We start from the raw sequence: 56,383 nt of genomic DNA on the forward strand, positions 1-56,383 counted from the left end.
CGCGACCAAGGAAGGCGCACTGGCGTCGGCGCTGGGCGAGTTCATCGAGCGCCTCAATTGCAACTTCTTCTATAACGACCAGTTCTGGGGCGAAGACATCGCCAATGCCGAATTCGTCCATTACCCGGACGAGAAGTGGTTCAAGCCGGGTCCTAAGGACGAATTGCCAAGCGAGATTCTCGACGACTACACCCTCGGCATTTACAACCGCGATGGCGAACTGCGTGGCTCGCACCTTTACGACACCAATTCCGGCAACACCCAGCGCGGCATCTGCTCGCTGCCGTTCGTGCGCCAGTCGGACGGTGAGGTGGTGTACTTCCCGTCGAACCTGATCGAAAACCTCTACCTCAGCAACGGCATGAGCGCCGGCAATACCTTGGCCGAAGCGCAGGTGCAGTGCCTGTCGGAAATTTTCGAGCGCGCGGTGAAACGCGAAATCCTCGAAGGCGAAATGGCCCTGCCGGATGTACCGCAAGAGGTACTGGAAAAATACCCGAGCATCCTCGCCGGCATCAAAGGCCTTGAAGAGCAGGGCTTCCCGGTATTGGTCAAGGACGCCTCGCTGGGCGGTGAATTCCCGGTGATGTGCGTGACCCTGATGAATCCGCGCACTGGCGGCGTCTTCGCTTCCTTCGGCGCGCACCCGAGCCTGGAAGTCGCGCTGGAACGCAGCCTGACCGAGCTGCTCCAGGGCCGCAGCTTCGAAGGCCTCAATGACTTGCCGCAGCCGACGTTCTCGGGGCAGGCAGTGACCGAACCGAACAACTTTGTCGAGCACTTCATCGATTCCAGCGGTGTGGTGTCGTGGCGCTTCTTCAGTGCCAAGCCAGACTTCGAATTCGTCGAATGGGACTTCTCGGGCCAAGGCGAAAACTCCAACGCCGAAGAAGCCGCGACCCTGTTCGGCATCCTCGAAGACATGGGCAAGGAAGTCTACATGGCGGTCTACGAGCACATCGGCGCCAAGGCCTGCCGCATCCTCGTGCCGGATTACTCGGAGATCTACCCGATCGAAGACCTGATCTGGGACAACACCAACAAAGCCCTGCAATTCCGCGCCGACATCCTTAACCTGCACAACCTCAGCAAAGTCGGCCTGCGCAACCTCGTTCAGGGGCTGGAGCGCAGCGAGCAGGACGATTACACCGATATCACCACACTGATCGGCATCGAGTTCGATGACAACACGCCGTGGGGCAAGCTGACGATTCTGGAACTGCGCCTGCTGATCTACCTCGCGCTGCAGAAGTTTGACGAGGCCAAGGATCTGGTTGAGGCGTTCCTGCAATACAACGACAACACCGTTGAGCGTGGCTTGTTCTATCAGGCTGTGAATGTGGTGCTGGAGATGGAGCTGGACGAGGATCTCGAGCTGGAAGACTACGAGGCCAACTTCCGTCGGATGTTTGGTGACGAGCGTATGGATGCTGCGATTGGTTCGGTGAATGGCAGTGTGCGTTTTTACGGTTTGACGCCGACGAGCATGAAGCTGGAAGGGCTGGATCGGCATTTGCGCTTGATCGAAAGCTATAAAAAGCTGCATGCGGCGCGGGCGAATGGGACAACCTTGTCGCGCTGAGAGCAGGCGATCCAAATGTAGGAGCTGCCGGAGGCTCGGGCCGCGATCGGACGATCTTGTGATCTTGCTTTTGCCGTGATAAAGCAAAGTCAAGAGATCGCAGCCTGCGGCAGCTCCTACAGGTCGAGCTAACTTCAGCGGCCATGCGCGGCGTTGGCCAACTGCCCCGTATCTACCCGCACAAACACCGAATCACCCACTGCCGTCAGCACTTCCCCGGCATACACCTCGCAAATCACCCGGGTCTTGCGCCCGACTTCACCTTCGACTCGCGCGCGCAAGAGCAGCGGTACGCCCATCGGTGTGGGTTTGATGAACTTGATCCCAAGGTTACCGGTGACGCAGTCGATGCGCGGCAGGCTGCCGGCTTCGCGGTTTTCCGCGCGGTAGTGCCAGGCCATGGCGGTCCAGTTGGAGTGACAGTCGACGAGCATGGCAATCAGCCCGCCGTAAACCAGATCCGGCCAGCCGCAGTATTGAGCTTCGGGCAGATGCTCGGCGATGACGTGGTGGCCGTCCTCATCCCAACGACTTTTCACATGCAGGCCTTGCGGATTGCGGCCGCCGCAGCCGTAACAAACGCCTTCGGGGGCGGCGAGGTCTTGCAGCGGGGTGTCGTGGCTGGACATGGCGGGTTTCATCCTGGAGTGGCGAGGCCGGACAGGCGCAAGCGGTTGCGTCCGCCGCGTTTGGACTCATAGAGCGCGGCGTCGCCAAGTTCGATCAGCGCCGCGAGACTGGCCGGCGGTTTGTCGAACAGGGTGGCGCCGATGCTCAAGGTCACCGCAGCGGACGTGGGATAGGTGTGCGACGCCAGGGCCAGAAACTGTTCACGCAAGGCGTTGCCCAGTTCAAGGATAGCTTCGGCTGACGCGTTGTTGAGCAGCATCAGAAACTCATCGCCGCCCAGTCGCGCAGTCAATGCATGGGGCGGCAGCTGGGCGCGGATCATTTCGCTCAAGGCAATCAGCAAGCGATCACCGGCAATATGCCCGTACTGGTCGTTGACCAGTTTGAAGTTGTCGATATCGATCAACAGCAGCGCCCCTGGTTTTTGCGCGGAAACGCCGGCCAGCAGGCGGGGCGTGCGTTTTTCCAGGGCCCGGCGGTTGTACAGTGCGGTCAGCGGATCGCGCTCGGCGAGGCGGGCGATCTGTTTTTCCCGGCGATAACGCTCGGTGCCGGTCATCGACAGGGCGATCAACATGATCGCCATCGCGCCTTCGACCAGCGAAATCTGAATGATCTCGCCGCGAAACGCCGCCAGATCGATCAGCGTGCCGGGGATCACCACGGTCAGGGCCTTGGCCACATAAAAGATGCCGTGGCCAAGTAGCACATAGCGCAATTGCACCGCGCCAACGCTCAATGATTTGCCGTGTGGACGCAGCAGCGAACTGGCCTTGAGTGTCGGAATCGCCACCAGCATTGAGTTGGCCACCAACATGGCCTTGGACCACAGCGGCCCGTCCGGCAACGTCAACATGATCAGCCAGGTTGCGAAAATCAGGTACCACGCCGGCGACAGTCGGGTCTGGGTGAAGCGCGCCACACCGAGCAGGAAAAAGAAATGCGCGGTCACCAGCAGGCCGTTGGCGAACCAGATGCCCAGCAGCAGAAAACCGCTGCTGCGCAGCAGCGCGAGGGTGGAACCGATGGTGATGGTGGCGAAACCGGCGCTCCAGAACAGTAGCGAAGGCTCACGGATGCTGCGCCACTCGACCGCCAGGTACAGCGCGGCAGCGGCTGCGAGGGCGATCGTGATGGTCAGCATCGTTGGCGGGTCGAGCGGCATTTCCGGGCAGGCCTGTCTGTATGGCAATAGGCCTGCGATTGTAAGCGTTTGGTCAGGTTTTTCGCAGGGGGCGCGTTGCCGGGCAGACCACTGGCGCTTCAGCGGTCACTCTTGCGGGCTTAGCCAGGTGTCTACCACGCGGCGATCGAGCTCTTCCCAATAGGCCATGCCCAGCACCCGCGTGGTATTGAGGCCGCGCAGGTAACCGCGCAGTTGCTGGGCAGTGTCGCGGATCAATTGCGCATCGCGGGTGGTTTTGTCCAGCAGGACGCTTTCGTACTGCACTAGGTATTCGGCTACGCGGTCGCGATATTCGGGCAGCACGGCGTCACGGATCAGATCAAACGTTCTCAAGGCGAGACCCTCATCATTTTTCTTGAATGTGCTCAGTGTGCATCAGTCTGCGCGACGCGCAACTATTGCTGGAAGTAATAGTGACCATCAAGAAACGCAAGTTCTGCTTTGCCGGCGATCGGCGGAAAATCACCTCCATCGAAGACGCAGCTCAAGGAAATTGCGCGATGAACATTCTGACTCGACTGGCAATGATCGCCCTGCTGATGGGCGGGGTGGTTACTGCACCGGCTTACGCAGACGACGCCCGGTCGTGTCACCTGCAACCCATCGCCGCCAGCGCCTCGGCGTTGCAGCACACGCAGACCGTGGGTGTGTTGTTGAGCGAAAACACCTTGCAGAACCTGCAATACCTGGAGCGCTACCACGACATGGCGCTCAACGGTGCGAAAGACGCACTGGACTCGCGAATCCGCGACGCCTTTGTCGGCAGTTCCGACCCGGAACTGGCCCTCGACTGGCTGATGAGTTCGCTGCAACAGCAGTTCGTCTCGGTAACCGTCTACGACAATCTGGATGCGCTGGTTAAGGCCCATCCGGACGTGGTGGTCAAGCTCGACACCTTCAACCGCTTGCTGACCCAGCGCAACAGTCTGGTCGAGGCGCGCTTCTCTGCGCGGTTCTACGACGCCGATCTGCAGTACATCGGCAAGGCCGAGGGGGCGATCGAGCAAGAATTGCCTTCGGTCTGGGTGCACAACCAGGCAGCGCCGCAGATCGCGGCACAGATCAATCAGCAGCGTGATCTGCAACTCAATGCGCTGAAGCAATTCGATGTGTCGCTCAAGGCCCTGGTGGCGTCGAGCTGATTCTTAAAACGTAAATGGCAACGGCGGCGCCGTGAAGTCGAACCGTTGCCGGTTGAACCGAACCTTTATTTTCAGGATTACCCCGATGCGTCCTTTATTCGTGCCAGCCATGGCTTTTGTTTCCCTTTTGCTCGGCGGTTGTGCTTCGGCGCCGAACGATCCGACCCTGACGTTGCAGACCAGCAAGACGCCGGCGCAGTACGCCGATTGCGTGGTGCCGAAGTTGCAGGGCAGTGCGTTGAATCCGACGGTTTCGCAGAGTCAGCGCAGTTATCGGATTGTGGTGCCGAGCAAGGTATCCGCCGACAACGTGCTGGAGGCGTACAAGGCGGGGAAGGGCGGCAAGGTGTTCATTTATGAGCGGCATTTGCTGGCGTCGAATTTGTTGCCTTCGAGTTTTGAGCGGGCGGCTCAGGAGTGCATTTGATCTGAGCGCTTGACGGGTTTTGACAGAGCTCCTTTGGTTGGCCGCAACCAACCAATTTTTTCGCCCCACACTGGTTTTCGGTTGTGGGGCTTTTTTTTGGACTTGGCGGCCTTTGGGCCGACCATGCTCTTCGGGTTTTGGGTGTATATCCGTTTCTGCGGGTGTGGCTGATTACGGTTCCGCTCTTACAGCGGGTCACTTTTTCAAACGCCAAAAAGTAACCAAAAGGCTGCGCCCTGACGTTCGGCCCGCTCGCTTAGGCTCGGGGTTCCTTCGCTCCGGGATCGATCCGGGCGCAGCGGCTCCGGTTTGCTCCGCTGCACCTCCTTCCGCTGTGTACGACTGCGTCGTACGGTCGCTGCGCTCCCACGCCCGGATCAATCCCTCCGCTCAGCCTGCCGACGGGCTCCAAGATCAAGAGCCACTCGAGCTTGCGCTCATTGTATTGAGTGGTGAAAAGCGATGGGGTCTGCTTTTGCTTTTCTGTTGAGAGCAAGCCTGCATTGGACGTTGGGTGTTGACCAATTCCTGTCCACGCCACAAAAACCTGTGGGAGCTGGCTTGCCAGCGAAGGCTGCCTGACAGCCGCCCTGTTCTTGAGCAGAACGCGATCCAACTGTAGGAGCTGCCGAAGGCTGCGATCTTTTGATCTGGCCTTTGCTTTTGCTTTTCTGTTGAGAGCAAGCCTGCGTTGGACGTTGGGTGTTGACCAATTCCTGTCCACGCCACAAAAACCTGTGGGAGCTGGCTTGCCAGCGAAGGCTGCCTGACAGCCGCCCTGTTCTTGAGCAGAACGCGATCCAACTGTAGGAGCTGCCGAAGGCTGCGATCTTTTGATCTGGCCTTTGCTTTTGCTTTTCTGTTGAGAGCAAGCCTGCATTGGACGTTGGGTGTTGACCAATTCCTGTCCACGCCACAAAAACCTGTGGGAGCTGGCTTGCCAGCAAAGGCTGCCTGACAGCCGCCCTGTTCTTGAGCAGAACGCGATCCAACTGTAGGAGCTGCCGAAGGCTGCGATCTTTTGATCTGGCCTTTGCTTTTGCTTTTCTGTTGAGAGCAAGCCTGCGTTGGACGTTGGGTGTTGACCAATTCCTGTCCACGCCACAAAAACCTGTGGGAGCTGGCTTGCCAGCAAAGGCTGCCTGACAGCCGCCCCATTTCTCACTGAATGTACGCAATCAAACCTGTGGGAGCGAGCCTGCTCGCGAAGGCGGTCTGACGGCCGATCCATTTCTCGCTGAATGCACGCAATCAAAACTGTAGGAGTGAGCCTGCTCGCGATAGCGTCATCCCCGACAACACATCGCTGCCTGACCCGCCGCCATCGCGAACAGGCTCTCTCCTACATTGGACGTTGGCCGATTCCTGATCACACCACAAAACCTGTGGGAGCGAGCCTGCTCGCGAAGGCGCTAGCGCTCCGTTTGCGCCTTTACCCAGTCACGCACCCAGCCGGTACTTTGCCGGCAAAGCTATCCAGCAAGCTCGCCACGACCATTTCCCCCATCCGCGTGCGTGTCTGAAGCGTGGCGCTGGCCCGATGCGGTTGCAGCACCACTTGTTCATTACCAAACAACGCTTCCGGCACATTCGGTTCATCGACAAACACATCCAGCCCAGCCCCGGCAATCTCGCCAGCCGCAAGCGCGGCAACCAGATCCGTCTCATTCACCAGTTTGCCCCGGGCGACGTTGACCAGGTAACCGTCCTTGCCCAGCGCTTGCAGCACTTGCGCGTCGATGATCGCTTCGCCCTTGTCCGCTGCGGCGGCGAGGATCAGGGCGTCGCTGTCGCGGGCGAGTTGTTTGAGGTCGGCGACGAAGGTGTGGGGGACGTCGCTCATTGGTTGCAGGTCGGTGTAGCTGATCGGGCAGCCGAAGGCGGCGGCGCGGGTGGCGATGGCGCGGCCGACGCGGCCCATGCCGACGATGCCGATGCGCATGCCGGAGACTTGTCGGGCCAAGGGCAGCGGGGCGAGTGGGGTCGGGCTTTGCGGCCATTGGCCGGAGCGGACGTAGCGGTCGCTGGTGCACAGGCCACGACAGACCGAGATGAGCAGGCCGATGGCGAGGTCGGCGACGTCTTCGGTGAGGGCGCCGATGGTGGCGGTGACGCGGATGCCGCGGTCGCGGGCGTAGGCCAGATCGACGGCATCGGTGCCGACGCCGTTGACCGCGACGACTTCCAGGTTCGGCAGTTGCGCCATCAGCGCCTGGCTGATGCCGGTGTGGCCGCCGGTGATGACGCCGCGGATGTTGGCGCCGTGTTCGTTTATGTAGGCGGGTTTGTCCGCTTGCTGGAAGTAGCGGCGTACGGTGAACAGTTCCTCCAGACGCGCGTTGATTGCCGGGATCAGGATCGGGCTCAGTTGCAGGATTTCTGGCTTCATGGCTACCTCGTTACGCAATAAAAAGGCCGGCTCAACCGCGGCCGGCAAACGGCATGGCGCTGGCCATGACGGTCATGTTCAGGACGTTGGCCGACAGCGGCAGGCCGGCGATGTAGCGCACCGCATCGGCGACGTGTTTGACGTCGACCATCGGTTCGACGGCGATGCTGCCGTTGGCCTGGCGTACGCCTTGGGTCATGCGCACCGACATTTCCGTCAGGGCATTGCCGATGTCGATCTGGCTGCAGGCAATGTTGAATTCGCGGCCGTCCAGCGCCAGGGATTTGGTCAGGCCGAGCACGGCGTGTTTGCTCGCGGTGTAGGCGCTGCTGAACGGGCGCGGCGTGTGGGCCGAGATCGAACCGTTGTTGATGATTCGTCCGCCCAGCGGCTGTTGTTTGCGCATCAGCCCAAACGCGCCGCGAGCGCACAGAAAGACTCCGTTGAGGTTGGTGTCGATCACGTTGCGCCACTGCTCGAAGGTCAGTTCATCCAGCGGCACGGCGGGGGCGTTGACCCCGGCGTTGTTGAAGACCACGTCGAGGCGGCCGTAGACCTCGGCAATGGTCGCGAACAGCACGTCGACACTGGCCGGGTCACGCACGTCGGTGGGCACCGCCAAGGCTTGATGACCCTGGCTCTGCGCCAGTTCGACCAGCGTTTGCAAGGGCTCGGGCCGGCGTCCGGCGAGCACGAGGGTAAAACCGTCAGCCATCAGGCCGAGTGCTACGGCGCGGCCAATGCCACTGCCGGCGCCGGTCACCAGCGCGACTTTCAAAGGGGTCGTCATAGTGTTGTTCTCCTTTTTCTTAATCCGCGGGATCAGGGCCGTGGGCCGACGCGCATTTCCAATTGGCCGATGCCGTCGATGCCGGCGCTGATCACATCGCCCGGTTGCAGGCTGTCAACGCCAGCGGGGCTGCCGGTCATGATCAGGTCGCCGGCGCGCAGGGCCACGGATTGCGAGATGCGGGCGATCACTTCGCTGACCGACCAGATCTGGCTGTCGAGGTTGTCGCGCTGGCGTTCTTCGCCGTTGACGTTCAGCCACAACTCGCCCTCGGGATGGCCGCAGCGGCTCACCGGGACAACGGCAGTCATCGGCGCCGCGCCGTCGAACACCTTGGCGCCTTCCCACGGCAAGCCGTTGCTCTTGGCTGCGCGTTGAACATCGCGGCGGGTCAGGTCGAGGCCGGCAGCGTAGCCCCAGACGTAGGCCAGAGCCTGATCTTCAGGGATATGGGCGCCGCCTTCACCGATGGCCACGACCAGTTCGATTTCGTGAACGAAGTCCTCGCACACTGAGGGGAAGGCGACGTCGCCGACGGCATCGACCACGCAGCTTGCCGGTTTCATGAAAAACACCGGCGGCTGGCGCGACTGGCCTTGAGAGTCCGGCCATGGGTAGTTACGGCCGACACAGAACACCCGGCCAACGGGGAAGCGCTGCTCGGTGTCGAGTACCGGCAAGGTCACGGGCAGATCCGGGGTAAAGACGTATTCGGTCATGTTCATCCTGCGGGTCATCCTGTTTGAAAGGGCAGCGTACGGCGGCTGGCGTCGGCGAAGTTGGACGAAAGCCGCCTGTGTTTGGACAAATCCGGCTTTCTCTGCTCAGCGCACCTTCAGTTCGATGCGATACAGGCGCCCGAGCAGCAACGAGTAGGAGAGGGTGCCGATCAGCGCAACACCGCCAATAAACCAGAAGGCATAGGCGAAGGTGCCGGTGGCGTGAACGATGGCGCCGATCACGATCGGTGTGACAATGCCGCCGATATTCGCCGCCAGGCTGGTAATGCCGCCGGTGAGGCCGATCAGCTCTTTCGGCGCCACTTCCGACACCGCCGCCCACGACGAGGACGCGATGCCCTGGGCGAAGAAGGCGATGGTCAGCACGGCGATGCAGATCAGGTTGGAATCGGTGAAATTCACCAGCACGATCGACATGCCCAGCATTGAACCGACCACCAGCGGCAACTTGCGCGCAAACGACATCGAGTAGCCGCGACGGATCAGCAGGTCGGAAACGATGCCGGCCAGCAGAATCCCCACCGTCGCACCCACGAACGGCAGCACGGCAAAGATCCCGGCCTTGATCATGGTCAGTTTGCGTTCTTCGATCAGGTAGGTCGGGAACCAGGTGAGGAAGAAGTACAGCGCCGAGGTGCTGGCGAATTTGCCGATGCAGATCGCCCAGATCTGCCGATAGCTGAACAGTTCGGCAATCTGCCGCCAGTTGAAACGGGTGCGCTCCTGACTGCTCTTGACCAGACCGCCGCCGGTTTCGATGTACTTCAATTCTTCCTGGCTGACCTTCTTGCAGTTCAGCGGATCGCGATACAGGTACAGCCACAGCACACCGAAGACGATGCCGAGTGCGCCAGTGCTGTAGAACACGTGGCGCCAGTCGAAGGTGGTCGCCAGCCACAGCAGCGCGCCGGTGAACAACGCCGTGCCGAGGTACTGGCCGCACACGTAAATGCTGCTGGCCATCCCGCGTTCCCGCGCCGGGAACCACACCGTCACGGCGCGGCTGTTGGCCGGAAAGGCCGGGGCTTCCATGGCGCCGACCGCCAGGCGCAGGCCGAACAGCGAAGCAAATCCTGTGGCGAAGCCCTGGCAGACGGTGACGGTCGACCAACTGATCAGCGATACGCCGTAGGTGAAGCGCGAACCAAACCGGTCAGCGATGAACCCGGCCGGCACCAGCGCCAAGGCATAGGTCCAGGCGAACGCGGAGAAGATCAGGCCCATTTCGATCTTGTCCAGGCCCAGGTCCTTGGCCATGAACGGAGCGGCAATCGAAATGTTCACCCGGTCGATGTAATTGATGATCGTCGCAATCAGCAGCAACGACAGCATGAACCAGCGCCGCCGCGTAGGCAGGCGCTGCGTCGTAACGGCATCGCGTGCGCCGGCAATCACCGGCGGCACCGTGGCACTGGAAGAATGGGAGTTGGACATGCGGAGACCTCGTTATTGTTAGAAGAGTCGAGATTTTTCGAGCAGCCGATGCCGTTGCCCGCAACGTGTGGGGCAAGGCAATCGAACGGGTTGCAGCGCGGTTTTCAGAAGTTCAGGAACGTCTTTCTGCGACTGATTTCAAGGGGAGGTCGGGCGGGGCGGCGAGGGGAAATAGCAGGATCATGACGTGCGCACCTTTGATTGTTTTTGAAAGAGGTCGGGCTGCGTTGGTCATTACAGTGGTCGTACAACGGTTCTAAATCAACCGATGGGTTAGAACGTTTTCTCTTCAAAAATGTGGATTTGGCGAACGTGTCCAAAAAGATAAATGCGATTTGTCTTGAGAATAAAGATCAGTTGTAAATCTTAACCAGCTGAAAAATAACGACTATCGTTATTTTTATAGTGGTGCGGTTTTTGGACAGGCATATGGTGAGGCTTCTTTCAAAAAAGACAACGTCATCGTATGACTCGTTGCCGCCCACCGCACAACCCTGCAAGATGATGGGCGCCACCTCACTGCTCGGAGGACCTCCCGCCCATGTCTTCACCCAGCCGTATCCCGACCTACGTCATGCAGCAACGCAGCGAATTGACCGATTTCTACATTCGCGACAAAAAGGGTCGGCGCGCCGAAACCGCGCCTCACCGGCACGAGTACTTCCAGATCCAGATCAACCTCGGTGGCGACACCGTGCAGCACATCGGCAGCGTGCAGCGGCCGTTCCCGCGCAACACTCTGGCGTTCATCCTGCCGCACCGCGTGCATGTGATTCCGCATCCCGCAGACAGCAATTTCATCGTCATCAATTTTTCCCAGACGTTCCTCTTGCCGCATCTACAGTGCGACCCGATGGATCTGGAAGAGGTGTCAATCCTGCTCGCGCCTGAACTGTCGCCGTTCCGCTTTCAGGAGCATCTGGATTTCATTTTGGGCGATGAGGATTTCGCTCAGGTCTGCGGCCTGATCGAGCAGATGCGCAGCCTTGATGAGAACCGTCAGTTCGGCACGCGGGAAATGCTCAAGGGCTTGTTGCTGCAGATGATTGGCAGCGTATGTTTTCTTTACGCCGAGCCGCTCAAGCGCTTGGCAGAAGAGAACGCCGCCGAAAACAGCCGTCGCGACGCTTTGAGCCGCATGTTCGAATACTTGCGGAAGAACATCGCCGATCCTGATCTCAACCTGATCAAAGTCGCCGCTGCGACCTATCTGTCACCGACTTACCTGACGCACTGGCTGCGCAAGGAGATCGGCAAGACTTTCACCGAGCTGGTGCTGGAGCGGCGCATGCACGCGGCGCGCAATTTCCTGCTCAACAGCACGCGCTCGGTGGGCGAGGTCGCGCGGCTGTGTGGATTTGCTGATGAGGCCTATTTCTCTCGGCGGTTTCGCCAGATTCATGGCCAGCCACCGGGGCAGTTTCGTCGCCGCCAGCTCAACCCGGACACGCCGCAAACTCCTCTGAATACTTAGAACGGCGTTCAGACCCACTTGAAGCGGGCAGGGAAGCGCGCCACGAAACAGGTGCCTGCCTCGCTGTCGGACGTCACGGTCAAGGTGCCGTTGTGCGCATTGGCAATTTGCCCGGCAATGTACAAGCCCAGTCCCAACCCTTCATGACGCTGGCCCGCTTCCGAACGGGAAAACGGTTCGAACAGCAGCGGCATCAGCGCAGGCGGGATTGGCATGCCCTGGTTGGTCAGAGAAATGACGATTTCGTCGCCCTCGGCAAAGGCTTTGAGCACGATCGGTTCGGCCGTAGAACCGTGGGTCACCGCGTTGCCCAGCAGATTCGACAACAACTGGCTGATGCGCAATGGGTCGCAATAGACCCCGGTCGGTACCTCAAGCGAATCAATGAACTTCGCCTGCGGGTACGCCACCTGGATTTCTTCCAGGGTCTGGCGCAGCGTTTGCTGCAAGTCATCGACCAGTTTGCGTTGCACCGGAATCCCGCTGCCGAGCCGACCCCGGGCAAAGTCGAGGATGTTTTCGATCAGCACGCCCATGCGCACCGAACTGGTACGGATCGCCGATAGCAGGGTACGCGAGCGCTTGTCTTCGGCTTTGCTTTGCAGCAGGTCGGCACTCATGCGAATGGCACTGAGTGGCGTGCGCAAGTCATGGCCCAGTACGGCGATGAACTGCTCGCGCAGACGGCCCATTTCGTTGGCATCGGCCAGTGCGGTTTTGGTCGCGTGCAAATGGCCCTGGGTATCCAGGCTCATCGCAATCAGCTGGGCGAAGAGGGTGAGGGTCTTTTCGATGGCCGGGTCGTCGAGGTTCGCCGGAACCGAATCAATGGCGCAGAGTGTGCCGAAAAACTCGCCATCGGCCTTGATGATCGGAATCGAAATGTAGCTTTCCAGACCATAGGTTTTCGGCGTGTGGTGCGTGGAGAACAGCGGGTGCTGGCTGGCATGGCCGAAGATCACCGGCTGATGGTGCTGACGGATCTCATGACAAATCGTCGATTCCAGTACCAGTTCGCCGCCGGGCAACAGGCCGAAGTCTATCGAGTCATCCACGGCGCAAGCGATCCACTTGCTCTCGGTGACCCGCGCTACAGCGGCGAAGCGCATGCCGGTCGTATGCTTGACCATGCTCAGGATCACAGGCACAGCGTCAATGCTGCCGATGGCCTGGAGGTCGGAGGAGAAATCTGTCTGGGGCATGGCCGGCGCTTCGCGAAAGTGTCGCCAGAGACTATCGGTAATTGCCGGCCATGCCTAATGAACCTGCAAAAAAGGGCGCCGGGAAAAGTCCCGGCGCCCTGTGCGGTGCTTGCTGAGCGCTATCGCCTCAGAACTTGTACTTGGCGGTCATCATGTAGCTGCGCGGGGTGCCGTAGTTGTCGGTCGAGCCCCAGGTCACGTCGGTGCCGATGGAGGAATAGTACTTGCGGTCAAAGATGTTGTTGGCATTGACCTGCAGGTCGAGGTGCTTGTTGACCTCATAACCGGCCATCAGGTCGGTGACCGCGTAGCCGCCCTGTTCTAGACGATAGCTGCCGCCATTGGCCAGAGCGATGTCGTTGTACATGCGGCTCTGCCAGTAGACGTTGCCGCCCACGCGCAGTTTTTCCAGCGGGCCTTTGAAGCGGTACACGGTGGAGACCTTGAACAGGTGCTCGGGCATGTCGGTGTCGAATTTCTGGTTATTGTTGGCCGGGTTTTCGTCCTTGATGTAGTGGGCGCGGGTGTAGGTGTAGCCGGCGCCGACTTGCCATTGCTCGGTCAGCGCACCTTGCAGTTCCATGTCCACGCCTTGGGCGCGAACCTTGCCGGAGGTTTCGTAGCAGGTCAGTTCCGGGCAGCCGAGCTGGGTCGCCGCCTGGGTGGCGCGGTTGGTCTGGTCCATCTGGAACACCGCCACGCTGCCGTTCAGCGCGCCGTCGAAATATTCGCCCTTGATTCCGACTTCGTAGTTTTCACCGACGATCGGCTCGAGCACTTTGCCGCCGAGGTCCTTCTGGGTTTGCGGGGTGAAGATATCGGTGTAGCTGGCGTAGACCGAATGATGGTCATCGAGTTTGTAGATCAGGCCGGCGTAACGGGTCAGGTTGCGCGTGACCTTGAAGTCACCGTCGGCACTGCGATCGTCGTAGTCATACCAGTCCAGGCGGCTGCCGAGGATCAACGTCAGCGGGTCGGCCAGGCTCAAGCGCGTGGTCAGGTAAACCGCGTCCTGGGTGGTGACGTTGCGCGATTTGCCACTGCGGACGAAGTCAGGCTTGGGCGCGGCGATCGGCAGACCTGTGTCGTAGGGCGAGTATTCCTTGGTGGTGGCGTCGTACACGCGGTTGCTGGCGCCGACCACCAGTTCGTGAGTGCGGCCGAACGCTTCGAACGGGCCGCTGGCGAAACCGTCGAAGGCGCGTTGCTTGTCGGTGTGGTGCGATTGGTAGGCGGTGGTTTCCAGCGGGCCGTCGTAGCGCGACAGGTACGTGCCGGAGAATTCGCCGTCGGTTGTCGAAGTCGAGCCGCCGAGGTGCAGTTTCCAGTCATTGGCGAAACGGTGTTCGACTTCACCGAACACGGTGTCGACCTGCAGCTTGCGGTTCTCCCAATCGGTGCCCGGGTAAGTGGAGCGAGGCAGGTCGAGGTGGTGGCCGTTTTCGCCGATCGGCAGGCCGCCCCAGAAATAGTTGGTCTGATCGTTTTGCCGGGAGAAGCCGAGGGTCGCGGTGGTGCTGTCACTCAGGTCGGCTTCACCGATGGCGTAGAACAGGCCGTGATCGTTTTCTTCCTTGTCGCGGAAACTGTCCGCGCCCTGATACGACGTCACTACCCGGCCACGCAGGGTGCCGCTTTCGTTCAGCGGGCTGGAGGCATCGACTTCGCCACGGTAGTCATCCCAGCTGCCGGCGGCGCCGGTGAGGGTTACGCGCTGATCAGCGGTTGGACGCTTGCGCACCATGTTGATCGCCGCCGACGGGTTGCCGGCACCGGTGACCAGGCCGGTCGCGCCACGAACGATTTCCACCCGGTCGAACATCGCCAGGTTCGGTTGCACCGCCAGGGTGTACGGCGAATACGAGCTGGGCAGGCCGTCGTACATGATGTTGTCGATGTCGAAACCGCGCGCCTTGTAAGTCTGCCGGCCCGGACCGCTGGCCTCGCTGAGGAACAGCCCCGGCGTACCGCGCACCACGTCGTTGACGCTGGTCATGTTCTGGTCGTCCATGCGCTGACGAGTGATCACCGTCACCGCCTGCGGCGTTTCGCGCATGGTCAGCGACAGCTTGGTCGCGGTCTGCATCGGGCCGGTGGTGTAGGACTGCGTGTCTTCGGTGGTGCCGCTCATCTGCGTAGCGCCGATTTCGGTCGCTTGCAGTTCCAGCGGGCCATTGGCTGGCGCAGTGGCTGCGGTTTCTTCAGCCAACGCAGGAGCGATGCTGGCCATGCCGATGGCGAGTGCGAGGAGGTTAGGTGAAAGGTTCGAGCGGCGGTGAATGGTGTGAAACGACATCTATCTGCTTCCCCAAGATTTACCCAAACGAAACTAATGCGAGTGAATGTAAGAATTATTCGCATTAGTATGTCGGAAGTTTCCGGGGGAATAAACCCGTACGAGTCAGTTAGTTAATGATTTTTTCACAATTGGATTTGATGGCCTCCGCAGGCAAATGTGGGAGCGGGCCTGCTCGCGAAGGCGGTGTGTCATTCAACAGATGCGTTGTCTGATACGACGCTTTCGCGAGCAGGCTCGCTCCCACAGGGTTATGCGGTTTTTGCTATCAGTCCAGATCCTTCGCCTCATGCCGCTCCGGCACCTGACTGTCTTCATCACCCCAGGTGCGATTCACTCGCTGCCCACGGATGACCGCTGGCCGCTTGGCGATTTCTTCCGCCCAGCGCTGCACATGGGTGTACTCGTGCGCGGCGAGAAATTCCGCCGCCGAGTAAACGTTGTTGCGCACCAGTTGCCCGTACCAGGGCCACACGGCGATGTCGGCGATGGTGTAATCGTCGCCGGCCAGATAGGTGTTGTCGGCGAGACGGCGGTTGAGCACATCCAGCTGCCGTTTGGCTTCCATGGTGAAGCGGTTGATCGGGTATTCGAGCTTCTCCGGCGCATACGCGTAGAAATGCCCGAAACCGCCGCCCAGGTACGGCGCCGAGCCCATTTGCCAGAACAGCCAGTTAAGGGTTTCGGTACGACCGGCCGGATCCTTGGGCAGCAAGGCGCCGAACTTTTCCGCGAGATACAGCAGGATCGAACCGGACTCGAACACCCGGATCGGCGGCTCGACGCTGCGGTCCAGCAGCGCCGGGATTTTCGAGTTCGGGTTGACCTCGACAAAACCGCTGGAGAACTGATCGCCCTCGCCAATGCGGATCAGCCACGCATCGTATTCGGCCTCGCTGTGCCCGAGTGCGAGCAACTCTTCGAGCATGATGGTGACCTTGACGCCGTTGGGCGTGGCCAGCGAATACAGCTGCAACGGATGCTTGCCCACCGGCAGCTCTTTGTCATGGGTCGGCCCGGCGATCGGCCGGTTGATGCTGGCGAAGTGGCCGCCGGAAGGGGCTTCGTGTTTCCAGACCTTGGGCGGAACGTAAGACGCATTGCTCATGAAACGGACCTCGTCGATGCTGGGAGAGAACAGGTAGACACCGTATCTCGAAAGGATTGAGAACACTACCTTGTGGGAGCTGGCTTGCCAGCGATGACGGCGGCACATCCAGCATCAATATTGGCTGACCCACCGCAATCGCTGGCAAGCCAGCTCCCACAGGTTCGGAGTCAGGCACAAGTCTCCCGTGGGAGCGAGCCTGCTCGCGAAAGCGTCGGCAGGGTCGCCGCGCCTAATGGCTCCAATACCGCCCAACCGCCCAACCGCCCCCCCGACTCCCTGCACCGGATCTGTCTCAGGAAACGCCAGCCCCGCAATCCGCGCCAATTGCGCATCACTCGGCGCGGCCCGGCAAATATCCGCCTGCTGCCCCGGCGGATAAGCACCCACCACGAGAAAATCCTCACTCGATCCCAGATTGCAGTGCCCGGTTCCGGCAGGCAGCAACAGCACATCCCCGGCGCTGACGTCGACGGCTTGCCCGTCAGGCCCGCCCAACATCAACCGTGCCTGACCGGCCGCCACGCCAAGCACTTCGTGGCCTTCAGTGTGGTAGTGGTGATAGTCATAAATGCCATAGCGCCACTGCGCCGGCCAGCCATTGGCGCCGAAGGTCTGCTCGAAGCGCGCCGCCGGATCGTCGCCTTCAACGGCAATCGCGCTGCGGTAGATCAACACTGGCAGACGCGGATTGTTCGGCACCCAGTCATTGCGTTGCAGCAGCAGGGTTTGTACTTCAGTCATGGCCCATCCTCCTTCGATCATTTCTCAATCGACCACAGAGCAGGGCGCACGCCTCAAAAAATCATTGCCGCGCAAACACGGCGCCGGAGTTCATGCCCGGAAATCCAGCGAAACTTCATCGCGCAGCGGGCTGTCCAGACCCTTACATGTCCATGCAGCGGTAAATGGCGAGGGTCAAGATGACGATGACAGTAGGTGATTTTCTGGTTGAGCGGCTCAGCGAATGGGGCGTCACGCGAATTTTTGGTTATCCGGGGGATGGCATCAACGGCGTGTTCGGCGCCATGAGCCGGGCCAAAGGCAAGATCGAATTCGTTCAGGCACGGCACGAGGAAATGGCTGCGTTCATGGCCTCGGCCCACGCCAAGTTCACCGGCGAGCTGGGCGTGTGCATCGCCACTTCCGGTCCCGGCGCTTCGCACCTGATCACCGGGCTCTACGATGCCCGGATGGACCATATGCCGGTGCTGGCCATCGTCGGTCAGCAGGCGCGTACGGCGCTGGGCAGTCACTACCAGCAGGAGCTGGATCTGGTGTCGATGTTCAAAGACGTCGCGGGGGCTTTTGTGCAGCAGGCTTCGGCGCCTTCGCAAGTGCGCCATCTGCTTGATCGTGCGGTGCGCACTGCGGTCGGCGAGCGCCGCGTCACCGCGCTGATTCTGCCCAATGACTTGCAGGATCTGCCTTACGAACAACCGGCGCGCGCCCATGGCACCGCGCATTCCGGCGTCGGCTACAGCAAGCCGAAAGTCGTTCCTTATGCAGCCGATCTGCAACGCGCCGCCGAGGTACTGAATAGCGGCGAGAAAGTCGCGATTCTGGTCGGTGCCGGTGCGCTGGAGGCGACCGATCTGGTCATCGCCGTGGCGGAAAAGCTTGGCGCGGGCGTCGCCAAGGCGCTGTTGGGCAAAGCAGCGTTGCCAGACGATTTGCAGTGGGTCACCGGCAGCATCGGCCTGCTCGGTACCGAGCCCAGCTACAAGCTGATGAGCGAGTGTGACACCTTGCTGATGATCGGTTCGGGCTTCCCGTATTCCGAGTTTCTGCCCAAGGAAGGCCAGGCGCGCGGGGTTCAAATCGATCTGCAGCCGGACATGCTCAGCCTGCGTTATCCGATGGAGGTCAATCTGGTCGGTGATTCAGCGGAAACCCTTGCCGCGTTGCTGCCATTGCTGGAACAGAAAACCTCGAACAAATGGCGCAAGAAGATCGAAGGCTGGCGCAGCAGCTGGGAGAAAACCCTGGAAAAGCGCGCCATGGCCAAAGCCGATCCGGTCAACCCGCAACGAGTGGTCTACGAGTTGTCACCGCGCTTGCCTGAGCAGGCAATCATCACTAGCGATTCCGGCTCTTGCGCCAACTGGTTCGCCCGTGACCTGAAAATCCGTCGCGGCATGAAATGCTCACTGTCCGGTGGCCTGGCCTCGATGGGCGCGGCGGTGCCCTATGCGATCGCGGCGAAATTTGCTTACCCGGAACGCCCGGTCATTGCCCTGGTCGGCGATGGCGCGATGCAGATGAACAACATGGCCGAGCTGATCACTGTCGCCAAATACTGGCGACAATGGCAGAGCCCGAAATGGATCTGCGCGGTGTTCAACAACGAGGATCTCAACCAGGTCACCTGGGAGCAGCGGGTGATGGAGGGCGATCCGAAGTTCGAAGCGTCGCAGAGCATTCCCGATGTGCCGTATCACCTGTTCGCGATCTCCATTGGCCTCAAGGGCATTTTTGTTGATCGTGAAGAAGAGGTCGCCGCTGCGTGGGAACAGGCACTCGCCTCGGAAGTGCCCGTGCTGATCGAGTTCAAAACCGACCCGAACGTGCCGCCACTGCCGCCGCACATCAAGCTTGAGCAAGCGAAGAAATTCGCCACGACCCTGCTCAAGGGCGATCCGGACGAAGCCGGGGTGATTGTGCAGACCGCCAAGCAGGTGCTCGGCGCCGTGTTGCCCGGGAAGAAATGACGGTGGGCGCTTGAACGAGCCAGCGATCTTTATCGGTTGCGCCGGCTGGAGTCTCGGTCGCGAGCACTGGCCGGCATTCCCCGCCGAAGGCACGCACCTGCAACGCTACGCCGCGCGCTTCAACTGTGTGGAGATCAACAGCTCGTTCTACCGCCCGCATCGGCGCCAGACCTACGAGCGCTGGGCCGACTCGGTTGCACCGGACTTTCGCTTCGCAGTGAAGGTGCCAAAGCTCATCACCCACGAACAGCGACTGGCGGACAGCGCAGCCGCGCTCGATGCGTTTCTCGACCAGTGCCAGGGCCTGGGTGATCGACTGGGCTGCCTGCTGGTGCAACTGCCACCGAAACTTGCTTTCGATGCTCCGGTGGCCGAGGCGTTTTTTCGTGCCCTGCGCGAGCGGTACAAAGGCAGTGTGGTGCTTGAGCCACGACACGAATCGTGGACTGAGGCAGAGGCAATGCTGGTGGATTTGCAGATTGCCCAGGCAGTGGTCGATCCATCGCGGATCAGCAGCGACACCGCGCCGGGTGGCTGGCAAGGCCTGCAGTATTGGCGCCTGCACGGCTCGCCACGGATTTATCACAGCGCTTATGAAGCGGCTTATCTGCAACAGCTTGCTCAGAACCTGCAGCGCGCGAAGGCCGACGGCAGAGACATCTGGTGCATCTTCGACAACACCGCCAGCGGTGCCGCCACCGCCGATGCGCTGGCTTTGAAGGCGTTGATCGAAGGCGGTGAGCGCTGAACGACGACGCTCTCGTTACCCACACAAACGATCCGGCTACAGGTAAACTCCGCGCACTTTTTCAAGGAGTTCACATGAGTTACTACCAGCCGGGCATTCTCGCTACCCCTGTTCCTGCGCAAGCACGTCATCTGTTTTTCGCCCTGGCGTCGGTTGAAGCCTTGCCGCAGGCGATCGACAGCCTGCTGATGCTGGTGGATGGCAAGTCGGCGGTGGTTGGCTTTGGTGAGTCGTTGACCAAGGCGCTGAATGTCCAAATCGCTGGCCTGCGCAGCTTCCCGGCGCTGACCGGAGTTGGCGTGAATAACCCGTCGACCCAGCATGCCCTGTGGATCTGGCTGCACGGTGTCGACCGGGGTGAACTGCTCAACCGCTGCAACGCTATCGAAGCCGCGCTGGCCCCGGCCTTGCGTCTGGTCGAGATGCAGGAAGCCTTCCGCCACATGGACGGCCACGACCTCACCGGTTACGAAGACGGCACGGAAAACCCCCACGATGACGCCGCTGTCGCCGCCGCACTGCTAAGCAGTGGTGCGGACGGGCTGGTCGGTGGCAGCTTCGCCGCGATCCAGCAGTGGCAGCACGATCTCAAGGGTTTTCACCGCCTCTCTGCTGGGGCCAAGGACGACATCATGGGGCGTCGCTTGAGCGATAACGAAGAAATCGACGACGCGCCGATCTCCGCCCACGTTAAACGCACCGCGCAGGAAAGCTTTGCGCCGGAAGCGTTCGTCGTGCGCCGCTCGATGCCGTGGATCGAAGGCGATCGTGCCGGTTTGATGTTCCTCGCTTTCGGTTTCTCCCTCGATGCCTTCGAAGCGCAGCTGCGCCGTATGAGCGGTCTGGAAGACGGTATTGCCGATGGCTTGTACCAGATCAGCCGGCCAATCACCGGCGGCTACTACTGGTGCCCGCCGCTCAAGGACGGACGCCTTGATCTGCGCGCGTTGCGCATCGGCTGAGGACTGAAGATGAACGTGGTGCGCTGGGGCATGATCGGTTGCGGTAGCGTCGCTGAACGCAAGAGCGGGCCGGCCTTCTACAAGGCGCCCGGTTCGGCGCTGGTTGCGGTGATGGGCCGACGCCTCGAAGCCGTCACCGACTACGCCGCGCGCCACGGTATCAGCCGCGTCTATACCGACGTCGATGCGCTGATCAACGATCCCGAAGTGGACGCGGTGTACATCGCCACGCCACCCGACAGCCACCACGCCTACAGCCTGAAAGTCGCCGCTGCCGGCAAGCATTGCTGCGTGGAAAAGCCCATGGCACTCAACGCCGGGCAAAGCCGCGAGATGCAGCAAGCGTTTGCCGCTGCCGGTCTGCACTTGTTCGTCTCGTATTACCGCCGCTCGCTACCGCGCTTTGCCCAGGTGCGGCATTGGCTGGAGGAGGGCCGCATCGGGGTTGTCCGCCATATGAGCTGGACGCTGACCAAAGCGCCGTCGCCGGCTGATCTTGAGGGTCGCGATAATTGGCGCACCGACCCGGCGGTGGCGGGCGGCGGCTACTTTGCCGACCTGGCCAGCCATGGCCTGGACCTGTTCCAGTATCTGCTTGGCGACATCGTTGAAGTCGCCGGTTTCACCGCGCGTCAGGCGGGTCTGTACGCGGCGGAAGATGCGGTCAGCGCCACTTGGCGATTCGCCTCCGGGGCGTTGGGCATGGGCTGCTGGAACTTTGTTGCGGACCGCCGTGAAGATCGCGTCGAGATTATCGGCAGCAAAGGGCGGATCGGGTTTTCGGTGTTCGATGAACATCCGGTGCAGCTGTTTGCCGACGAGCAGATCAGCCTGGAGATTGCCCATCACGAGCATATCCAGTGGCATCACGTGCTGGGGATGAATGCGCATATTCGTGGTGATTCACAGCATCCCGCCGTGGCCGAGCAAGCCGTCAAGACCGACTGGGTCATGGACCGGATACTCAAACGCTGAATAGCTCACGATCCCCTGTGGGAGCGAGCCTGCTCGCGAAAGCATTCTGTCAGTCAGTATCTCGGGTGACTGACACACCGCTTTCGCGAGCAGGCTCGCTCCCACAGGTTTTGCCGGTGCAACACGCATCTAAGGTTATGCCCAAACAATATTTCTCAACCTCGTCATCACATCTCTAAGATCACGTCATAACTCGTTATGACAAGTGATTCCGTGATGACCGATAACGTTCTCTCCCTCAGTAGCGTCCCGCTGCACACCCAACTGCGCGACGTTCTGCGTGCGCGGATTCTCGACGGTGAATATCCGCAAGACAGTCAAATGCCTTCCGAAAGCGAGCTGGGTGCGCTGTTCAAAGTCAGCCGCATCACCGTGCGCCAGGCCTTGGGCGATCTGCAGAAAGAAGGGCTGATCTTCAAAATCCATGGCAAGGGCACCTTTGTCGCCAAGCCGAAAACCTTTCAGAACGTCAGCAGCCTGCAAGGCCTCGCCGAGTCGATGACCGGGCGCGGCTACGAGGTGATCAACCGCCTGCGCAGTTTCAAATTCATTCCGGCCGACAAGCGTGTGGCCGAGCGTCTGCAGGTGGCCGAAGGTGAGATCGTCGCGCAGATCAAACGCGTACGACTGATCAATCGCGAGCCGATCTCGCTGGAAATCACCTACCTGCCTAAAACGGTCGGCGAGCGACTGGAGAAGGCGGATCTGGTCACCCGCGACATCTTTCTGATTCTGGAAAACGACTGCGGCATCGCCCTCGGCCACGCCGATCTGGCCATCGATGCGGTGCTGGCCGACAGCGACCTGACCCAGGCACTCAGCGTCGAAGCGGGCTCGCCGATCATGCGCATCGAGCGCCTGACCCACGATGCCCACGGCCAGCCGCTGGACTTCGAACACCTTTATTACCGTGGCGATGCGTTCCAGTACCGCCTGCGGATCGACCGGCAAAAAGGGGAGCAGGCATGACCCGCAACGTTCTAGAACAGGAATACGACATCGTCGTGATTGGCGGCGGTACGGCCGGGCCGATGGCGGCGATCAAGGCCAAAGAGAACAACCGCGATTTGCGCGTTTTGCTGGTCGACAAGGCCAACGTCAAGCGCAGCGGCGCGATCAGCATGGGCATGGACGGCCTGAACAACGCGATCATCCCCGGCCACTCGACGCCGGAGCAGTACACCAAGGAAATCACCATCGCCAACGACGGCATCGTCAATCAGGCGGCGGTCTACGCCTATGCGACGCACAGTTTTGAAACCATCGAACAACTCGACCGCTGGGGCGTGAAGTTCGAGAAAGACGAGACCGGTGACTACGCGGTAAAAAAGGTCCACCACATGGGCGCCTATGTGCTGCCGATGCCGGAAGGGCACGACATCAAGAAAGTCCTGTATCGGCAGTTGAAACGTGCGCGGGTGAGCATCACCAATCGCCTGGTCTGCACGCGTTTGTTGACCGACGAGGAGGGCGCGGTCAACGGTGTGATGGGCTTCGATTGCCGCACCGCCGACTTCCATGTGATCAAGGCCAAAGCAGTGATTCTCGCCTGCGGCGCGGCCGGACGCCTGGGTCTGCCATCGTCTGGCTACTTGATGGGCACCTACGAGAACCCGACCAATGCGGGCGACGGCTACGCGATGGCCTATCACGCCGGCGCCGAACTGGCCAATCTCGAGTGCTTTCAGATCAACCCGTTGATCAAGGATTACAACGGCCCGGCCTGTGCCTACGTCACCGGCCCGCTGGGGGGCTACACCGCCAACAACAAGGGCGAACGCTTCATCGAGTGCGACTACTGGAGCGGGCAGATGATGTGGGAATTCCATCAGGAACTGGAGAGCGGCAACGGTCCGGTGTTCCTCAAGCTCGACCATCTGGCCGAGGAAACCATCCAGAACATCGAGGAAATCCTGCACAGCAACGAGCGCCCGAGCCGTGGCCAGTTCCACGCCAACCGTGGCACCGACTACCGCACGCAGATGGTTGAAATGCACATTTCGGAAATCGGCTTTTGCAGCGGCCACTCGGCGTCCGGTGTGTGGGTCAATGAGCGTGCCGAGACTTCAGTGAAAGGCTTGTATTCGGCCGGCGACATGGCTGCGGTGCCGCACAATTACATGCTTGGCGCGTTCACTTACGGCTGGTTCGCCGGGCACAACGCGGCGGACTTTGTCGCCGGCCGCGAGTTTTCCGCACTGGACAGCGAGCAGATCGCCAAGGAAAAAGCCCGGGTCTACGCGCCGCTCGATCGCACAGACGGCCTGCCGCCGGCGCAGGTGGAATACAAGCTGCGGCGCTTCGTAAATGACTACCTGCAACCGCCGAAAGTGACCAAGAAGATGCAGATCGGCCTGCAGCGTTTCAGCGACATCGAACGCGATCTTGAGCAGATGAAGGCCAGCAATGCTCACGAATTGATGCGCGCCATGGAAACCAGCGTGATCCGCGACTGCGCCGAAATGGCCGCCCGCGCATCGTTGTTCCGCGCCGAAAGCCGCTGGGGCTTGTACCACTATCGCGTCGATCACCCGCAACGCAACGACGCCGAGTGGTTCTGCCATTGCCATCTGAAGAAGGGCGAGGACGGGCGCATGACCAGTTTCAAGAAAGCCGTCGAGCCTTACATCATCCCGCTCGATGCCGAAGAAATGCAGGCCTATGACCGCCTGCGGGTCGGCGCCTTCGCCGCTTGATGCATCACTAGAAAGAGAGTCCGAACCATGGCTTATCAAGCTCAGGAAATCTTCTTCCGCTCCAACGCCCCGGTCACCGTGGACGAGGACAAATGCATCGCCGAAAAGGGCTGCACCGTGTGCGTCGACGTCTGCCCGATGGACCTGCTGGCGATCAACCCGGCCACGCAAAAGGCCTACATGGCGTTCGATGAATGCTGGTACTGCATGCCGTGCGAGAAGGATTGCCCGACGGGGGCGGTGAAAGTCGAAATTCCTTATCTCCTGCGTTGAATCCGGATCCCTGTAGGAGCTGCCGAAGGCTGCGATCTTTTGATCTTTAAAAGCAAAATCAAAAGATCGCAGCCTTCGGCAGCTCCTACAGGGGATCTGTGGCAAGCCATTAGCTACCCGGAAACCCCGGACGCTCGATTCACCGAAAACCCCTCGTTTCCCACCGCGCCCTGATCGCGGCGGAGACGAACTTCAAACAAATGATTCGAGGGGAAACACTCATGTTGCGTGCAGCACTTGCCGGTCTGGTACTGGCTTCATTCACCTTGTCGGCCTCGGCCGAAACCATCCGCATCGCCATCGGCACTCAGGACACCACCATCAACTGCGCCGCCGGTGGCCTGTTGATCAGGGAACTGGGGCTGCTGGAAAAATACCTGCCCCACGATGGCGCCTACAAAGACGCGAAGTACGACGTGCAGTGGAAGAATTTCACCAGTGGCGCGCCGCTGACCAATGAGATGGTCGCCGGCAAACTCGATTTCGGTGCCATGGCCGATTTCCCCGGTGCGTTCAATGGTGTGGCGTTCGAAACGGCGGGCAAGCACAGCCTGTTCATCAGCGTGCTGTCGGGCAGTATCAAGGGCAGCGGCAATGGCATCGTCGTGCCCAGCGCTTCTTCGGTGCAGAGCCTCAGCGAACTCAAGGGCAAGACCATTTCGGTGCCGTTCGCCTCGACGGCTCACGGCATGTTGTTGCGCGCCGTGGCAGAGCAGGGCTGGGACCCGGTCAAGGATGTCAACATCATCGCCCAGCCACCGGAAGTCGCCGGCTCGGCATTGCAGGCCGGGAAGATCGACGCCCACGCCGATTTCGTGCCCTTCGCCGAGCTGTTCCCGAGCCGTGGTTTCGCCCGCAAGATCTACGACGGCGCCCAGGCCAACGCGCCGACTTTCCATGGCGCACTGGTGGATCAGGCCTACGCCAGGAAGTACCCGGAAATCGTCGTCGCCTATTTGCGCGCGAGCATCGAAGCCAACCAACTGCTCGCCACCGAACCGGAGAAGTACAGCGAACTGATCGCCAAAGTCACCGGGGTCGATGCCGAGGTCAACTATCTGTTTCACGGCCCGCTCGGCGTACAGACCCGCGACCTGAGCTGGAAACCTGAATACCGCCAGGCTGTGGGTACTGCCATCGATACCTTGAAGCTGCTGAAGAAAGCCGATCGCGGGCTCGACCTGAACAACTTCATCGACGACCAGTACATCCGCGCCGCGTTCAACGCCTCAAATCTCGATTACACCGCGCAACTGGCCAACTACGCGCAGACGCCATTGCCGGGCGTGGATGCGGCGACGGGCAAAGCCATCACCGACGTCAGCCATGTCGCGGAAATCTGGGTGCGTGGCGAGGAAAAAGTCCGCCGTTACGGCTCGGCTGAAACGGCGTTCACCGTGCTGGCGGCGTTGAAGCAGGAGGGCAAGAACATTCGTGCGGTGTATGCGCAGGCCAGTGACAGCGGGATCAAGTTGCTCGCTGAACAGGCGTGGTTTGCCAGCGATGCCAAGGGTCGCCTCAGCGCATTTCTGCTCAAGGGCCAGGCCCAGCAATACGCTGCGGCGCAGGGTGGCAAGGTGTTCGACTTCAGCGATGCGACTGCGCAGGTTGTCGCCGTGCGCTAACCCCAAAAAACACTGCATTCCCCCTGTAGGAGCTGCCGAAGGCTGCGATCTTTTGACGTTGTTTTTAAGATCAAGATCGAAAGATCGCAGCCTTCGGCAGCCCCTACAGGGATCTGGTTGAGAGGAATATTTGTGTATCGATCCTGTTTGCGCTGGATTCCGAGGACCGGCTCCCTGTTGCTCTGCCTGCTCTTCTGGCAACTCGCCGCCAGCTACCACTGGAACCTCGGCCTGGTCACCTTCGCCAATGTGCCAACTCCCTTGGCGGTTATCGAAGCCGCGCTAGGCCTGGGCGACTCCGGCAAACTCTGGCAGCACTTGAGCAGCAGCCTCGGCCGCGTCTTCGCCGGCTATCTGGCGGCGCTGATCATCGGCATCGCCCTGGGCCTGGCCATCGGCCGTTCGAAATGGGCTGAAGACATTTTGCTGCCACCGCTGGAAGTCCTGCGCCCGATCCCCGCCGTGGCGTGGATTCCGCTAGCGATCCTGATGTTTCCATCCTCGGAATTGTCGATGGTCTTCATTACCTTCACTGGCGCGCTGTTCCCGATCCTGCTCAACACCGTGCACGGCGTCGAAGGCGTTGATCCACGCCTGATCGCCTCGGCAAAGAGCCTCGGGGCAGGGCGTCGGGCGATTCTGCTGGAAGTAATCCTGCCGGGCGCTGCGCCGAGCATCATCACTGGCCTGGCGATCGGCATGGGCACGTCGTGGTTCTGTCTGGTGACGGCGGAAATGATCTCCGGGCAGTTCGGCATCGGTTACTACACCTGGGAGTCCTACACCATTCAGAACTACGCCGACATTGTCGTCGGCATGCTCCTGATCGGCGTGTTGGGCATGGGCAGCAGTTGGCTGATCAAACGCCTGGGCGGCTTGTTCACGCCTTGGCATCGACCGCGAGGCAAAGCCTGATGAGCGTGATGCAAACCCCGGAAGGGCGGATCGACATTCGCCAGTTGTCCATCGTCCTCGGCCAGGGCCGCGAGGCTTTCGAAGCGGTGCAGGGCCTCGATTGCCAGATCGAATCCGGCCAGTTCGTGTGCATTCTCGGCCCGTCCGGTTGCGGCAAGTCGACCTTGCTCGGCGCCCTGGCCGGACACTTGAATGCCAGTACCGGCAGCTTGAAAGTCGACGGCAGCGCGGTGACCGGCCCGTCGCCGCAGCGCGGCATGGTGTTTCAGCACCACACGCTGTTCCCGTGGCGCACGGTGCGCGACAACGTCGCCTTCGGCTTGAAAATGCACGGGGTCGGCAAGGCTGAGCGGCATCGAGCCGCTGACGACATTCTCAAACTGGTCGGCCTCGAAGGCTTCGCCGAGCGCTGGCCGGATCAACTCTCCGGGGGCATGCAGCAACGGGTAGAAATCGCCCGGGTGCTGGTCAATCGCCCGCGACTGTTGCTGATGGACGAACCGTTCGGCGCGCTGGATGCGCTGACCCGTCTGAACATGCAGGAACTGCTGCTGGACATCTGGACGCGCATCCGCACCACGGTGGTTTTCGTCACTCACGACATCGAGGAGGCGCTGTTTCTCGCCGACCGCTTGCTGGTGATGAGCGCGCGACCGGGGCGAATCATCGAAGACTTGCCTCTGGACTTTCCACGCCCGCGTACCAGTGAACTGGTGACCAGCCCGGCATTCGCTCGCCTCAAGCGCCACTGCCTCGACCTGCTGCGCCACGACAACGACCGACCGCTGCCGCGCCTCAATCCGCTCGGCCTGCCTCCTGAAAGCCCTTTGCCGCGATTTGCCTTATGACCTCTATTTTTGCTGTGACCGACAACGAAGACATCCTCGCCCTGCATCCGCGCCTGACGGCTGAAGACGCCGGCGTGCGGCGCATTGCCCTGATCGATCTGGCCGATCTCGAAGAACCGGATGGCTTGCTCTGGCTGGTTGATCGACTTCGTCAGGATCCTGCCGAGGATGTTCGCGCTGAAGCTGCGCGATTGCTTGAAGCGTGGGAGGACGATGCGGTCGTGCAAGCCTTGTGCGAAGCGCTGACGGATCCGTCGCCCGCTGTGCAATCGGCAGCGGCGCAAAGCCTGAGCCTGCTCAAGACTGCAGCGGCGGGGCGGGTCATTCTGCCGTGGACCGAACATGCCGATGTCAGTGTGCGCATCGCCGCATTTCGGGCGTTGCGAGAATTGCGCTTTGCCGAGGCCGCGCCGGCTGCTGTCGCGGCATTGGAAGATGCCGATGCTCATGTTCGGCGCGAAGCGGTTGGCGTGCTCGGCTGGCTCAAACAGCTCGACGCGCTGCCAGCCCTGGCGCAACTGGCCAGCGACGACCCGGACACCGAAGTGCGCCGCGCCGCGACAGGTGCGCTCGGTCTGGCCAGTGGCGCCGAAGTGTTGCCGGCGCTGAGCCAGGCCTTGCACGACCCCGCCTGGCAAGTGCGCGAAGAAGCTGCGACGACACTGGGCAAGGTTGGCCACAGCGACGCCGGCCCGACCTTGGTCGAAGCGCTGAGCGATGATTACTGGCAAGTGCGCCTGCGCGCCGCTCGCAGCCTCGGTCGTCTGCGTTTCGTCCCGGCGCTGGACGCGCTGATCGACACCCTCGGCCACCGCATCAGCAACCTGCGCAAGGAAGCCGCGCTGGCGCTTGGAGAGTTGAACGATCGCGGCGCCGTGGCCGCGTTGCAGGCAGCGCAAGACGACGGCGACCCGGAAGTGCGCAAAGCCGTGCGCATCGCGTTGAGTCAGCTGCAATGACTCCGCTGTCGGTGGGCAACTCGCAGAGTGAGCGCACGTTACGCCTGAGCTGGCCGGACGGGCGCGAATCGCTGCTCAAGCATGCCGATCTGCGCCGGCAATGCCCTTGCTCGCAATGCCGCGCATTTCGCCTGCGCGGCGTCACGCCGCTGGTCGATGAGCGCGTGCGCCTGATCGAGGTCAATCCACAGGGGTATGGTGTGCAACTGGTGTTCAGCGACGGGCATCAACGCGGGATTTATCCGTGGGAGTACCTGGCGCAACTGAATTCCTGACTTTTCCTGGCCCCCTGTGGGAGCGAGCCTGCTCGCGAAAGCGTAGTGTCAGGCGACGATGATGATGAATGTGCCGACGCCTTCGCGAGCAGGCTCGCTCCCACAGGGACTGTGGTCACAGATTGATCTGATTGCAGCTGCCTGCGTCGGTTTGCGCCGACTGGCGGTTCTTGTCAGGCATTTCCCACAGGAGTACAAATGTACTCCATGACCAATCTGACTCCCCGCCGTACCGCCATTCTGACCTTTATCCGCGATCGCATCGCCGAGCACGGTCAGCCCCCAAGCCTCGCTGAAATCAGCGAGGCTTTTGGTTTTGCCTCGCGCAGCGTGGCGCGCAAGCATGTGCTGGCGCTCACGGAAGCCGGTTTCATCGAGGTCAATCCGCATCAGGCCAGGGGCATTCGTTTGCTCGGCCAGCCATCGCGTCCGGAGCTGCTGGAGATCCCCGTACTCGGTCGTGTGGCCGCCGGCGCGCCGATTGGCGCCGATGCCGATATCCATAACCGTTTGCTGCTCGACCCGGCGCTGTTCTCCCGCACCCCGGATTACATGCTGCGGGTGCAGGGCGACTCGATGATCGAGGACGGCATCCTCGACGGCGATCTGGTCGGTGTACGGCGCAATCCCGAGGCGCTGAACGGCCAGATCGTCGTTGCGCGTCTGGACGGTGAAGTCACCATCAAACGCTTCGAACGGGTCGGGGATGAAGTGCGCCTGCTGCCGCGCAACCCGGCGTACAAGCCGATTGTCGTGCGTGATGATCAGGATCTGGCCATTGAAGGCGTGTTCTGTGGTCTGGTGAGGCAAGGCTGATGGGCGCCGTCGTTGCGTTGGATACGCTGTTCAATGGCGGCCAGGTCTGGCGCGGCAGGCCTGCGCCACCGGCGGCGAGTCCGCAGCCGACCGGGCATGCGGGACTGGACGCAGCTCTGCCCAGCGGCGGCTGGCCGGAAGCGGCGCTGAGCGAAATCCTTCTCGCCGGCCCTGGTGTCGGCGAGCTGCAACTGGTCTGGCCAACCCTGGCGCGATTGTCCGCGGCCGGTGAGCGCATCGTGCTGGTGGCGCCGCCGTTCGTGCCGTACCCGCAGGCCTGGGCCAATGCCGGGGTCGATTTGCGCCAGTTGTCGGTAATTCAGGCCAGCGAACGCGATGCCTTGTGGGCGGCGGAGCAGTGTCTGCGCTCGGGCAGTTGCGGCGCGGTGCTGTGCTGGCCGAACAAGGCCGATGACCGAGCCTTGCGGCGTTTGCAGGTAGCGGCGGAAACCGGCCAGACCCTGGCCTTTGCCTGGCGCCCGTTGAGCGAGGCGGTCAACCCGTCACCGGCAGCGTTGCGCATAGCCATCGATGCCAAACCGGCGCAACTCCGCGTACTCAAATGCCGTGGCGGGCTGGCGCGTGCGGCGCCGATTGCCTTTGCCGTGGGGCACTGATCGTCATGCGCTGGGTATGTATTCTCTTTCCGCAACTGGCCCTCGACGCTGTGCTGCGTCAGCGCCCCGACCCTGAAGAGCCGCTGGTGCTGCTCAGCGGTCCGGCCCAACGCCGAGTGCTGCAAGCGGTAAATCCGGCGGCGCGCAAACTCGGCCTGCGCCCCGGCATGTCGATGACCGCCGCGCAAGCCATGAGCAAAGGCTTTGCCACCGCCGATTACGAGGTGGCCGAGGTCGAGCACTGGCAGCAGTTTCTCGCCGCGTGGGCCTATCGCTTCAGCGCGCAGGTCAGCGTGCATTACCCGCGTACCGTGGTGTTCGAGATCGAATCCAGCCTCGGACTGTTCGGTACCTGGCCGCAATTTGAAGCTCGCCTGCGCCAGGAATTGAAAGATCTGGGCTTTCGCCATCGCATCGTCGCCGCGCCGAACCCGGTGGCGGCGCGAGTGCTGGCCAATGCCTATGATGGCCTGGTGGTGCCGGACAGCGAAGCCTTGCAGCATCATCTCGGGCAATTGCCGGTTGATCGTGTGGGGCTGGAGCCGAATGTCGCCACGGCGTTGTCGCGCATGGGCCTGCGCAATCTCAGTCAGGTGCAAAGCCTGCCACGCCAGGCACTGGCCCGGCGTTTCGAAGCGCAGATGCTCAAGCACCTCGACACGCTGTTCGGCGCACGCCCGCTGGCGCTGGCGTTCTATCTGCCGCCCGACCGTTTCGATATCCGCATCGAACTGAATTTTGACGTGCAATCCCATCAGGCCTTGCTGTTCCCGTTACGGCGCTTGACCGGCGACCTGTCGGCGTTCCTCTGTGGGCGCGACAGTGGCGTGCAGCGTTTTGACCTGCATCTGGAACACGCCGGTCTGCCGGACACAGTGATCAAGGTCGGCCTGCTCAGCGCGGAGCGTGACGCGGCGATGCTGTTTGAACTGGCCCGTGGCCGGCTGGAACAAGTCCAGGTCGAGGCGCCGGTGCGTGGTTTTCGCTTGCGCGCCGAAGACCTGCCGAGTTTCGTTCCGCAGTACCAGGAATTGTTTGACGACCGCCCGCAGCAGACCTTGCCTTGGGAGCAATTGCGCGAACGTCTGCGCGCACGGCTGGGTGATGACGCCGTGCAGGGGCTGCGATTTCAGGCCGATCATCGCCCTGAGTGCGCATGGCAGAACGCTGCCGATAAACACCTTTGCACAGGTTTGCCCAGCGTCCAGCGCCCGGGCTGGCTGCTCAACGAACCGCAAAGCGTGCCGGAAGGTTCGGCACGGATTCTGATGGGGCCGGAGCGCATCGAATCCGGCTGGTGGGACGGTGGCGACGTACGGCGTGATTACTACCTGATCCAGAACCGCGCCGGTCAGCAGGGCTGGGCCTGGCGCGCTGTGGGTGAGGGCGGCCCACTGTGGCTGCAAGGCTGGTTCGCATGAGTGCCGATTACGCCGAACTGCATTGCCTGTCGAATTTCAGTTTTCAGCGCGGTGCCTCCAGCGCGCTGGAGCTGTTTCAGCGGGCGAAAAAGCACGGCTATCAGGCACTGGCGATCACCGACGAGTGCACCCTCGCCGGGATCGTTCGTGCATGGCAAGCGGCGAAGTCCGTGGAGTTGCCGCTGATCATCGGCAGCGAGGTGCGCATCGACAACGGCCCGAAACTGGTACTGCTGGTGGAAAACCTTGCTGGTTATCAGGCCCTGTGCGGCTTGATCACCCAGGCCCGGCGGCGTACGCAGAAAGGCCAGTATCAGCTGCTGCGCGAAGACTTCGACGAAGCACTGCCGGGTTTGCTGGTGTTGTGGGTGCCGGACTCAGTGGATGACCGCGAAGAAGGACGCTGGCTGAAACAAACCTTCGGCGACCGCCTGTGGCTCACGGTGCAACTGCATCGCGGGCAGAACGATCAGCAGCGGCTCGCGGCATTGTTGGCTCTGGCGGCTGAGCTGCAGATTCCAGCCGTGGCCAGCGGCGATGTGCACATGCATGCCCGGGGGCGCCGTGCCTTGCAGGACACCATGACCGCGATCCGTCATCACGTCCCCGTGGCCGAAGCGGGTTTGCGCCTGCATCCCAATGGCGAGCGGCATTTGCGTTGCCTCGATGAGCTGCGCGCACTGTATCCGCCGGACTTGCTTGAAGCGTCGCTAAAACTGGCCAGACGCTGCACCTTCGATCTGAGCGAGCTGCGCTATCAATATCCGAAAGAGCTGGTGCCCGAGGGCCACAATGCCAGTTCCTGGTTGCGTCATCTGACCGAGGAGGGCATTGCCTGGCGCTGGCCGAAAGGGCCTCAGGCCAAGGTGCTCAAGCAGATCGATGACGAGCTGCAATTGATCGCTGAACTCGGCTACGAAAGCTACTTCCTCACCGTGCACGACGTGGTGCGCTTTGCCCGCACGCAGAACATCCTCTGTCAGGGCCGTGGTTCGGCCGCCAACTCAGCGGTGTGTTTTGCCTTGGGCATCACCGAGATCGATCCGGATCGCACTACGCTGCTGTTCGAACGCTTCATGTCCAAAGAGCGCAACGAGCCGCCGGACATCGATGTCGATTTCGAGCACGAGCGCCGCGAGGAAGTCCTGCAATACGTGTTCAACCGTTATGGCCGGCGGCGTGCGGCGCTGACCGCGGTGGTCAGCACCTATCACGCCACCGGTGCCGTGCGTGATGTGGCCAAGGCCCTCGGCCTGCCACCGGATCAGATCAACGCGCTGGCCGATTGCTGCGGGCGCTGGAGCGATGAAACGCCGCCGCTGGAACGTTTGCGTGAAGGCGGTTTCGACCCGGACAGTCCGGTGCTGCGCCGGGTGCTGAGCCTGACCGGGCAACTGATCGGCTTCCCCCGGCACCTGTCGCAGCATCCCGGCGGTTTCGTGATTTCCGAGCAACCGCTGGACACCTTGGTGCCGGTAGAAAACGCGGCAATGGCCGACCGCACCATCATCCAATGGGACAAGGACGACCTCGATGCGGTCGGCCTGCTCAAGGTGGATATTCTCGCCTTGGGTATGCTCAGTGCGATTCGCCGCTGCTTCGATCTGCTGCGCCGGCATCGCGATCTGGACCTGACGCTCGCGACGATCCCCGCCGAAGACAAACCGACCTACGCAATGATCAGCCGCGCCGATACCGTCGGTGTGTTTCAGATCGAGTCGCGGGCGCAGATGTCGATGCTGCCGCGCCTGAAACCGCAGACGTTCTACGATCTGGTGATTGAAGTGGCGATCGTCCGCCCGGGGCCGATTCAGGGCGGCATGGTTCATCCCTATCTGCGCCGACGTAACAAGGAAGAGGCGGAAACCTATCCGTCGCCAGCGCTCGAGGTCGTACTCAAAAGAACCCTGGGCGTGCCGCTGTTTCAGGAGCAGGTCATGCAGATCGCCATCGTCGCTGCCGACTACAGCCCCGGCGAGGCCGATCAACTGCGTCGTTCCATGGCCGCGTGGAAGCGCCATGGCGGACTGGAGCCGCACAAGGAACGTCTCGCCGCCGGTATGAAAAAGAACGGCTACACCCCGGAATTCGCCGCGCAGATCTTCGAGCAGATCAAAGGCTTCGGCAGTTATGGCTTCCCCGAATCCCACGCCGCCAGTTTCGCCTTGCTGACCTACGCCAGTTGTTGGCTGAAATGCCACGAGCCGGCGGCGTTCGCCTGTGCATTGATCAACAGTTGGCCGATGGGCTTCTACAGTCCGGACCAGATTCTGCAGGACGCGCGGCGGCACCAATTGCAGATCCGTCCGGTGGACGTGCGCGCCAGCGACTGGGATTGCAGCCTCGAACCGTTGAGTGCCGGGCAACCGGCGATTCGCATGGGCCTGCGCATGATCAAGGGATTTCGCGAAGAGGACGCACGGCGCATTGAAGCCGCGCGCCGACACGGGGCGTTTGCCGATGTCGCTGACCTGGGTGAGCGCGCCGCCCTCGACAGTCGTGCGCAGGCCTTGCTGGCAGACTCCGGCGCCTTGCGCGGTCTGGCCGGGCATCGTCATCGTGCGCGTTGGGAAGTGGCCGGGGTGCAGAAACAACTCGGCCTGTTCGCCGGTCTGCCCAACGAAGAAGAAGTCAAAATCGTCCTGCCCAAACCCAGCGTTGGCGAAGACCTGCATGCTGATTACTCGACCGTGGGGACGACGCTGGGGCCGCATCCACTGGCGTTGTTGCGTGGCGAGTTGCAGGCCCGGCGTTGCCGCAGCTCGCGGGAATTGATGGATATTGAACATGGCCGGCCGGTCAGCGTGGCCGGTCTGGTCACCGGCCGACAGCGCCCCGGTACGGCCAGCGGCGTGACGTTCGTGACCCTGGAAGACGAGTTCGGCAACGTCAACGTGGTGGTCTGGCGTGACCTGGCCGAGCGTCAGCGCCAAGTGCTGGTGGGGTCGCAATTGCTCAAGGTCGACGGCCGCTGGGAACGCGAAGGCGATGTGCGCCACCTGATCGCCGGGCGCATGAGCGACCTGAGCCCGCTGCTCAACGGCATTCACGTGCAGAGCCGGGATTTCCACTGATCAAACACCCACGCTTGCGTCAGCGATCAATCCGTCAAGACGAGTGTCGAGCGACTCACTACAACCGGGCGCAATCTCGCATCTGCATCGGTTTGGGTGGCTCACTAACTTGAGCGCTTCCTAACGGATCATCAGCGGTCACAGGGTGAAATTGTCCCGCCCTTTGATAGAAAAGCTGCCCGACTTGATGATTGCACTGGCGGAACCGGGCCCATTGGATTCAAAGGAGAAGCTACCTTCATAGAGTTCCCGTTCGTGATCAAAGGACAGACTAACCGAGCCACTGTCCGCGTTGTACGTCTGAAATAAGGTTTCAGCGCCATCGGCCCGCATTTTCCACCATGTGGCAGAGTACTTCCCATCCTTGATGGCATGGGTGCCACTGTCCATGTCGGGATTGAACACCATCTCAATGCCTCTGATGACGGTGTTTCCTTGTTCATCTTCAATTGTCTGAACGGCGCTGAGGGTCAGGCGCAGTTTTTTATCGGTGGTGTAATAGTCATAAGCGAAGTTGAGTCCATCGGCAGTGAACGCCGGTTCACCTATTACATCAGTGGAAACCGTACCGGAGGAAGGATTGGTTCTGGTTTGTGGGAGAACGTGTTCCGTCAGCATGTGCAGCTCCTTGGCAACGGGTGCCGTTTATACGAATCGGTCCAGCAACATATCTCCAACCTATGCTGACAGTAGCCGGTCGTAAACTGTCAAACCTGACAGTTGACAACCCCTTGCTGATCGTTTGAGCAAAGTGTGGTTTAGCCGAATGACGAAGCAGGAAATAGATGTAGAGTCATCAGTGACTGACCCTTGCAGGAGCGAGCCTGCTCGCGAATGCGGGCTGTCAGGCAATGACGATGTCGAACGTGCCGCCGCGTTCGCGAGCAGGCTCGCTCCCACAGGTTTTGGCTGTTTATCCAAAATCGAGATAAATCAAAAGGCTGCACCTTTGGGCCGAAGGCAGATATTCTGCGCTTCACACCGGTACGGGAACCCGATCAACTCCATGGCCAGCCACTGCCAGGATGAATTGCCCGACGCCAAAGGAGTGTTCGAATGAGCGAAAAGAAACTGGAAACCACGGTCGACCGCGTCTACCAAGGGGTTTACGCGGCGATCAGCAAGCGTTCGTTGCGCCCGGGCATGAAGCTGGGTGAGGCGTCGCTGGCCGAGCTGTTCAATGTCAGCCGCACGTCGGTGCGTGCTGCGCTCAAGCAATTGGAAGCCGATGGTCTGGTCACCACTGAGCCCAACAAAGGTGCATCGGTGTCGCTGCCCAGTGACGCAGAGCTGCGTTCGCTGTTCGAAACCCGGCGGTTGATCGAGATCGGCATCGTCACCGAACTTTGCCGGCGTAAAGACAGCGTTGCCATGCAGGATCTGCGTGAGCACTTGTTACTGGAAGATGCCGCCCATGCGGCCGGCGACCATGAACGGTTGATCCATCTCCTCGGCGAGTTCCACCTCAAACTGGCGCGCAGCCTGAACAATCCGGTGCTGCTCGACTGGTTCCAGAAGCTGATCTCGCGCGCTTCGCTGTATGCCGCCGCGCTCGATGATGACAGTCATCAAGCTTGCCGCGACGATGAACACCTGCGTTTGCTTGAGTACATCGAGGCCGGTAATCAGAGCGCCGCGATCGAGCTGACCTGCACGCACCTCAACGGAATCGAGAAGGCGATTCTCGACGTTGCTGCAAAAATGAAAACCGGCTATCACCCACTCAAACACTTGATTGGCGTCTGAATGGCTCTGTGTCGCAAATCGGCTATACCTCCAATGAAACCAATGCGTTTTCAGGGCCTCGAAACACACGGGCGTCGCGTCGTTGTAGGGTTGCGATAGATCGGAAAACCGCAAAAAAGGACACTGAGTCAGGCGATGCAGTTTTTATCCGAAAGCCACGGCTGTGAGGGCTGGAAAGGCGAAATGGCCGGACGCATCCGTGCGTTCGACTGGAGCCTCACCGAACTGGGTCCGCTCGCCGACTGGCCGGCCAGCCTGTGTAACACCGTGCAGCTGATGCTGGCTTCGCCGCTGCCGATGGTGATGCTCTGGGGCCATGCCGGCTACATGATCTACAACGACGCCTACTCCGAATTCGCCGGTGGCCGCCATCCCTATCTGCTTGGCGTGCCGGTAGAGCTGGGCTGGCCGGAAGTCGCCGAATTCAACCGCCACGTCGTTGACACTTGCCTGGCCGGCGGCACCTTGTCCTATCGCAACAAAGAGCTGGTATTGCTGCGCGACGGCGTGCCCGAAGACGTCTGGATGGACTTGTATTACAGCCCGGTGGCCAACGACGAAGGCGTGCCCGGCGGCGTCATGGCGATGGTGGTCGAAACCACCGAACTGGTGCATTCCGAGCGCCTGCGTCAGGCGGCCGAAGATGCCTATCGCGCCGACAACGAGCGCGTGCGTCTGGCGCTGAATGCCGGCGCACTGCTTGGCTCGTTTGTCTGGGACATCAAGAACAATCGCTTCTCTGCTGACGAACGTTTCGCCCGCACCTTTTCCTATCCGCCGGATCAGGACTTGAGCGATCTGCAACAAGAGATCGCCGAATCGCGCATTCATCCCGAAGATCATCGGTGGGTGCAGGAGCGAGTTGCCCATAGCGTGCGCACTGGCGAGCCGTACAACGCTGAATACCGCGTGCAGCGGGCCGACGGCCAGTACCTGTGGGTGTTGGCCAGTGGTGCCTGCGAGTTCGATGAGCAAGGCAAGCCGTTTCGCTTTCCCGGTGTGCTGATCGACATCCATGAGCGCAAAAACGCCGAAGAATCACTGCTCAAATTCACCCGCAATCTCGAACAGCGCGTGGCCACCGAAGTGAATGCGCGGCTCGCGGCCGAGGAACAACTTCGCCAATCGCAGAAGCTCGAAGCCATCGGCGGCCTGACCGGTGGCGTTGCCCACGACTTCAACAATCTGCTGCAAGTCATCGCTGGCAATCTGCACCTGCTGGCCCGGCATGAGCCGAACAATGCCAACGTACAACGCCGGGTCGTGGCTTCGCTGGCGGCGGTCGAACGCGGTGCCAAACTGTCTTCGCAACTGCTGGCCTTTGCCCGGCGGCAACCGCTGTCACCGGCCGTGTGCAATCCAGAACAAATTTTCGAAGGCGTGGGCGAATTACTCCAACGTGCATTGGGCGAAACCATTCAGATCGACGTGCAACTGCCGCCGCAGCCTTGGCACATCAACGTCGACCGCAACCAACTGGAAAACTCGATTCTCAACCTGGCCATCAACGCCCGCGACGCGATGAAGGGCGAGGGCGTTATCGGCCTCAGTGCCGCCAATGTCTGTCTGGACAGCGAATACTGCGTCGGCAAGGGCATCGCGTCCGGTGAGTATGTGCGCGTGGCGGTCACCGACACCGGCGTGGGCATTGCCCCACAAATGCTGGAACAGGTTTTCGAACCGTTTTTCACCACCAAGGCCGACGGCCAGGGCACCGGGCTCGGTCTGAGCATGGTCTTCGGCTTCGTCAAACAGAGTGGCGGCCACGTCGAGATCGACAGCAAGCTCGGCGAAGGCACGCGGGTGCAGTTGTATTTCCCGCGCAGTCTGCGTCCGGTTCGTGAAGAGACCGCCAGTGTCGGCGAGCGCAAGAGCGGCGGCCACGAAACCATTCTGGTGGTGGAAGACAATGACGCGGTGCGCGCTTCGGCGGTCGAGTTGCTGCGCGAAGAAGGCTATCGGGTGATGACCGCCGGCAATGGCGACGTGGCCATGCAGATGTTGCTGGAAGGCATCGAGATCGATCTGATTTTCACCGACGTGGTCATGCCCGGCCTGATCAAGAGTTCCGATCTTGCTGCCTGGGCCAAGGTGCAGACGCCGCCAGTGCCGGTGCTGTTCACCTCCGGTCACACCCGCGACATCATTTCCCGCGACCACCAGCTCAGCCCCGATACGCATCTGCTCGGCAAACCCTACAGCCCGCAAGCCTTACTGCAGATGATTTGCGAGGTGCTCGGCACCTGATGCCGAGCGCTGCCCAGTTTTTCAATCAAGGCAGGCCGATGATTTCCAAGCGCAATTCCAAAGCACCCGCCGGCATGGTTCGTGTGCGCGGCGCACGCGAACATAACCTGAAGAATGTTGACGTCGATATTCCGCGTGATGCGCTGGTGGTGTTCACCGGTGTCTCCGGTTCGGGCAAGTCGTCGCTGGCGTTTTCCACGCTTTATGCCGAGGCCCAGCGGCGGTATTTCGAATCGGTGGCGCCGTACGCGCGGCGGCTGATAGATCAGGTCGGCGTGCCGGATGTCGATTCCATCGAAGGACTGCCGCCCGCCGTTGCTTTGCAACAGCAGCGCGGCACGCCGAGCGCGCGTTCGTCGGTGGGCAGCGTGACGACGTTGTCGAGCCTGATCCGCATGCTCTATTCCCGCGCCGGGAGTTACCCGCCGGGGCAGCCAATGCTGTATGCCGAGGATTTTTCACCGAACACGCCGCAGGGCGCCTGTCCGGAGTGTCATGGACTTGGTCGCGTCTATGAAGTCACCGAAGCGCTGATGGTGCCGGACCCGAACCTGACCATCCGCCAGCGTGCAGTGGCGTCCTGGCCGTTGGCCTGGCAAGGGCAGAACTTGCGCGACATCCTCGTGACCATGGGCATTGATGTCGATATTCCCTGGAAGAAACTGCCGAAAAAGCAGCGCGACTGGATTCTCTTCACTGAAGAGACGCCGACGGTGCCGGTGTACGCCGGGCTGACCCCGGAAGAAACCCGCGTCGCCCTCAAACGCAAAATGGAACCGAGTTATCAGGGCACCTTCACCGGCGCCCGGCGCTACATCCTGCACACCTTCACTCACTCGCAAAGTGCGCTGATGAAGAAGCGTGTTTCGCAGTTCATGCGCGGCAGCCCTTGCCCACTGTGCGAGGGCAAACGGCTCAAGCGCGAGGCGTTGTCGGTGACCTTTGCCGGTTACGACATCGGTGAGTTGTCGCAGATGCCGTTGCTGCAAGTGGCCGAAGTGCTGCGGCCTGTAGCAGCGGCAAATTATCTGGAACAGGCCGAGGAGAGCGGCGACACCCTCAGCCACGCACAGACTCGCGAGGCCCGTCAGCAGCGGGTCGCCCATGGGGCCAGCGGTCACGCCAGCGCGCCGGACGTGCGCCACACACCGAATCTGTCGCTGGAAAAGCGTCTGGCGGCGCAGCGCATCGCTGAGGATTTGCTGGAGCGGGTCAGCACCCTGACCGATCTCGGCCTGGGTTATCTGGCGCTGGAACGCAGTACGCCGACCTTGTCGTCGGGCGAGTTGCAGCGTTTGCGCCTGGCCACGCAATTGGGTTCGCAGCTGTTCGGGGTGATTTATGTCCTGGACGAACCGTCTGCCGGTCTGCATCCGGCGGATGGCGAGGCGTTGTTCGAGGCAATGCAGCGCTTGAAGGCGGACGGCAACACGCTGTTTGTGGTCGAACACGATGTCGAAACCATGCGCCGTGCCGACTGGCTGATCGACGTCGGCCCGGCTGCGGGCGAGAAGGGCGGGCGCGTGCTGTACAGCGGTCCGCCTGCGGGACTTGCTGATATTGCAGATTCGCAGACCCGCGCTTATCTGTTTGCCGAAAACCAACGCCCTGAGCGCGCCGCGCGCAAGCCGAGCGGCTGGCTGAAGCTCGACGGCGTGACGCGCAATAATCTGAATAATCTTAGCGCCGAATTCCCTTTGGGCTGTTTCACCTCGGTGACCGGCGTATCGGGATCTGGCAAATCGAGTCTGGTCAGTCAGGCCTTGCTCGAACTGGTCGGCGCACAGTTGGGCCGTCCGATGGCCGAGGCCGAGTCAGAAGAGCCGAGCCTGGAAGATGACACGCCGCCGCCCAGCACCGGGCAGATCAGCGCCGGCCTGGAGTCGATCAAACGGCTGGTGCAGGTTGATCAGAAACCCATCGGACGCACGCCGCGCTCCAATCTGGCGACCTACACCGGGCTGTTCGACAACGTGCGCAAGCTGTTCGCCGCGACTCCCGAAGCGCAAGCGGCGGGCTATGACGCCGGGCAGTTTTCTTTCAACGTCGCCAAGGGCCGTTGCGCTACTTGCGAGGGTGAGGGGTTCGTCAGTGTGGAATTGCTGTTCATGCCCAGCGTGTATGCGCCGTGCCCGACCTGCCACGGAGCGCGGTATAACCCGCAGACATTGGCGATTCTCTGGCAGGGCTTGAGCATCGCCCAGGTGCTGCAACTGACCGTCGATGAGGCGGTGGCGGTGTTTGCCGAGCAGGCGGGGATTCGTCGTTCGCTGGAAGTACTGCGCGATATCGGCCTGGGTTATCTGCGCCTGGGACAACCGGCCACGGAGCTCTCCGGTGGTGAGGCGCAGCGAATCAAACTGGCCACCGAGTTGCAGCGCAGCCAGCGTGGCGCGACCTTGTATGTACTGGATGAGCCGACCACGGGATTGCACCCGAGAGATGTCGATCGCTTGCTGGAACAACTCGATACGCTGGTGACGGCGGGGCACACGGTGATTGTGGTCGAGCACGAAATGCGTGTGGTCGCGCAGAGTGACTGGGTGATCGACATCGGCCCCGGGGCCGGCGATCAGGGCGGCAGGATCGTCGCCGCCGGCACACCGCAGAAAGTTGCGGCGAGCAAGAAGAGCAAGTCTGCGCCGTTTCTGGCTCGGGCTTTGAGCCGATAACTGCAGCGCCTTGCTGGCCGCCATCGCTGGCAAGCCAGCTCCCACAGAAATTCAAGTTGTTGCCGAAAATCTGCGCACACTGATGCCCCCTGTGGGAGCTGGCTTGCCAGCGATGGCGCCAGTTCAGGCGCCATCCAGCGTACGGCGGACCTTGTCGAGCAGTTCGCTGATCTGGAACGGTTTGACCAGCATGTCCATGCCGGTGCCGAGGAAGACCTGGCGGTTGAGCGCGGTTTCGGCGTAGCCGGTCATGAACAGGATCGGCAGCCCTTCGTGCCAGCCACGGGCAACATCCGCCAACTCCCGCCCGCTCATGCGCGGCAGGCCGACGTCGGTCAGCAGCAGGTCGATCGACGGGTCGTTCTGCAAGCGCTCCAGCGCCGATTCGATATCCGCCGCTTGCGTGCAGCGATAGCCGGCATCCTCCAGCACTTCGGTGACGAACAAGCGCACCGTGGCCATGTCCTCGACGATCAGCACATGCTCGCCACTGCCTTTCGCGTCAGGCACGGGCACAGGCGCATCGGCCCCGGTCGGGTCGTTGGTGCCCGGCAGCATGATGGTCACTTCGGTGCCACGGCGGGCAACACTGCGGATGTGCGCGTCACCGCCCGACTGACGGGCAAAACCGTAGATCGTCGACAGCCCGAGCCCGGTGCCCTGGCCTAAAGGCTTGGTGGTGAAAAACGGTTCGAACACCTTGTCGATCACGTTGTGTTCAATGCCGGTGCCGTCGTCGCGTACCGACAGCGCCACGTACGCGCCATCGGCCAGATTCGGATCGCCATGGGAATAAGCGGCGTAAGTATTGACCCAGATATTGCCGCCCGAGGGCAGGGCATCGCGGGCGTTGATCACCAGGTTGAGCACCGCGCTTTCCAGCTGCACCGGGTCGACCAGCGCAATCGCCGGTTTGTTGGTCAGTTCCAGCTTGAGGGTGATGCGCTCGCCGATGGTGCGCACCAGCAATTCTTCCAGCGAGCGGACATGCTCGTTGATGTCCACCGGCCGTGTATCGAGCGGCTGTTGGCGGGCAAATGCCAGCAGACGATGGGTCAGCGAGGCCGCGCTCATGGCTGAGTTCAGCGCTGCTTCGGTATAGAACTGCACCTTGTCCAGACGCTCATCGGCCACGCGTTTCTGGATCAGTTCCAGGCTGGTGATGATCCCGGTGAGCAGGTTGTTGAAGTCGTGGGCGATACCGCCGGTGAGCTTGCCCAGCGCATCCATTTTCTGCACTTGCAGCAATTGCGCTTCGGCGTGCACGCGCTCGGCGACTTCCTTGGCCAGCTGCGTGGTGGTGTCATCCAGCCGCGCCAGATGCGAGCGCTCGCGGTGGCGGTGTTCGGTGACGTCCTCGACGAACACCAGACTCAGTTCCGGGGTGCGATACGGCGAAATCTGCCATTGCGTCTCGCGAATCTCGCCCTGCACACGCATGTTCAGCGTGCCTTTCCAGCGCTCGCCGTCGACCAGACGCAGACGCAGTTCATCGAGGATCGAGCATTGATCTTCGGCGAAGCATTCACGCAGCGCCTGCGGATCGCGGTTATCGACGATCAATTGGGCGAATGCGTGATTGCATTCATGCACTTTCAGATTGGCATCGAGCACGGCGATCGGTGCCGAGACGTTGGCGAAAATCTCGCGGAAACGCGCCTCGCTTTCGCGCAGGGCATTTTCCGTGTCGCGCACCCGCAGCAGGGTACGCAGGGTCGCCAAGAGCACATCGGGGTCGACCGGGTGAATCAGATAGGCATCGGCACCCGCGTTGAGACCAGTGATGATATCGCCGGTCTGGATCGACGCCGCTGACACATGAATCACTGGCAGCAGCGCGGTGCCCGGGTCGGCGCGCAGCAGGCGGACGATGTCGAAACCGCTCATGTCCGGCAGGTTGACGTCGAGGATCAACGCATCGAGGGCTTCGCCCTCGATCAGGGCCAGGCCGTCGCTGCCGGTGCCGGCTTCGAGCACCGTGTAGCCATGGCGCTCCAGGCGCCGGCGCAGGGCGTAACGGGTGGCGACGTTGTCATCGACGATCAACAGGCGGATGTCACGATTCATCGACGTTCTCCAGAGCGATCGCCAGCGGGATGATGACAAAGAACGTCGAGCCGACGCCCGGCGTACTGTCTACCCCGACTTCGCCGCCGAGCAGGGCGGCGAAACGCTTGCACAGGGACAGACCCAGGCCAGTGCCGCGCAGGCGTTTCTGCAATGGCGAATCGACTTGGGAGAAGTCTTCGAACAGCGTGTCATGCAGTTCGGCCGCGATGCCGATGCCGGTGTCGCTGACGGCAAAGCGCACTTTGTCTTCACCTTCCATTCGCGCCGATACCCGCACTTCGCCACGGGTGGTGAATTTCAGTGAGTTGGAAATGAAGTTGCGCAGGATCTGCCCGAGCTTCTTGTCATCGGTATACAGGCGCGGCAGGCCCAGCGGCTCTTCGAAGATCAGATCCACCGCCGAGGCGTCGACGATTGGCCGGAACATCCCGCGCAGGGCGGAGAACAGGTCGAACATGTCGAACCAGGCCGGGGAAATGCTGATGCGCCCGGCTTCGATCTTCGCCAGATCGAGCAGGTCATCAACCATGTCGCTGAGCTCGCGGGCAGCGGTGCTGACGAAGGCTACCTGCTTGTGCTGTTCAGGGCTGAGCGGACCGTCGAGTTCGTCAGCGAGCAGACTGTTGATGCTCAGTATCGAGCCCAGCGGCGTGCGGAATTCATGGCTCATGTACGACAGGAAACGGCTCTTGAGATCCGATGCCTGACGCAGTTCTTCGGCCTGATTGTCGAGCTCGGCGTACAGCGCCAGAACACCCTGGTTGGTTTCATCGAGTTCTTCGCGCAGGGCAGTGGTTTCGCGCTGCAACTGAGCGATGAGCGCCGCCTGTTCGGCGTGGCTCAAGTGAGTCGATTCAGCCATGGGCGGCCTCCAGAGCCACGACCAGCACCGTCACGTCATCGCGACCACGGCAAAAGTCGCGGTGCAGGACGCTGGCTATCACGGCAGGATGGCGATGCACCAGGCCGGGGTAGTCTGCAAGATTCCAACGGGACTGTAGGCCGTCGCTGTACATGATCAATAAATGTCCGTTCACGTGAGCATAGTCAAAGGGTTTGGCTTTACGGTACTGGCCGCCAACGATACCGGGGTGTGAGGCCAGGCCGCGGGATTTGCCAGGCTCCAGCAGACTGGCGCCGATGTTACCGACACCGGCGAACGTCAGACCATCGCGCTGGCTGTCGAACTGCGCGAAAGCGACGGCGCCGCCACGGGTGCCGAGCATTTCCTGATGCAGGTCTTCCATCAATACCACAGGATCGGCAAACGGTGCCCGGGCGAATGCCCGGGCACCGGCCAGGCCGGCACGTTCGGCGTCTTCGCCATGGCCGAGGCCATCGACCACCAGCGCGCTGATCCGCGAACCTTCATATTTCAGATGCCAGACATCGCCGCAGGCCGGATCGGCATGCAGCGAATGCTGGCTGACCCCGAAGCGGATATCGGCCTGCCGATCGCTGCGGGCAAAGATCCGCGCCAGCAACACCGCGCCACGGTGGTCGGCGTAGACATCGAAGACATTGGTCTGCCGCGATACGGCGCCGAGGCCGATGCCCTGCGTACCGCCAGTGGAAAAGCCATCCGCCAGACAGGCATCCAGATCAAAGCCCTGCGCCCGATCCACGGTCTGCATTTCGATGCCGAAACCGCTATCCGGCCGAGCCAGTACACGCAGGTGAAATTCACCACGCTGGGCATGCTTGAGCACGTTGCTCGCCAGTTCGGTCGCGACCAGCGCCACGCGTCCGGCATCGTTTTCGTCGAAGCCATGCTGCTCGGCGAGTTTCTGCGCGGTGCGCCGGGCGTGGCCGATCTGGCTGCTGTCCTCGATCGGCAGAACCTGGGTCAACGACCCGGTGATATTCATGTCCATCGTGTGATCGTAATGCGCGTGCCTTTGCCGGGCTCAGTGTCGAGTTCGAATTCGTTGACCAGACGTTTGGCGCCGGTCAGGCCGAGGCCTAGTCCGCTGCCGGAAGTCCAGCCGTCGGTCATCGCCAGTTTGATGTCGGGGATGCCAGGGCCTTCGTCGCGGAACGTGATGCGCAAACCGACCCGGCCGTTTTCCTCGAGGATCTGCCAGTCCATGTCGCCGCCGCCGCCATAGACCATGGTGTTACGCGCCAGCTCGCTGACGGCGGTGACCAGTTTGGTCAGGTCGATCAGGCGCATGCCGCATTCGGTGGCGAGTTTGCGCGTGGTCTGGCGGGCCAGCACTACGTCCTGTTCAATGAGAATGGGCTGAGTACCGCTGCTGCGCACGGTCATTGTGCGAATACTCGTTCCCGTAGCAGTTTCATCCCGCGTTCGACGTTCAGTGCGGTGCTGACGCCCGGCAATGTCATGCCCAGCTCAACGAGCGTGATCGCCACTGCCGGCTGCATGCCGACCAGCACAGTTTCGGCGTCCATGATTTTCGACAGCCCGGAAATCGTGCCGATCATGCGTCCGATGAACGAATCGACCATGTCCAGCGCCGAAATGTCGATCAACACACCGCGCGCCGAGGTCCGGCTGATGCGCTCGGACAGATCGTCCTGCAGGGTCATCGCGAGCTGGTCGTGCATGTCGACCTGAATGGTCACCAGCAAGATATCGCCCATTTGAAGAATCGGAATACGTTCCATGGTCAAGCCGTCTTGACGAGGCTGACACCCAAGCGGGTCAGGGCCAGTTTCAATGCGTCAGCCAGGTTGGCCTTGGTCACTACGCCTTGCAGATCCAGACCCAGGTGCACGATGGTTTGGGCAATCTGTGGACGCACGCCGCTGATGATGCAGTCAGCGCCCATCAGGCGAATTGCGGTCACGGTTTTCAGCAAGTGCTGGGCGACCAGAGTGTCGACGGTTGGCACGCCGGTGATGTCGATGATGGCGATTTCCGAACCGGTGTCGACGATGCGTTGCAGCAGCGATTCCATGACTACTTGGGTGCGCTGCGAATCGAGGGTGCCGATCATTGGCAGGGCGAGGACGCCATCCCACAGCTTGACCACCGGAGTCGACAGTTCCAGCAGCTCTTCCTGTTGACGCTTGATCACCGCTTCACGGGATTTCTGGAAGGTGCCGATGGTGTGCATACCGACGGTGTCGAGCAATTCGGAGACTTCCAGCAATTGCTCGGCGAGCAGTGCCGGCTGGTCCTGATAATGGTTTTGCAGCAGGGCGAACAACGGGCCTTTCAAGGCGAAGATGAAGTTTGCGGTTTGCTGGGAATCCTGACCGAGGAGGGCACGGCTCTGCGACAGCTTTTCAAGGAACTGACGGGTATCCTCCCAGCCCGCAGCGGCAATCTTGCTGCCGTTGCCGTTTTCCAGACCCGCCAGGAGCAGGCCCAGCAAGTCGCGGGTTTGCTGAGCGAGGTCGTGTTCCTTGAGGTTGCGTGTGGCGCCGCTGGCTTCGAGGCGTTTGGTCCACTCGCTCAACAGCTGAGTCTGGTTGTTCTTGATTGCTTCAACTGTGCTGTTCTGCAGTGCTGCCATGTGCGTGTCGCTCCGTTACGTATATGGGCCGGCTCGGCGAAATGACCGGCGCGATTTGACTGACATTTACCGCTTGAAATAGTTGTTCGTCTGACGCTGAAATTTTCTGCCTGCCGCGTCGAACGCCCCGCTAACTCTAGTCGGCGTGGCAACAGGCAACGATCTTTTGAACGAATCTGCGGCGTCAGGCTTCGAATCTGCATGCCCGACGTTTTCCAGTCGTGCTGGAAGAAGGAGGCAGGACTATGAATGAGGTGGATATGAACGAGCAAGCTCCGCAACAGCAAAATCAGTCCTCAGAGTCAATTAACCGCAACGACCCGGCCATCGACCCGCAAACGCCGGGGCAAAATACTCCCGCGCCGGCTGAAGAAGGGCAGGCGGACAGCGCGGCTGCCGAGGTCGATCAGAAGCAGCATCACAACGACAACAGCAACGACTTCAGCCCCGGCTTCAAGCCTGACCCGGACCGTCCTGAACCGGGCGAAAGCACTGACGCCGATATCGACACCGATGGTGGTTGATCGCTGAAACGCAAAAAGGCCGCATCGAAGGATGCGGCCTTTTTATTGCCGGGCGGTTACTTGCTCGGATGTTTGGCTTGCAGCTCTTTGGCGTGGGCCAGGTGTTTTTCCAGCGCTGGCAGCATCTTCTGCGCGAACGCTTTCAGTTCAGTGGCGCCCTTGGTCTTGTCATCAGTCACGGTGTTCGCCTGTTTCTTGAACAGCTCGATGGTCTCTTCGTGAGCCTTGACCTGGTTGTTGGCGTAGGCCGCATCGAAGGATTCATCGCGCATGTCGAGAATTTTTTCCTTGGCCTGCTTGACCAGGGTGGTGTCGTCAGGGACTTCAATGTCATTGGTGGTCGCGATCTTCTTCAGCTCTTCATTGGCCTTGGTGTGATCAGCGATCATTTGGTTAGCGAAGGCTTTGATGTCGGCTGACTGGCTTTTTTCCAGTGCCAGCTTGCTGGTTTCGATTTCGGCGATGCCACCAGCGGCGGCATTGTCGACAAAGTCGTTGTCGGTCGCGGCAAAGGCGCTGCCCATGCCGGCAGACAGTGCAACAGCCAGAGCGAGATGACGCAGGTTGAATCCGTCCATTAGGTATCTCCACGCAGGTTTTTGTGAGCGTTATCCAATGGAGCGAGCGCAGACGCCAAAGGTTTTATCGCATTTACGACAGGGCGACGAACGGCAACCGCTGGTCTGACAGGGAGTCGACAGAAGTCATCGGGCAAGGCCATGCTGATAATGAGTCAGCGCATCGGTCGCGCTGGTTGTCGATCAATTTGATGGAGGTGTTTCATGCCGGTTTCACATGATCTGTATCAGGACCTGGGCTGCAAGAAGGAAGAGATCGAGCAAAAACGCTCCGAGGATCCGAAGCTGGATTCGCTGCTCAACAAGTACTTCGACGTGGATAAAGCCGTGGTCGAAGCCGAGAACGCCCAGTCAGACGCCCCCACTGACGACGAATTGAAAAAGCTCAAAGAGAAGCGCGTGATCGTCAAGGAACAGATCGTTGCTCAACTCGCCGGGCAGCCGCTGACGGGACAGTAGTCCCCCGACCCGTGGTCATTTTTGAAGGGAACGGCTACGGCCAATGGCACCTCCAATGTGCAGAGTCTGCAAACCATCGACTCGTTGCGAGGTGCCATATGAACGACCCCAAATTCCCCAGTGAAGAGCAGGGTGGTTTCGACCCGATTCCTACCCGTCCTGAACCGAACAGCCCGGCGCATACCACAGCGCATCCGGAAAAAACCGTGAAGGAACTGCCGGAGGATGAAGATCCGGACAAGTTCGACCGGTCCGGCAACTGACAGACCGCTATCGCTGGCAAGCCAGCTCCCACAGGTTCATCTGGTGAACACATATTTGGAGTTCACACGGACACTGTGGGAGCTGGCTTGCCAGCGATAGCGTCGGTCCATACGGTGAAAATTTTTCTGTTTTACTTAAGCGCCGTATCCAACCCCATTCGCCCCATATGCATGGCTTTCAACGATCCGAAATACAACCACTGCCCATACTCGCGCACCGTGGTAATCGGCGAATAATTGCCTTCGCTCGCGTCCTGCAGATTGGCAATCACCTTGCCGTCCAGATCCAGTCCCAGCACAAACCCACGCTTTTCGACAGGCTTGGGTAAAACCGTCAACGCCCGCACGATCATCTTGCGCACGAACGGGTGTTCAGCGGTGCCATCGAGCAAGGCATTGCGCGGCGCATACAGCGCTACCCAAAAGCGATTGCTGCCATTGAACGAGAGGTTGTCCGGAAGCCCCGGCAAGTTGTCGATGAACACATCATGGGTACCGGCCTTCGGCCCGCTCAGCCAGTAGCGACTGATGCGGTAAGCACCGGTCTCGTTGACCAGCACATAGGCCTCGTCCGGACCAAGAGTGACGCCATTGGCAAACTGCAACTTGTCGAGCAAGACGCTGGTCTTGCCGGTTTGAAAGTCGTAGCGCAGCAGACGTCCGTCGGCGCCGTGCTCAATGATCGCCTCGCCGTCATGACCATAGCCCCAACGGCTCGAGGCATCGCTGAAGTAGGCGTAGTGGCCTGACTTGTCGACCGCTACATCATCGGTAAATCCAAATGGCACGCCGTTGGCCTCGGTGGTCAACGGAATCACGCGGCCCTGCGCATCCAGCGACAGCAAGCCTTTGACCGCATCGGCAACTACCAGCATGCCATTCGGATGACGGGCCAGGCCCAGTGGACGGCCACCGGTGTCGGCCAGGACCTTGCGCTGCGTGCCGTCGAGGCTGCTACGGATGAGCCTGCCGTCATGCAATCCGGTGATGAGGAAATCGTCTTCCAGTAGCAACGCCTCAGGCCCTTCAATGTCGCTCGGCCCGACCTTCGCCACAGCTTTGAGGCGCTGGTTGTCCGCGTAGATCCCGTCTTTCAGCGAGGGCGCCGGTGGCGGCGTCCAGGCGACCGGTTCGACCTTGGTCGGCAGCAACAACAAGAAGGCGATGACGAGAGCGATCAGCAGGCACAGCACATAACGTAATTTCACGCGCTGGCCCTCGCCGCGCCGATAAACTGCGCAGCCATGTCGCGCAGGGCGAGCATGGATGCGGCAGATTCGCGCTCAATGCGCCGCTTGAGCAGCAGGCGATTGGCAAGACGCATGAGCAAACCGTCAAAGCGATATTCCAGCGTACGCACGAAACGCGTGCCGCCGGCCTCCGCTGAGCACTCGTAAGTCAACCGCAGGGACAAGCCCTGATCACTTTGCGCGCGTGCGCACCAGCGCCGGCCCGGCAGATATTCAGTAACCTCCCAGCGCAAGTGACCGGCACGTCCGCCGGCATGGATGTCCTCTTCGAAACGTGCACCGGCATGCAGTGGACCTTGCGGACCGTCAATCTTCAATGAGGAGGGATGCCAGTCCGGCCAATGACTGACGCTGGCGGCATAAGCCAGCACGGCGACCGGTTCGCCGGCGATATCGATCTGGTGCTGCATGCGCGTCATGGGCATTTTCGAATAACTCAAAGGGGCGGGTTCCGGCTCGCGGTACAGCGTGCCGAACAGATAGTCCATCAAGGGCAGAACGATGTTGAAATTGCGCTCCTGCATGCGCTCGCGGCGGTGATGCAGTTCGTGCAGACCGCGCATCTGGCGAATCCACGGCAAACGAGTCAACGGATTCTGCGGTGGCAGATGTTCACAGGCATGGAATACCTCATAGAGCAGATAACCGAGCACCATGCACCCGGCAAACAGCCCGGCGACATTGGCGTTGACCTGCGCGAGCAGCCACCAGAGGGGCAGGGTGATCAATAGCGTATGAATGACGATCAGCCAGGCTGGAAACAGAATCACTCGCCAGTCCCGCGCGCTGTCGTAGGTCATGTGGCCGGGGGTGAAGAAACTGTGGTGGTCGCCGGCATGTCGTGCATAGAACATCTTTGCGAAAGCTTTTTTGTGATGGCCCAGATGACGATGGACCATGTACACGCCGAAGTTGAACAACAACAGGCTCAGCGGCACGGTCAGCCATTCCAGCCAGCTCACTGAATGCACCGTGCGCCAGAACGCAGCGACGGCGAAAATGCCGAACAGCAACACGAACGCGCCATGCAACCACGGGTTGTATAAAGGATGAATGGCCGCACGGTAGCGGCTGCGGAATGCCTCGGTGGTCTGCCTCAACGCTTTCACCTGCGGGTATTGTTGTTATACCCGGCAGATTAGCCGATCCGCTGACTTGTGCAGGGCGAACCTTGCGGCCTTAAGCGCCATGCTCTGGACTGAAGCCGCCCGTCAGCTCAACGGGTTCCAGCGCTGCGACCAGTCGTCATCGGTGCGGATCACCTCGCGCAACAGATCGAAGGCCTGTTGCAGCACTGTCGAGTCGCGATCGCGGGAATACACCAAGTAGGTCGGATAACCGAATTCGGGGGCTTTGGTGACGGCTTCCAGCGCGCCGGTCTCCAGATAAGTGCGCACGACCCGGGTACGGAAATAACCGCTGCCGCCATGTTCGAGGATGTATTGCAGGGCCAGCGGGCCAAGGTTGAAGCTCAGCGCGGCTTTGGCTTTTTCCGGCAGGGCGGCGTCGTGCTGACGACGAAAGTCCGGTCCCCAATCGATGTAGACGTAAGGCTCCGGACGCTCGGGCGCGCGCACCAGAATCAGTTTTTCCTCCAGCACTTGCTCGACCTGCAATCCCGGCCAGTATTCCGGTTGATAAACCAGCGCCGCATCGAGCACACCGAGTTCGAGCTGACGCAAAAGATTTTCGCCGTCGCGAATTTCCATGCGCAGTGCGTGGCCGGGAATTTTCTCGCGCAGTTCCGCCGCCCAACTAAGCATCAACGGGTTGCACAGGCTGACCTCACCGCCAATGTGCAGAACGTTGTGATAACCCTCCGGCAGCGGCAAGTCGCGGCGCGCGGCTTCCCAGGTCTGCACCAGTTGATTGGCGTAGACCACGAACGCTTCGCCATTGGCCGTCAACTTCGCCCCGGCGCGATTGCGCACGAATAGCGTACTGCCCAGCTGGCCTTCGAGTTTCTGCACCCGTGCGGTGATCGCCGTTTGTGTGACGAACAGCTTCTGCGCGGCGGCGGCAAGACTGCCGTGGCGGACGATTTCGAGGAAAGTGCGGGCGAGGTCGATGTCCATGGGGGCGGGGCCGATATCTGAAGGTGGGGCGCATTGTAAGTCAAAAGTCCCTCTCCCCAACTTGAAAGCAGCAATGGACTGAACCGCTGAAAATTGCGTTTCAGTCCTACGGAAACAGGAGCGTTTTGATCAGATGAGGGGATATTTCTGACGACTTTTTCAGGTTGGTCGTCGGACGCCGGATCTATAGGATCAGTCCTGACATTGAAGTCATCGAGCGCACAGATCGCTCTGAACCTGGACAAAGGATGGACTATGCGAATCCCACTGATTGAAAGCCATACGCCTGCTTACTCGCCTCGCCATTACTGGCGCGACGACCGCGCGAGATGCCCCTCGGAGGACGTTGCCATGCCGAGCGCCAAAGTGCCCCGGCTCACGGGCTTGAAGAGGCTTGAGGGCAAGCCTCTGGAATTGCTGTTGCGAGGGCAGGACACCGGCGACGATCCGATGCTCATCCTGCGCTGCACAAGCGAAGGATTTGAGCTGCTCGATGTGGTGAACATGATCGCAACCTCCGAGCTGTACCAACAGGGAGAGATGGTCAAACGTATCACCGGCAAATCTGTGAGAACCGTGCGACGTCTGCTCAAGGAAGGCGCGTCGGTGCGCCTGGACACGCCGCAGAGCATCATCGCCTACCAATATGCGGCAGCGCTGGAACTGGCCATCGAGGTGTTCGGGCGACAGGCCAAGGCCGAATCATGGCTGGAGCAACGCGCCACTTACTTCTACGGTTATGTGCCGCTCGATCTGGTTGGAAATGCGTTGGGCTTCAGGATGGTGGAGGAGTATCTGAACCAGATCAAATACGGGGTTTATCAATGAATCCCTTGCCCTGGGATGATCGCTGGTACGCCTGGCGGCTGGATCGCGAGGTGTACAGCGAGACCTGGGACAGCGGCCTGGGGTCGAAACGGGACGGCGGCCGCTGGAATACACCCGGCCGCAGAGTCGTTTATGCGTCGGTCGACCCCTCCACGGCGATACTGGAGGTGGCCGCCCATGGCAGCTTCGATGCACTTGATCAGGAGCCCTACGTATTGACCTGTTTTGAAATCACCCACGACGCCAGCGTCAGAATCGTGCAACCGGAAGACGTGCCCAATCCGCATTGGCTCACCCCGATAAAAACCTCGCCCAATCAGCGAAAGTTTGCCGACGCACTGCTGGCTGAACATCCATTTATTCTGGTGCCTTCGGTGGCCACCCGACACTCGTGGAATTTGCTGGTGAGTTGCGATCTGGCGGAAGGTCAGTTCAGGATGGTTTCGCAAGAGCGGTTTGGGCTGGATACGCGGTTGTTGCAGGAGAGTTGATCGGATTTGTGTGGGCCTGCGAATCCGACATGACAATTTCCAGGTTCCGGGAGTGATCAAGGGCCGATGAGTCGCTGCCAGCTACATTCGCGGCGGCTCGCATTCTACGTCTGGATTGAGGCTTTCAACCAATATAAAGATCCGGTACATTTCGCGCCCACGCTTACTACAAGGAAGTTAAAGATGGCAAAGCCTGCCGCTCGACTCAGCGATCTTAATGCATGCCCGATCACAGGCCATGGCACCAATCCCAGTAACAGCGGTTCCGGTGATGTAAACATCAATGGAATGCCAGTTTTGCGTGTCGGAGACACCACAGCGTGCGGAGATACTGTCACCGAAGGCATCAGCAATATTTTGATCAATGGCAAGCCTATTGCTTTCTTGGGCAGTGCAACGGCCCACGGAGGCATGATAATCACGGGCTCTGGCGACGTTTTTGTCGGCACCCAGGTCGGTTCCGCACCTTTCTCCCCGATTATCACTGTTCCTAAACACAGCGAGCGCTTCCAACTGGTTGATGAGGCCACTGGCGAAGCTATTCCCGACATGCTCTATTGCATCGAAACGGGTGACGGGCAGCGTCTCGTCGGCCATACCGATAGTCATGGTAACGCCGCGCGAGTGTTTACGGCCAACCCGACTTCGATAGTTGTGCAGTGGGGTAAGGAAGCCGCCGCCCATCTCGACGCGCTCGGCCTAGATTACTAAGGGAGGTGGCAGGTGGCAGCCCCCAAAAAGAATCAAGCTCGAACAAGCGATCAACATACAACGACCCAAGTGAAAGGTACGCTGGCACAGGATTACGTAACGGTTGTGGGTGCGTCTTACATGTCCCTTTATGAAAAGGTTCGTGGCCAGAAGGGCAACAAGATGCGCTTTATCAATCAGGGTATCCGCCAACTCACAAAGTATCCAATCGGCACTCCAAACTTCACAATCCAGCGTGTATTTCTGATTTTCAAAAATGACTATCCGGAGAACTTGCTGGCGGCTTTGAAGGACGTTGTCGAAAATCAGCACGGAGCACAGTACCGGGAGATGGACTCGATATCCGGTCTTGTGGATTTCATCGCAGCTCGGCAACGCCGCGGGCGCGAGATCAAACAGCTCGACTTTTTTTCCCATGGTGTGGTGGGCAGTATCGAGTTGGGCTACGAGCTGGATAAAAACGATAGCTACCGTCTGCGTGATGCACAAGCGAGTATGTTCAAGCCCGAAGCGTTTGCCTATGGTGCGAAAATTCACTCCTACGCTTGTCGCACAGGTTTGGGTATCGATGCCGACTTCAAGGTCAATGAAACAGAAGATCCTCATTACGAGCGCAGCCTAGCGCAGATTCTTGCTAATGCTACCCGGACCACCGTGTGGGCATTTCCAAGACGCAGCAACTACGACACGACTTATGGTACTGCCGCGGAACGGGGATCTGTGCCGGGAATTCGTGAAAGAGAAGCAGCTGATGGGCGAGCGATGCGGAATTATTTGAGTCGAAAAACCGCTTATGAACGAAAGCTGATCGAACATCGCAAGACCCTCAAAGACCCAACGGCGCAATTACCTGATGAACAGGCGCCGCAGGCGCCGACGCCAACAGTCTCTGAAGAAGAGCGCAATTTGCTGGCGCACGATGACAGCCGAGCATTGTATGAACGAAAGATTGGATTTCCGCTGGATGCCTTAGGCGCACATCGTGACGTTCGATCAGGTGATACACCGGACGGCGTACCCAAACACCTGCTTGCCTATAAACCGCTATGACGCTCCTGAAGTTTATAGGCAAACGTCACGTCTTATGTGTCTTGTTGATTGCTGTCAGCTTTGCAGGACTATTTATTTACGCCAAGGAAGCCCAGATGCCAGCCAAAGTAATGATGTATTACGGCCCGTGGAGTCCGGAAGAAAACCGTTTCGACGCCAGCCGGTGGTTCAGTTCAGGTATGTATCGCCCGCGTCTCATGGGTACTCCGCCTGAAGAGAGCCCAGTGACCATGCTGCGCAATAGGCCTGAAAGTTTGCGACATATTGAGAATGATGTTCTCTTGACAGAAGCGTTATTCGCTGTAGGGCGGCAGTTTCCGAAGTTGGACACCGAAGACCTCATTCTGAATACGCCGGACCTGCACCGCCAGATACGGTATGCCTATAGTTCATTTGCCGAGCCTGACAGGCCGGTGGATTCCTATTGGCTTTTCATCACGTTTGCAAACAAGACCGTGGTCGTTACGATCGATTGGGACGTGACAGAAAAGAAACTCCTGCCCCGCTCGATGGCTTCGAATCTGATCGAAAAAAGTGATGAAGAGGCGGCATACCTCCAGGTAAAAAAAGAGCTTGATGGGACGGCTTCAGCCAAGCGTTAACTCACGTTGCCATGTCTTCA

52 protein-coding genes and 1 pseudogene (1 of these 53 cut by a window edge) are annotated in these 56,383 nt (G+C 60.6%); 31 read left to right on the plus strand and 22 right to left on the minus strand.

The window, feature by feature from the left end:
• Positions 1-1,582, plus strand: partial view of an OsmC domain/YcaO domain-containing protein gene (locus tag FEE99_RS16125; RefSeq protein ID WP_041480435.1) — the 3' portion only. Its footprint begins 623 nt before the window's first position; the window shows 1,582 of its 2,205 coding nt (coding positions 624-2,205); the start codon falls outside the window, past its left edge; the stop codon is at positions 1,580-1,582.
• A 134-nt stretch (positions 1,583-1,716) separates the two neighbouring features.
• On the opposite strand, the gene FEE99_RS16130 is transcribed toward FEE99_RS16125, so the two are convergent.
• From FEE99_RS16130 to FEE99_RS16140, 3 genes are all read right to left on the minus strand, one after another.
• Positions 1,717-2,211 (minus strand): PaaI family thioesterase, encoded by a 495-nt coding sequence (locus FEE99_RS16130; RefSeq protein ID WP_041480434.1) that lies wholly within the window; start codon positions 2,209-2,211, stop codon positions 1,717-1,719.
• Positions 2,212-2,219: 8 nt separating this feature from the next.
• The gene (locus tag FEE99_RS16135; protein ID WP_064361157.1) at positions 2,220-3,377 is read right to left on the minus strand and encodes a GGDEF domain-containing protein; all 1,158 of its coding nucleotides are present in this window, start codon (positions 3,375-3,377) and stop codon (positions 2,220-2,222) included.
• 105 nt (positions 3,378-3,482) lie between these two features.
• On the minus strand, positions 3,483-3,731 hold the full coding sequence (locus FEE99_RS16140; RefSeq protein ID WP_041480432.1) for a hypothetical protein: 249 nt from the start codon (positions 3,729-3,731) through the stop codon (positions 3,483-3,485).
• A 167-nt stretch (positions 3,732-3,898) separates the two neighbouring features.
• Here FEE99_RS16140 and FEE99_RS16145 point away from each other — a divergent pair, with 167 nt between their 5' ends.
• Complete coding sequence (locus FEE99_RS16145) at positions 3,899-4,540, plus strand: class II glutamine amidotransferase (RefSeq protein ID WP_041480628.1); 642 nt, start codon at positions 3,899-3,901, stop codon at positions 4,538-4,540.
• An 85-nt stretch (positions 4,541-4,625) separates the two neighbouring features.
• On the plus strand, positions 4,626-4,967 hold the full coding sequence (locus FEE99_RS16150) for a hypothetical protein (RefSeq protein ID WP_041480431.1): 342 nt from the start codon (positions 4,626-4,628) through the stop codon (positions 4,965-4,967).
• 1,432 nt (positions 4,968-6,399) lie between these two features.
• On the opposite strand, the gene FEE99_RS16155 is transcribed toward FEE99_RS16150, so the two are convergent.
• The 4 genes from FEE99_RS16155 to FEE99_RS16170 all read right to left on the minus strand — a co-directional run bounded on the left by FEE99_RS16155 (position 6,400) and on the right by FEE99_RS16170 (position 10,320).
• A complete protein-coding gene (locus FEE99_RS16155; protein WP_041478657.1) occupies positions 6,400-7,356 on the minus strand; it encodes a 2-hydroxyacid dehydrogenase in 957 nt (318 codons plus the stop codon).
• Between the two features lie 31 nt (positions 7,357-7,387).
• Complete coding sequence (locus FEE99_RS16160) at positions 7,388-8,146, minus strand: SDR family oxidoreductase (RefSeq protein WP_041478658.1); 759 nt, start codon at positions 8,144-8,146, stop codon at positions 7,388-7,390.
• Positions 8,147-8,178: 32 nt separating this feature from the next.
• Positions 8,179-8,871 carry a fumarylacetoacetate hydrolase family protein gene (locus FEE99_RS16165; RefSeq protein ID WP_041478659.1) on the minus strand — a complete coding sequence of 231 codons (693 nt, stop codon included), beginning with the start codon at positions 8,869-8,871 and terminating at the stop codon, positions 8,179-8,181.
• A gap of 99 nt (positions 8,872-8,970) precedes the next feature.
• A complete protein-coding gene (locus tag FEE99_RS16170; RefSeq protein ID WP_016774438.1) occupies positions 8,971-10,320 on the minus strand; it encodes an MFS transporter in 1,350 nt (449 codons plus the stop codon).
• 541 nt (positions 10,321-10,861) lie between these two features.
• Here FEE99_RS16170 and FEE99_RS16175 point away from each other — a divergent pair.
• Complete coding sequence (locus FEE99_RS16175) at positions 10,862-11,794, plus strand: helix-turn-helix transcriptional regulator (protein WP_041478660.1); 933 nt, start codon at positions 10,862-10,864, stop codon at positions 11,792-11,794.
• 8 nt (positions 11,795-11,802) lie between these two features.
• Here the strand turns inward: FEE99_RS16175 and FEE99_RS16180 are convergent, their stop codons facing one another.
• The 4 genes and pseudogenes from FEE99_RS16180 to FEE99_RS16195 form a co-directional block, all read right to left on the minus strand.
• Positions 11,803-12,996, minus strand: a complete 1,194-nt coding sequence (locus tag FEE99_RS16180) for a GAF domain-containing sensor histidine kinase (RefSeq protein ID WP_041478661.1) — start codon at positions 12,994-12,996, stop codon at positions 11,803-11,805.
• Positions 12,997-13,123: 127 nt separating this feature from the next.
• The gene (locus FEE99_RS16185; protein WP_041478662.1) at positions 13,124-15,292 is read right to left on the minus strand and encodes a TonB-dependent siderophore receptor; all 2,169 of its coding nucleotides are present in this window, start codon (positions 15,290-15,292) and stop codon (positions 13,124-13,126) included.
• A 268-nt stretch (positions 15,293-15,560) separates the two neighbouring features.
• Positions 15,561-16,400, minus strand: coding sequence for a glutathione-dependent disulfide-bond oxidoreductase (yghU, locus tag FEE99_RS16190; protein ID WP_041478663.1), 840 nt, complete (start codon positions 16,398-16,400; stop codon positions 15,561-15,563).
• Between the two features lie 255 nt (positions 16,401-16,655).
• Positions 16,656-17,165: pseudogene (locus tag FEE99_RS16195) on the minus strand (cupin); the annotation flags it as partial.
• Between the two features lie 158 nt (positions 17,166-17,323).
• Between FEE99_RS16195 and FEE99_RS16200 the strand changes: the two are divergent.
• The 16 genes from FEE99_RS16200 to FEE99_RS16275 all read left to right on the plus strand — a co-directional run bounded on the left by FEE99_RS16200 (position 17,324) and on the right by FEE99_RS16275 (position 35,315).
• Entirely contained in the window at positions 17,324-19,111 is a 1,788-nt protein-coding gene (locus tag FEE99_RS16200) for a thiamine pyrophosphate-requiring protein (RefSeq protein WP_041478664.1), read from the plus strand.
• Between the two features lie 10 nt (positions 19,112-19,121).
• Complete coding sequence (locus tag FEE99_RS16205) at positions 19,122-19,859, plus strand: DUF72 domain-containing protein (RefSeq protein WP_041478665.1); 738 nt, start codon at positions 19,122-19,124, stop codon at positions 19,857-19,859.
• Between the two features lie 74 nt (positions 19,860-19,933).
• A complete protein-coding gene (locus FEE99_RS16210) occupies positions 19,934-20,821 on the plus strand; it encodes a Dyp-type peroxidase (protein WP_041478666.1) in 888 nt (295 codons plus the stop codon).
• A gap of 9 nt (positions 20,822-20,830) precedes the next feature.
• Complete coding sequence (locus FEE99_RS16215) at positions 20,831-21,796, plus strand: Gfo/Idh/MocA family protein (protein WP_041478667.1); 966 nt, start codon at positions 20,831-20,833, stop codon at positions 21,794-21,796.
• Positions 21,797-22,012: 216 nt separating this feature from the next.
• Entirely contained in the window at positions 22,013-22,765 is a 753-nt protein-coding gene (locus FEE99_RS16220; protein WP_041478668.1) for a GntR family transcriptional regulator, read from the plus strand.
• Complete coding sequence (locus FEE99_RS16225; protein ID WP_041478669.1) at positions 22,762-24,492, plus strand: fumarate reductase/succinate dehydrogenase flavoprotein subunit; 1,731 nt, start codon at positions 22,762-22,764, stop codon at positions 24,490-24,492. Before FEE99_RS16220 ends, FEE99_RS16225 begins: the two co-directional genes overlap by 4 nt.
• A 27-nt stretch (positions 24,493-24,519) precedes the next feature.
• Positions 24,520-24,765, plus strand: a complete 246-nt coding sequence (locus FEE99_RS16230; RefSeq protein WP_007959413.1) for a 4Fe-4S dicluster domain-containing protein — start codon at positions 24,520-24,522, stop codon at positions 24,763-24,765.
• 200 nt (positions 24,766-24,965) lie between these two features.
• The gene (locus FEE99_RS16235) at positions 24,966-26,390 is read left to right on the plus strand and encodes an ABC transporter substrate-binding protein (RefSeq protein WP_177327016.1); all 1,425 of its coding nucleotides are present in this window, start codon (positions 24,966-24,968) and stop codon (positions 26,388-26,390) included.
• Positions 26,391-26,522: 132 nt separating this feature from the next.
• Positions 26,523-27,305: an ABC transporter permease gene (locus FEE99_RS16240; RefSeq protein ID WP_041478671.1), complete on the plus strand. Its 783-nt coding sequence runs from the start codon at positions 26,523-26,525 to the stop codon at positions 27,303-27,305.
• A complete protein-coding gene (locus FEE99_RS16245; protein ID WP_041478672.1) occupies positions 27,305-28,153 on the plus strand; it encodes an ABC transporter ATP-binding protein in 849 nt (282 codons plus the stop codon). The genes FEE99_RS16240 and FEE99_RS16245 overlap by 1 nt, the downstream gene beginning before the upstream one ends.
• Entirely contained in the window at positions 28,150-29,112 is a 963-nt protein-coding gene (locus FEE99_RS16250) for a HEAT repeat domain-containing protein (protein ID WP_041478673.1), read from the plus strand. Before FEE99_RS16245 ends, FEE99_RS16250 begins: the two co-directional genes overlap by 4 nt.
• A complete protein-coding gene (locus tag FEE99_RS16255; protein ID WP_041478674.1) occupies positions 29,109-29,387 on the plus strand; it encodes a DUF971 domain-containing protein in 279 nt (92 codons plus the stop codon). Before FEE99_RS16250 ends, FEE99_RS16255 begins: the two co-directional genes overlap by 4 nt.
• A 198-nt stretch (positions 29,388-29,585) precedes the next feature.
• On the plus strand, positions 29,586-30,203 hold the full coding sequence (gene lexA, locus FEE99_RS16260; RefSeq protein ID WP_041478675.1) for a transcriptional repressor LexA: 618 nt from the start codon (positions 29,586-29,588) through the stop codon (positions 30,201-30,203).
• A complete protein-coding gene (gene imuA, locus FEE99_RS16265; RefSeq protein WP_041478676.1) occupies positions 30,203-30,820 on the plus strand; it encodes a translesion DNA synthesis-associated protein ImuA in 618 nt (205 codons plus the stop codon). The genes lexA and imuA overlap by 1 nt, the downstream gene beginning before the upstream one ends.
• A gap of 5 nt (positions 30,821-30,825) precedes the next feature.
• Positions 30,826-32,241, plus strand: a complete 1,416-nt coding sequence (locus FEE99_RS16270; RefSeq protein ID WP_041478677.1) for a Y-family DNA polymerase — start codon at positions 30,826-30,828, stop codon at positions 32,239-32,241.
• Complete coding sequence (locus tag FEE99_RS16275) at positions 32,238-35,315, plus strand: error-prone DNA polymerase (RefSeq protein ID WP_041478678.1); 3,078 nt, start codon at positions 32,238-32,240, stop codon at positions 35,313-35,315. Before FEE99_RS16270 ends, FEE99_RS16275 begins: the two co-directional genes overlap by 4 nt.
• Before the next feature lie 138 nt (positions 35,316-35,453).
• Here the strand turns inward: FEE99_RS16275 and FEE99_RS16280 are convergent, their stop codons facing one another.
• Positions 35,454-35,933: a hypothetical protein gene (locus tag FEE99_RS16280; RefSeq protein ID WP_041478679.1), complete on the minus strand. Its 480-nt coding sequence runs from the start codon at positions 35,931-35,933 to the stop codon at positions 35,454-35,456.
• A gap of 438 nt (positions 35,934-36,371) precedes the next feature.
• On the opposite strand from FEE99_RS16280, the gene FEE99_RS16285 reads away from it, so the two are divergent.
• The 3 genes from FEE99_RS16285 to FEE99_RS16295 all read left to right on the plus strand — a co-directional run bounded on the left by FEE99_RS16285 (position 36,372) and on the right by FEE99_RS16295 (position 41,980).
• On the plus strand, positions 36,372-37,061 hold the full coding sequence (locus tag FEE99_RS16285) for a GntR family transcriptional regulator (RefSeq protein ID WP_016774461.1): 690 nt from the start codon (positions 36,372-36,374) through the stop codon (positions 37,059-37,061).
• Between the two features lie 135 nt (positions 37,062-37,196).
• Positions 37,197-39,308: an ATP-binding protein gene (locus FEE99_RS16290; protein ID WP_041478680.1), complete on the plus strand. Its 2,112-nt coding sequence runs from the start codon at positions 37,197-37,199 to the stop codon at positions 39,306-39,308.
• Positions 39,309-39,346: 38 nt separating this feature from the next.
• Complete coding sequence (locus tag FEE99_RS16295; protein WP_041478791.1) at positions 39,347-41,980, plus strand: excinuclease ABC subunit UvrA; 2,634 nt, start codon at positions 39,347-39,349, stop codon at positions 41,978-41,980.
• Between the two features lie 123 nt (positions 41,981-42,103).
• On the opposite strand, the gene FEE99_RS16300 is transcribed toward FEE99_RS16295, so the two are convergent.
• Genes FEE99_RS16300 through FEE99_RS16325 form a run of 6 tightly spaced genes read right to left on the minus strand, consistent with a single transcriptional unit; the run spans position 42,104 to position 47,532 of the window.
• Positions 42,104-44,047, minus strand: coding sequence for a response regulator (locus FEE99_RS16300; RefSeq protein ID WP_041478681.1), 1,944 nt, complete (start codon positions 44,045-44,047; stop codon positions 42,104-42,106).
• A complete protein-coding gene (locus FEE99_RS16305) occupies positions 44,037-44,912 on the minus strand; it encodes a sensor histidine kinase (protein WP_041478682.1) in 876 nt (291 codons plus the stop codon). Before FEE99_RS16305 ends, FEE99_RS16300 begins: the two co-directional genes overlap by 11 nt.
• Positions 44,905-45,918 carry an ATP-binding protein gene (locus FEE99_RS16310; RefSeq protein WP_041478792.1) on the minus strand — a complete coding sequence of 338 codons (1,014 nt, stop codon included), beginning with the start codon at positions 45,916-45,918 and terminating at the stop codon, positions 44,905-44,907. The genes FEE99_RS16305 and FEE99_RS16310 overlap by 8 nt, the downstream gene beginning before the upstream one ends.
• Complete coding sequence (locus tag FEE99_RS16315) at positions 45,915-46,319, minus strand: anti-sigma regulatory factor (RefSeq protein ID WP_016774465.1); 405 nt, start codon at positions 46,317-46,319, stop codon at positions 45,915-45,917. The genes FEE99_RS16310 and FEE99_RS16315 overlap by 4 nt, the downstream gene beginning before the upstream one ends.
• Complete coding sequence (locus FEE99_RS16320; protein ID WP_041478683.1) at positions 46,316-46,678, minus strand: STAS domain-containing protein; 363 nt, start codon at positions 46,676-46,678, stop codon at positions 46,316-46,318. The genes FEE99_RS16315 and FEE99_RS16320 overlap by 4 nt, the downstream gene beginning before the upstream one ends.
• A gap of 2 nt (positions 46,679-46,680) precedes the next feature.
• Positions 46,681-47,532: an STAS domain-containing protein gene (locus tag FEE99_RS16325; protein ID WP_041478684.1), complete on the minus strand. Its 852-nt coding sequence runs from the start codon at positions 47,530-47,532 to the stop codon at positions 46,681-46,683.
• A gap of 260 nt (positions 47,533-47,792) precedes the next feature.
• Between FEE99_RS16325 and FEE99_RS16330 the strand changes: the two genes are divergently transcribed.
• Positions 47,793-48,056 carry a hypothetical protein gene (locus FEE99_RS16330; protein ID WP_041478793.1) on the plus strand — a complete coding sequence of 88 codons (264 nt, stop codon included), beginning with the start codon at positions 47,793-47,795 and terminating at the stop codon, positions 48,054-48,056.
• 56 nt (positions 48,057-48,112) lie between these two features.
• Here the strand turns inward: FEE99_RS16330 and FEE99_RS16335 are convergent, their stop codons facing one another.
• The gene (locus FEE99_RS16335; protein WP_041478685.1) at positions 48,113-48,634 is read right to left on the minus strand and encodes a DUF4142 domain-containing protein; all 522 of its coding nucleotides are present in this window, start codon (positions 48,632-48,634) and stop codon (positions 48,113-48,115) included.
• Positions 48,635-48,838: 204 nt separating this feature from the next.
• On the opposite strand from FEE99_RS16335, the gene FEE99_RS16340 reads away from it, so the two are divergent.
• Complete coding sequence (locus FEE99_RS16340; protein ID WP_041478686.1) at positions 48,839-49,093, plus strand: DUF465 domain-containing protein; 255 nt, start codon at positions 48,839-48,841, stop codon at positions 49,091-49,093.
• Between the two features lie 98 nt (positions 49,094-49,191).
• Positions 49,192-49,356, plus strand: a complete 165-nt coding sequence (locus FEE99_RS16345; RefSeq protein ID WP_167351301.1) for a hypothetical protein — start codon at positions 49,192-49,194, stop codon at positions 49,354-49,356.
• 131 nt (positions 49,357-49,487) lie between these two features.
• Here FEE99_RS16345 and FEE99_RS16350 read toward each other — a convergent pair whose 3' ends face one another.
• From FEE99_RS16350 to FEE99_RS16360, 3 genes are all read right to left on the minus strand, one after another.
• Positions 49,488-50,564, minus strand: coding sequence for an SMP-30/gluconolactonase/LRE family protein (locus tag FEE99_RS16350; protein ID WP_041478687.1), 1,077 nt, complete (start codon positions 50,562-50,564; stop codon positions 49,488-49,490).
• Complete coding sequence (locus FEE99_RS16355) at positions 50,561-51,706, minus strand: sterol desaturase/SRPBCC family protein (protein WP_041478688.1); 1,146 nt, start codon at positions 51,704-51,706, stop codon at positions 50,561-50,563. The genes FEE99_RS16350 and FEE99_RS16355 overlap by 4 nt, the downstream gene beginning before the upstream one ends.
• Positions 51,707-51,817: 111 nt before the next feature.
• Entirely contained in the window at positions 51,818-52,681 is an 864-nt protein-coding gene (locus tag FEE99_RS16360; RefSeq protein ID WP_041478689.1) for a LysR family transcriptional regulator, read from the minus strand.
• Between the two features lie 351 nt (positions 52,682-53,032).
• On the opposite strand from FEE99_RS16360, the gene FEE99_RS16365 reads away from it, so the two are divergent.
• The 5 genes from FEE99_RS16365 to FEE99_RS16385 all read left to right on the plus strand — a co-directional run bounded on the left by FEE99_RS16365 (position 53,033) and on the right by FEE99_RS16385 (position 56,363).
• Complete coding sequence (locus FEE99_RS16365; RefSeq protein WP_041478690.1) at positions 53,033-53,509, plus strand: MbcA/ParS/Xre antitoxin family protein; 477 nt, start codon at positions 53,033-53,035, stop codon at positions 53,507-53,509.
• Positions 53,506-54,000: an RES family NAD+ phosphorylase gene (locus FEE99_RS16370; RefSeq protein WP_041478691.1), complete on the plus strand. Its 495-nt coding sequence runs from the start codon at positions 53,506-53,508 to the stop codon at positions 53,998-54,000. Before FEE99_RS16365 ends, FEE99_RS16370 begins: the two co-directional genes overlap by 4 nt.
• Positions 54,001-54,183: 183 nt before the next feature.
• Positions 54,184-54,711: a PAAR domain-containing protein gene (locus FEE99_RS16375; protein ID WP_041478692.1), complete on the plus strand. Its 528-nt coding sequence runs from the start codon at positions 54,184-54,186 to the stop codon at positions 54,709-54,711.
• 12 nt (positions 54,712-54,723) lie between these two features.
• The gene (locus tag FEE99_RS16380) at positions 54,724-55,761 is read left to right on the plus strand and encodes a hypothetical protein (protein ID WP_130929837.1); all 1,038 of its coding nucleotides are present in this window, start codon (positions 54,724-54,726) and stop codon (positions 55,759-55,761) included.
• Positions 55,762-55,856: 95 nt separating this feature from the next.
• Complete coding sequence (locus FEE99_RS16385) at positions 55,857-56,363, plus strand: hypothetical protein (RefSeq protein ID WP_130929838.1); 507 nt, start codon at positions 55,857-55,859, stop codon at positions 56,361-56,363.
• The last annotated feature ends 20 nt before the right edge of the window (positions 56,364-56,383 follow it).

This window comes from Pseudomonas sp. ef1, from assembly GCF_007293365.2.
Classification (GTDB): domain Bacteria; phylum Pseudomonadota; class Gammaproteobacteria; order Pseudomonadales; family Pseudomonadaceae; genus Aquipseudomonas; species Aquipseudomonas siliginis.

Excerpts from the sequence above, each read along its gene's own strand:
- FEE99_RS16130 (WP_041480434.1), bottom strand. The coding sequence starts at position 2,211 with ATGTCCAGCCACGACACCCCGCTGCAAGACCTCGCCGCCCCCGAAGGC.
- FEE99_RS16135 (WP_064361157.1), bottom strand. The coding sequence starts at position 3,377 with ATGCCGCTCGACCCGCCAACGATGCTGACCATCACGATCGCCCTCGCA.
- FEE99_RS16145 (WP_041480628.1), top strand. The coding sequence starts at position 3,899 with ATGAACATTCTGACTCGACTGGCAATGATCGCCCTGCTGATGGGCGGG.
- FEE99_RS16150 (WP_041480431.1), top strand. The coding sequence starts at position 4,626 with ATGCGTCCTTTATTCGTGCCAGCCATGGCTTTTGTTTCCCTTTTGCTC.
- FEE99_RS16155 (WP_041478657.1), bottom strand. The coding sequence starts at position 7,356 with ATGAAGCCAGAAATCCTGCAACTGAGCCCGATCCTGATCCCGGCAATC.
- FEE99_RS16160 (WP_041478658.1), bottom strand. The coding sequence starts at position 8,146 with ATGACGACCCCTTTGAAAGTCGCGCTGGTGACCGGCGCCGGCAGTGGC.
- FEE99_RS16165 (WP_041478659.1), bottom strand. The coding sequence starts at position 8,871 with ATGAACATGACCGAATACGTCTTTACCCCGGATCTGCCCGTGACCTTG.
- FEE99_RS16170 (WP_016774438.1), bottom strand. The coding sequence starts at position 10,320 with ATGTCCAACTCCCATTCTTCCAGTGCCACGGTGCCGCCGGTGATTGCC.
- FEE99_RS16175 (WP_041478660.1), top strand. The coding sequence starts at position 10,862 with ATGTCTTCACCCAGCCGTATCCCGACCTACGTCATGCAGCAACGCAGC.
- FEE99_RS16180 (WP_041478661.1), bottom strand. The coding sequence starts at position 12,996 with ATGCCCCAGACAGATTTCTCCTCCGACCTCCAGGCCATCGGCAGCATT.
- FEE99_RS16185 (WP_041478662.1), bottom strand. The coding sequence starts at position 15,292 with ATGTCGTTTCACACCATTCACCGCCGCTCGAACCTTTCACCTAACCTC.
- yghU (WP_041478663.1), bottom strand. The coding sequence starts at position 16,400 with ATGAGCAATGCGTCTTACGTTCCGCCCAAGGTCTGGAAACACGAAGCC.
- FEE99_RS16200 (WP_041478664.1), top strand. The coding sequence starts at position 17,324 with ATGACGATGACAGTAGGTGATTTTCTGGTTGAGCGGCTCAGCGAATGG.
- FEE99_RS16210 (WP_041478666.1), top strand. The coding sequence starts at position 19,934 with ATGAGTTACTACCAGCCGGGCATTCTCGCTACCCCTGTTCCTGCGCAA.
- FEE99_RS16215 (WP_041478667.1), top strand. The coding sequence starts at position 20,831 with ATGAACGTGGTGCGCTGGGGCATGATCGGTTGCGGTAGCGTCGCTGAA.
- FEE99_RS16220 (WP_041478668.1), top strand. The coding sequence starts at position 22,013 with ATGACCGATAACGTTCTCTCCCTCAGTAGCGTCCCGCTGCACACCCAA.
- FEE99_RS16225 (WP_041478669.1), top strand. The coding sequence starts at position 22,762 with ATGACCCGCAACGTTCTAGAACAGGAATACGACATCGTCGTGATTGGC.
- FEE99_RS16230 (WP_007959413.1), top strand. The coding sequence starts at position 24,520 with ATGGCTTATCAAGCTCAGGAAATCTTCTTCCGCTCCAACGCCCCGGTC.
- FEE99_RS16235 (WP_177327016.1), top strand. The coding sequence starts at position 24,966 with ATGATTCGAGGGGAAACACTCATGTTGCGTGCAGCACTTGCCGGTCTG.
- FEE99_RS16245 (WP_041478672.1), top strand. The coding sequence starts at position 27,305 with ATGAGCGTGATGCAAACCCCGGAAGGGCGGATCGACATTCGCCAGTTG.
- FEE99_RS16250 (WP_041478673.1), top strand. The coding sequence starts at position 28,150 with ATGACCTCTATTTTTGCTGTGACCGACAACGAAGACATCCTCGCCCTG.
- FEE99_RS16255 (WP_041478674.1), top strand. The coding sequence starts at position 29,109 with ATGACTCCGCTGTCGGTGGGCAACTCGCAGAGTGAGCGCACGTTACGC.
- lexA (WP_041478675.1), top strand. The coding sequence starts at position 29,586 with ATGTACTCCATGACCAATCTGACTCCCCGCCGTACCGCCATTCTGACC.
- imuA (WP_041478676.1), top strand. The coding sequence starts at position 30,203 with ATGGGCGCCGTCGTTGCGTTGGATACGCTGTTCAATGGCGGCCAGGTC.
- FEE99_RS16270 (WP_041478677.1), top strand. The coding sequence starts at position 30,826 with ATGCGCTGGGTATGTATTCTCTTTCCGCAACTGGCCCTCGACGCTGTG.
- FEE99_RS16275 (WP_041478678.1), top strand. The coding sequence starts at position 32,238 with ATGAGTGCCGATTACGCCGAACTGCATTGCCTGTCGAATTTCAGTTTT.
- FEE99_RS16280 (WP_041478679.1), bottom strand. The coding sequence starts at position 35,933 with ATGCTGACGGAACACGTTCTCCCACAAACCAGAACCAATCCTTCCTCC.
- FEE99_RS16285 (WP_016774461.1), top strand. The coding sequence starts at position 36,372 with ATGAGCGAAAAGAAACTGGAAACCACGGTCGACCGCGTCTACCAAGGG.
- FEE99_RS16290 (WP_041478680.1), top strand. The coding sequence starts at position 37,197 with ATGCAGTTTTTATCCGAAAGCCACGGCTGTGAGGGCTGGAAAGGCGAA.
- FEE99_RS16295 (WP_041478791.1), top strand. The coding sequence starts at position 39,347 with ATGATTTCCAAGCGCAATTCCAAAGCACCCGCCGGCATGGTTCGTGTG.
- FEE99_RS16300 (WP_041478681.1), bottom strand. The coding sequence starts at position 44,047 with ATGAATCGTGACATCCGCCTGTTGATCGTCGATGACAACGTCGCCACC.
- FEE99_RS16305 (WP_041478682.1), bottom strand. The coding sequence starts at position 44,912 with ATGGCTGAATCGACTCACTTGAGCCACGCCGAACAGGCGGCGCTCATC.
- FEE99_RS16310 (WP_041478792.1), bottom strand. The coding sequence starts at position 45,918 with ATGAATATCACCGGGTCGTTGACCCAGGTTCTGCCGATCGAGGACAGC.
- FEE99_RS16315 (WP_016774465.1), bottom strand. The coding sequence starts at position 46,319 with ATGACCGTGCGCAGCAGCGGTACTCAGCCCATTCTCATTGAACAGGAC.
- FEE99_RS16320 (WP_041478683.1), bottom strand. The coding sequence starts at position 46,678 with ATGGAACGTATTCCGATTCTTCAAATGGGCGATATCTTGCTGGTGACC.
- FEE99_RS16325 (WP_041478684.1), bottom strand. The coding sequence starts at position 47,532 with ATGGCAGCACTGCAGAACAGCACAGTTGAAGCAATCAAGAACAACCAG.
- FEE99_RS16330 (WP_041478793.1), top strand. The coding sequence starts at position 47,793 with ATGAACGAGCAAGCTCCGCAACAGCAAAATCAGTCCTCAGAGTCAATT.
- FEE99_RS16335 (WP_041478685.1), bottom strand. The coding sequence starts at position 48,634 with ATGGACGGATTCAACCTGCGTCATCTCGCTCTGGCTGTTGCACTGTCT.
- FEE99_RS16340 (WP_041478686.1), top strand. The coding sequence starts at position 48,839 with ATGCCGGTTTCACATGATCTGTATCAGGACCTGGGCTGCAAGAAGGAA.
- FEE99_RS16345 (WP_167351301.1), top strand. The coding sequence starts at position 49,192 with ATGAACGACCCCAAATTCCCCAGTGAAGAGCAGGGTGGTTTCGACCCG.
- FEE99_RS16360 (WP_041478689.1), bottom strand. The coding sequence starts at position 52,681 with ATGGACATCGACCTCGCCCGCACTTTCCTCGAAATCGTCCGCCACGGC.
- FEE99_RS16365 (WP_041478690.1), top strand. The coding sequence starts at position 53,033 with ATGCCGAGCGCCAAAGTGCCCCGGCTCACGGGCTTGAAGAGGCTTGAG.
- FEE99_RS16370 (WP_041478691.1), top strand. The coding sequence starts at position 53,506 with ATGAATCCCTTGCCCTGGGATGATCGCTGGTACGCCTGGCGGCTGGAT.
- FEE99_RS16375 (WP_041478692.1), top strand. The coding sequence starts at position 54,184 with ATGGCAAAGCCTGCCGCTCGACTCAGCGATCTTAATGCATGCCCGATC.
- FEE99_RS16385 (WP_130929838.1), top strand. The coding sequence starts at position 55,857 with ATGCCAGCCAAAGTAATGATGTATTACGGCCCGTGGAGTCCGGAAGAA.